General features: G+C 69.6%; 56 protein-coding genes (2 of these 56 running past the window's edge). 29 read left to right on the top strand and 27 right to left on the bottom strand.

Going from position 1 to position 54,715, the window contains the following annotated elements; all coding sequences use genetic code 11:
* The 4 genes from AC07PU_RS01535 to AC07PU_RS01520 form a co-directional block, all read left to right on the top strand.
* Positions 1–1,169, top strand: partial view of a cytochrome P450 gene (locus tag AC07PU_RS01535; RefSeq protein WP_495314654.1) — the 3' portion only. The gene continues 43 nt to the left of window position 1, outside the view; 1,169 of the gene's 1,212 nt are visible here — the last part of the coding sequence; its start codon lies beyond the left edge, outside the window; the stop codon is at positions 1,167–1,169.
* A gap of 125 nt (positions 1,170–1,294) precedes the next feature.
* On the top strand, positions 1,295–2,425 hold the full coding sequence (locus tag AC07PU_RS01530) for an ABC transporter substrate-binding protein (protein WP_203206877.1): 1,131 nt from the start codon (positions 1,295–1,297) through the stop codon (positions 2,423–2,425).
* A gap of 74 nt (positions 2,426–2,499) precedes the next feature.
* Positions 2,500–3,711 carry an MFS transporter gene (locus AC07PU_RS01525; protein WP_495314651.1) on the top strand — a complete coding sequence of 404 codons (1,212 nt, stop codon included), beginning with the start codon at positions 2,500–2,502 and terminating at the stop codon, positions 3,709–3,711.
* Between the two features lie 91 nt (positions 3,712–3,802).
* Positions 3,803–4,237: a hypothetical protein gene (locus AC07PU_RS01520; RefSeq protein ID WP_495314649.1), complete on the top strand. Its 435-nt coding sequence runs from the start codon at positions 3,803–3,805 to the stop codon at positions 4,235–4,237.
* Positions 4,238–4,258: 21 nt separating this feature from the next.
* On the opposite strand, the gene AC07PU_RS01515 is transcribed toward AC07PU_RS01520, so the two are convergent.
* Entirely contained in the window at positions 4,259–4,708 is a 450-nt protein-coding gene (locus tag AC07PU_RS01515) for a hypothetical protein (RefSeq protein WP_143129232.1), read from the bottom strand.
* A 204-nt stretch (positions 4,709–4,912) separates the two neighbouring features.
* Between AC07PU_RS01515 and AC07PU_RS01510 the strand changes: the two genes are divergently transcribed.
* Positions 4,913–6,046 (top strand): ABC transporter substrate-binding protein, encoded by a 1,134-nt coding sequence (locus AC07PU_RS01510; RefSeq protein ID WP_495314646.1) that lies wholly within the window; start codon positions 4,913–4,915, stop codon positions 6,044–6,046.
* 77 nt (positions 6,047–6,123) lie between these two features.
* Positions 6,124–6,393, top strand: a complete 270-nt coding sequence (locus tag AC07PU_RS01505; protein WP_495314644.1) for a hypothetical protein — start codon at positions 6,124–6,126, stop codon at positions 6,391–6,393.
* Between the two features lie 48 nt (positions 6,394–6,441).
* On the opposite strand, the gene AC07PU_RS01500 is transcribed toward AC07PU_RS01505, so the two are convergent.
* The 4 genes from AC07PU_RS01500 to AC07PU_RS01485 are packed head-to-tail and all read right to left on the bottom strand — an operon-like array spanning position 6,442 to position 10,759.
* Entirely contained in the window at positions 6,442–8,433 is a 1,992-nt protein-coding gene (locus tag AC07PU_RS01500; protein ID WP_495314642.1) for an ATP-binding protein, read from the bottom strand.
* Positions 8,382–9,371 carry a hypothetical protein gene (locus AC07PU_RS01495; protein WP_495314640.1) on the bottom strand — a complete coding sequence of 330 codons (990 nt, stop codon included), beginning with the start codon at positions 9,369–9,371 and terminating at the stop codon, positions 8,382–8,384. Before AC07PU_RS01495 ends, AC07PU_RS01500 begins: the two co-directional genes overlap by 52 nt.
* Before the next feature lie 60 nt (positions 9,372–9,431).
* A complete protein-coding gene (locus tag AC07PU_RS01490) occupies positions 9,432–9,830 on the bottom strand; it encodes an iron chaperone (RefSeq protein WP_495314638.1) in 399 nt (132 codons plus the stop codon).
* Positions 9,827–10,759 carry a helix-turn-helix domain-containing protein gene (locus AC07PU_RS01485; protein ID WP_495314636.1) on the bottom strand — a complete coding sequence of 311 codons (933 nt, stop codon included), beginning with the start codon at positions 10,757–10,759 and terminating at the stop codon, positions 9,827–9,829. The genes AC07PU_RS01490 and AC07PU_RS01485 overlap by 4 nt, the downstream gene beginning before the upstream one ends.
* 115 nt (positions 10,760–10,874) lie before the next feature.
* Here AC07PU_RS01485 and AC07PU_RS01480 point away from each other — a divergent pair, with 115 nt between their 5' ends.
* Positions 10,875–11,510 carry a cysteine hydrolase family protein gene (locus tag AC07PU_RS01480; RefSeq protein WP_093346978.1) on the top strand — a complete coding sequence of 212 codons (636 nt, stop codon included), beginning with the start codon at positions 10,875–10,877 and terminating at the stop codon, positions 11,508–11,510.
* 23 nt (positions 11,511–11,533) lie between these two features.
* Here the strand turns inward: AC07PU_RS01480 and AC07PU_RS01475 are convergent, their stop codons facing one another.
* The gene (locus AC07PU_RS01475; RefSeq protein ID WP_495314633.1) at positions 11,534–11,785 is read right to left on the bottom strand and encodes a DUF2798 domain-containing protein; all 252 of its coding nucleotides are present in this window, start codon (positions 11,783–11,785) and stop codon (positions 11,534–11,536) included.
* Complete coding sequence (locus AC07PU_RS01470) at positions 11,782–12,651, bottom strand: NmrA/HSCARG family protein (protein WP_495314631.1); 870 nt, start codon at positions 12,649–12,651, stop codon at positions 11,782–11,784. The genes AC07PU_RS01475 and AC07PU_RS01470 overlap by 4 nt, the downstream gene beginning before the upstream one ends.
* A gap of 118 nt (positions 12,652–12,769) precedes the next feature.
* Here AC07PU_RS01470 and AC07PU_RS01465 point away from each other — a divergent pair, with 118 nt between their 5' ends.
* Positions 12,770–13,675 carry a LysR family transcriptional regulator gene (locus AC07PU_RS01465; protein WP_495314629.1) on the top strand — a complete coding sequence of 302 codons (906 nt, stop codon included), beginning with the start codon at positions 12,770–12,772 and terminating at the stop codon, positions 13,673–13,675.
* Here AC07PU_RS01465 and AC07PU_RS01460 read toward each other — a convergent pair.
* Together AC07PU_RS01460 and AC07PU_RS01455 are read right to left on the bottom strand one after the other, a co-directional pair.
* On the bottom strand, positions 13,665–14,090 hold the full coding sequence (locus tag AC07PU_RS01460) for a CopD family protein (RefSeq protein WP_495314628.1): 426 nt from the start codon (positions 14,088–14,090) through the stop codon (positions 13,665–13,667). The genes AC07PU_RS01465 and AC07PU_RS01460 overlap by 11 nt on opposite strands.
* Positions 14,087–14,488, bottom strand: a complete 402-nt coding sequence (locus AC07PU_RS01455; protein WP_495314626.1) for a DUF3817 domain-containing protein — start codon at positions 14,486–14,488, stop codon at positions 14,087–14,089. The genes AC07PU_RS01460 and AC07PU_RS01455 overlap by 4 nt, the downstream gene beginning before the upstream one ends.
* A gap of 16 nt (positions 14,489–14,504) precedes the next feature.
* Between AC07PU_RS01455 and AC07PU_RS01450 the strand changes: the two genes are divergently transcribed.
* From AC07PU_RS01450 to AC07PU_RS01430, 5 genes are all read left to right on the top strand, one after another.
* Entirely contained in the window at positions 14,505–15,479 is a 975-nt protein-coding gene (locus tag AC07PU_RS01450; RefSeq protein WP_495314623.1) for a GlxA family transcriptional regulator, read from the top strand.
* Positions 15,480–15,802: 323 nt separating this feature from the next.
* Positions 15,803–18,193, top strand: coding sequence for a type VI secretion system Vgr family protein (locus tag AC07PU_RS01445; RefSeq protein WP_495314621.1), 2,391 nt, complete (start codon positions 15,803–15,805; stop codon positions 18,191–18,193).
* Between the two features lie 11 nt (positions 18,194–18,204).
* Positions 18,205–19,800 carry a hypothetical protein gene (locus AC07PU_RS01440; protein ID WP_495314619.1) on the top strand — a complete coding sequence of 532 codons (1,596 nt, stop codon included), beginning with the start codon at positions 18,205–18,207 and terminating at the stop codon, positions 19,798–19,800.
* A 34-nt stretch (positions 19,801–19,834) separates the two neighbouring features.
* Positions 19,835–24,127: an RHS repeat-associated core domain-containing protein gene (locus AC07PU_RS01435; RefSeq protein WP_495314617.1), complete on the top strand. Its 4,293-nt coding sequence runs from the start codon at positions 19,835–19,837 to the stop codon at positions 24,125–24,127.
* A 1-nt stretch (position 24,128) separates the two neighbouring features.
* Positions 24,129–24,530 carry an Imm8 family immunity protein gene (locus AC07PU_RS01430; RefSeq protein ID WP_395346715.1) on the top strand — a complete coding sequence of 134 codons (402 nt, stop codon included), beginning with the start codon at positions 24,129–24,131 and terminating at the stop codon, positions 24,528–24,530.
* On the opposite strand, the gene AC07PU_RS01425 is transcribed toward AC07PU_RS01430, so the two are convergent.
* Together AC07PU_RS01425 and AC07PU_RS01420 are read right to left on the bottom strand one after the other, a co-directional pair.
* Positions 24,531–25,517, bottom strand: coding sequence for a Bug family tripartite tricarboxylate transporter substrate binding protein (locus AC07PU_RS01425; RefSeq protein ID WP_495314615.1), 987 nt, complete (start codon positions 25,515–25,517; stop codon positions 24,531–24,533).
* A gap of 2 nt (positions 25,518–25,519) precedes the next feature.
* The gene (locus tag AC07PU_RS01420) at positions 25,520–26,353 is read right to left on the bottom strand and encodes a hypothetical protein (protein WP_495314613.1); all 834 of its coding nucleotides are present in this window, start codon (positions 26,351–26,353) and stop codon (positions 25,520–25,522) included.
* Between the two features lie 115 nt (positions 26,354–26,468).
* Between AC07PU_RS01420 and AC07PU_RS01415 the strand changes: the two genes are divergently transcribed.
* Positions 26,469–27,377, top strand: coding sequence for a LysR family transcriptional regulator (locus AC07PU_RS01415; protein WP_495314611.1), 909 nt, complete (start codon positions 26,469–26,471; stop codon positions 27,375–27,377).
* A gap of 34 nt (positions 27,378–27,411) precedes the next feature.
* On the opposite strand, the gene AC07PU_RS01410 is transcribed toward AC07PU_RS01415, so the two are convergent.
* The 4 genes from AC07PU_RS01410 to AC07PU_RS01395 form a co-directional block, all read right to left on the bottom strand.
* Positions 27,412–29,103: a tannase/feruloyl esterase family alpha/beta hydrolase gene (locus tag AC07PU_RS01410; protein ID WP_495314609.1), complete on the bottom strand. Its 1,692-nt coding sequence runs from the start codon at positions 29,101–29,103 to the stop codon at positions 27,412–27,414.
* A gap of 210 nt (positions 29,104–29,313) precedes the next feature.
* A complete protein-coding gene (locus tag AC07PU_RS01405; protein WP_495314607.1) occupies positions 29,314–29,730 on the bottom strand; it encodes a YybH family protein in 417 nt (138 codons plus the stop codon).
* 11 nt (positions 29,731–29,741) lie between these two features.
* Positions 29,742–30,161 carry a RidA family protein gene (locus tag AC07PU_RS01400; protein ID WP_495314605.1) on the bottom strand — a complete coding sequence of 140 codons (420 nt, stop codon included), beginning with the start codon at positions 30,159–30,161 and terminating at the stop codon, positions 29,742–29,744.
* 67 nt (positions 30,162–30,228) lie between these two features.
* Complete coding sequence (locus tag AC07PU_RS01395; protein WP_495314603.1) at positions 30,229–31,449, bottom strand: 4-hydroxyphenylpyruvate dioxygenase family protein; 1,221 nt, start codon at positions 31,447–31,449, stop codon at positions 30,229–30,231.
* Between the two features lie 51 nt (positions 31,450–31,500).
* Between AC07PU_RS01395 and AC07PU_RS01390 the strand changes: the two genes are divergently transcribed.
* The 5 genes from AC07PU_RS01390 (at position 31,501) to AC07PU_RS01370 (ending at position 35,100) form a co-directional block, all read left to right on the top strand.
* Positions 31,501–31,977, top strand: coding sequence for an Lrp/AsnC family transcriptional regulator (locus AC07PU_RS01390; protein WP_296786126.1), 477 nt, complete (start codon positions 31,501–31,503; stop codon positions 31,975–31,977).
* A gap of 99 nt (positions 31,978–32,076) precedes the next feature.
* Entirely contained in the window at positions 32,077–33,063 is a 987-nt protein-coding gene (locus AC07PU_RS01385) for a Bug family tripartite tricarboxylate transporter substrate binding protein (RefSeq protein WP_495314601.1), read from the top strand.
* Positions 33,064–33,081: 18 nt separating this feature from the next.
* A complete protein-coding gene (locus tag AC07PU_RS01380; protein WP_495314599.1) occupies positions 33,082–33,486 on the top strand; it encodes a RidA family protein in 405 nt (134 codons plus the stop codon).
* Between the two features lie 81 nt (positions 33,487–33,567).
* Positions 33,568–34,242, top strand: coding sequence for a Crp/Fnr family transcriptional regulator (locus tag AC07PU_RS01375; RefSeq protein ID WP_495314597.1), 675 nt, complete (start codon positions 33,568–33,570; stop codon positions 34,240–34,242).
* A 165-nt stretch (positions 34,243–34,407) separates the two neighbouring features.
* Positions 34,408–35,100 carry a Crp/Fnr family transcriptional regulator gene (locus AC07PU_RS01370; protein WP_495314596.1) on the top strand — a complete coding sequence of 231 codons (693 nt, stop codon included), beginning with the start codon at positions 34,408–34,410 and terminating at the stop codon, positions 35,098–35,100.
* Here the strand turns inward: AC07PU_RS01370 and AC07PU_RS01365 are convergent.
* Genes AC07PU_RS01365 through AC07PU_RS01345 form a run of 5 tightly spaced genes read right to left on the bottom strand, consistent with a single transcriptional unit; the run spans position 35,097 to position 41,147 of the window.
* Positions 35,097–36,482 (bottom strand): amidase family protein, encoded by a 1,386-nt coding sequence (locus AC07PU_RS01365; RefSeq protein ID WP_495314594.1) that lies wholly within the window; start codon positions 36,480–36,482, stop codon positions 35,097–35,099. The two genes, AC07PU_RS01370 and AC07PU_RS01365, sit on opposite strands and share 4 nt — an antisense overlap.
* On the bottom strand, positions 36,460–37,218 hold the full coding sequence (locus AC07PU_RS01360; protein WP_495314592.1) for an ABC transporter ATP-binding protein: 759 nt from the start codon (positions 37,216–37,218) through the stop codon (positions 36,460–36,462). The genes AC07PU_RS01365 and AC07PU_RS01360 overlap by 23 nt, the downstream gene beginning before the upstream one ends.
* Entirely contained in the window at positions 37,215–39,017 is a 1,803-nt protein-coding gene (locus AC07PU_RS01355; RefSeq protein ID WP_495314590.1) for a branched-chain amino acid ABC transporter ATP-binding protein/permease, read from the bottom strand. The genes AC07PU_RS01360 and AC07PU_RS01355 overlap by 4 nt, the downstream gene beginning before the upstream one ends.
* Positions 39,007–40,035: a branched-chain amino acid ABC transporter permease gene (locus tag AC07PU_RS01350; RefSeq protein WP_495314589.1), complete on the bottom strand. Its 1,029-nt coding sequence runs from the start codon at positions 40,033–40,035 to the stop codon at positions 39,007–39,009. Before AC07PU_RS01350 ends, AC07PU_RS01355 begins: the two co-directional genes overlap by 11 nt.
* Positions 40,036–40,049: 14 nt before the next feature.
* Positions 40,050–41,147, bottom strand: coding sequence for an ABC transporter substrate-binding protein (locus tag AC07PU_RS01345; protein ID WP_495314587.1), 1,098 nt, complete (start codon positions 41,145–41,147; stop codon positions 40,050–40,052).
* Here AC07PU_RS01345 and AC07PU_RS01340 point away from each other — a divergent pair.
* The 3 genes from AC07PU_RS01340 (at position 41,131) to AC07PU_RS01330 (ending at position 43,222) form a co-directional block, all read left to right on the top strand.
* Entirely contained in the window at positions 41,131–41,445 is a 315-nt protein-coding gene (locus tag AC07PU_RS01340) for a hypothetical protein (protein WP_495314585.1), read from the top strand. The two genes, AC07PU_RS01345 and AC07PU_RS01340, sit on opposite strands and share 17 nt — an antisense overlap.
* Positions 41,446–41,488: 43 nt before the next feature.
* Positions 41,489–41,980 (top strand): flavin reductase family protein, encoded by a 492-nt coding sequence (locus AC07PU_RS01335; protein ID WP_495314583.1) that lies wholly within the window; start codon positions 41,489–41,491, stop codon positions 41,978–41,980.
* Between the two features lie 102 nt (positions 41,981–42,082).
* The gene (locus AC07PU_RS01330; protein WP_495314581.1) at positions 42,083–43,222 is read left to right on the top strand and encodes an acyl-CoA dehydrogenase family protein; all 1,140 of its coding nucleotides are present in this window, start codon (positions 42,083–42,085) and stop codon (positions 43,220–43,222) included.
* Between the two features lie 2 nt (positions 43,223–43,224).
* Here the strand turns inward: AC07PU_RS01330 and AC07PU_RS01325 are convergent, their stop codons facing one another.
* The 5 genes from AC07PU_RS01325 to AC07PU_RS01305 all read right to left on the bottom strand — a co-directional run bounded on the left by AC07PU_RS01325 (position 43,225) and on the right by AC07PU_RS01305 (position 47,252).
* Entirely contained in the window at positions 43,225–44,019 is a 795-nt protein-coding gene (locus AC07PU_RS01325; RefSeq protein WP_495314579.1) for an ABC transporter ATP-binding protein, read from the bottom strand.
* Positions 44,013–44,933, bottom strand: a complete 921-nt coding sequence (locus AC07PU_RS01320; protein ID WP_495314577.1) for an ABC transporter permease — start codon at positions 44,931–44,933, stop codon at positions 44,013–44,015. The genes AC07PU_RS01325 and AC07PU_RS01320 overlap by 7 nt, the downstream gene beginning before the upstream one ends.
* Positions 44,934–44,951: 18 nt before the next feature.
* Positions 44,952–45,923 (bottom strand): ABC transporter substrate-binding protein, encoded by a 972-nt coding sequence (locus AC07PU_RS01315; RefSeq protein WP_495314575.1) that lies wholly within the window; start codon positions 45,921–45,923, stop codon positions 44,952–44,954.
* Positions 45,924–46,135: 212 nt separating this feature from the next.
* Positions 46,136–46,822 (bottom strand): Crp/Fnr family transcriptional regulator, encoded by a 687-nt coding sequence (locus tag AC07PU_RS01310; protein WP_495314573.1) that lies wholly within the window; start codon positions 46,820–46,822, stop codon positions 46,136–46,138.
* 19 nt (positions 46,823–46,841) lie between these two features.
* Positions 46,842–47,252 (bottom strand): RidA family protein, encoded by a 411-nt coding sequence (locus tag AC07PU_RS01305; RefSeq protein ID WP_495314571.1) that lies wholly within the window; start codon positions 47,250–47,252, stop codon positions 46,842–46,844.
* 309 nt (positions 47,253–47,561) lie between these two features.
* Here AC07PU_RS01305 and AC07PU_RS01300 point away from each other — a divergent pair, with 309 nt between their 5' ends.
* The 6 genes from AC07PU_RS01300 to AC07PU_RS01275 all read left to right on the top strand — a co-directional run bounded on the left by AC07PU_RS01300 (position 47,562) and on the right by AC07PU_RS01275 (position 51,789).
* A complete protein-coding gene (locus AC07PU_RS01300; protein WP_296786180.1) occupies positions 47,562–48,350 on the top strand; it encodes an ABC transporter substrate-binding protein in 789 nt (262 codons plus the stop codon).
* Positions 48,351–48,363: 13 nt separating this feature from the next.
* Positions 48,364–49,035, top strand: coding sequence for an ABC transporter permease (locus tag AC07PU_RS01295; protein WP_495314568.1), 672 nt, complete (start codon positions 48,364–48,366; stop codon positions 49,033–49,035).
* Between the two features lie 3 nt (positions 49,036–49,038).
* Positions 49,039–49,719 (top strand): ABC transporter permease, encoded by a 681-nt coding sequence (locus tag AC07PU_RS01290; protein ID WP_495314566.1) that lies wholly within the window; start codon positions 49,039–49,041, stop codon positions 49,717–49,719.
* 14 nt (positions 49,720–49,733) lie between these two features.
* Positions 49,734–50,321: a type 2 periplasmic-binding domain-containing protein gene (locus tag AC07PU_RS01285; RefSeq protein ID WP_398494977.1), complete on the top strand. Its 588-nt coding sequence runs from the start codon at positions 49,734–49,736 to the stop codon at positions 50,319–50,321.
* A gap of 7 nt (positions 50,322–50,328) precedes the next feature.
* On the top strand, positions 50,329–51,084 hold the full coding sequence (locus AC07PU_RS01280; RefSeq protein ID WP_495314563.1) for an amino acid ABC transporter ATP-binding protein: 756 nt from the start codon (positions 50,329–50,331) through the stop codon (positions 51,082–51,084).
* Between the two features lie 168 nt (positions 51,085–51,252).
* Positions 51,253–51,789 (top strand): helix-turn-helix domain-containing protein, encoded by a 537-nt coding sequence (locus tag AC07PU_RS01275; protein WP_296787041.1) that lies wholly within the window; start codon positions 51,253–51,255, stop codon positions 51,787–51,789.
* On the opposite strand, the gene AC07PU_RS01270 is transcribed toward AC07PU_RS01275, so the two are convergent.
* Entirely contained in the window at positions 51,773–52,996 is a 1,224-nt protein-coding gene (locus AC07PU_RS01270) for a PrsW family intramembrane metalloprotease (protein ID WP_296793639.1), read from the bottom strand. The genes AC07PU_RS01275 and AC07PU_RS01270 overlap by 17 nt on opposite strands.
* Positions 52,993–53,553 (bottom strand): hypothetical protein, encoded by a 561-nt coding sequence (locus tag AC07PU_RS01265; RefSeq protein WP_057594117.1) that lies wholly within the window; start codon positions 53,551–53,553, stop codon positions 52,993–52,995. Before AC07PU_RS01265 ends, AC07PU_RS01270 begins: the two co-directional genes overlap by 4 nt.
* 251 nt (positions 53,554–53,804) lie before the next feature.
* On the opposite strand from AC07PU_RS01265, the gene AC07PU_RS01260 reads away from it, so the two are divergent.
* On the top strand, positions 53,805–54,715 hold the 5' end (the start) of the coding sequence (locus tag AC07PU_RS01260; protein WP_495314560.1) for a metallophosphoesterase. 1,327 nt of this gene lie beyond the right edge of the window; 911 of the gene's 2,238 nt are visible here — the first part of the coding sequence; it begins with the start codon at positions 53,805–53,807; the stop codon falls past the right edge of the window.

Genomic DNA, 54,715 nt, shown 5'->3' with positions numbered 1-54,715 from the left:
TCGACGAGGATCCGTTCTCCGACGCGAACATCGCCGATCCCTATCCGCTGTTCGACCGCATGCGCGAGATGGCGCCCGCGGTCTACGTCGCGCCGCACGGCTACTACGCCGTCACGCGCCATGCCGAGGCCGGCATCGTCGCGAGCGACTTCGAGCGCTTCACGGTCGAGGGCGGCGTGGGCATGAGCGACATCCGCAAGCCGGGCGCGTGGCGCACGCGCAGCCCGATCTCCGAGATCGACCCGCCCGAGCACACGCGCGTTCGCGCCGCGCTGCAGCGCATCCTGTCGCCGCTGGTGGTCAAGAGCTGGAAGGAGAAGTTCGCGCAGCGCGCCGAGGAGATCGCCGAGGCCGCGGTGGCGCGCGGCCGCATCGACGGCGTGGCCGACATCACCGAGGCCTACGTGCTCGAGGTGTTCCCGGCCGTGCTCGGCATCGCGGTGCCGCCCGAGCGCATCAAGCTCACGGGCGAGCTCAACTTCAACCAGCTCGGGCCGAACAACGAGCGCGTGGCGCAGGCGCTCGAGCGTGCCGCGCCGATCATGGACTGGTACCAGCAGGTGCTGCAGCGCGAGCACACGCTGCCCGGCGGCTTCGCCGAGAAGATCTACGAGGCCGAGGACGAGGGCCATTTCGACAAGGGCACGGCGCCGCTGCACGTGCGCTCCTTCTTCCGCGCCGGCGTCGACACCACCATCGCCGGCATCGGCTCGACGCTCAAGCTGCTGGCCGAGCACCCCGACCAGTTCGCGCTCGTGAAGGCCAACCCGGCGCTCATCAAGGGCGCATTCGAGGAGGCGCTGCGCCTGGAGTCGCCGGCGCAGGTGATGTTCCGCACCACCACGGGCGAGGTCGAGCTCGGCGGCGTGCGGCTGCGCGCCGACACCAAGGTCGGCTACCACATGGGCGCCGCCAACCGCGACCCGCGCCAGTGGCCCGATCCGGCGCGCTTCGACGTCACGCGCCAGACCGCGGGCGTGCACCGCGCCTTCGGCGTGGGCGCGCACGTGTGCATCGGCCAGATGATCTCGCGGCTCGAGGCCGAGAGCATCCTCGGCGCGCTGGTGCGCCGCGTGCAGCGCATCGAGCCCGCGGGCGCATCGCGCTGGCGTCCGGTGAACACGCTGCGCACGCTCGACGTGCTGCCGCTGCAGCTGGTGGCCGAATAGCTTCGGCGCCGCTTCGGGTCGGTCCGTCCCCTGCGATGGGGACTGACGCAACCCGGATGCATGAAGACACTGCCATGGCCCCCTGAGAAAAACCGCGCACCTTCGCGCGCCCTTGGAGACACACCATGACCATGCATCGCAGAGCCGCCGTCGCCGGCGCGCTGCTTCTCGCCTTCAGCGGCCTCGCCTTCGGGCAGGGCAAGGAGATTCCCGTCGGCGTGTTCAACGCCATGACCGGCACCTACGCCTTCGGTGGCGTGCCGATCCAGAACGCCATGAAGCTCGCGCTGGAGGAAGCCAACGCGCAGGGGCTGCCCGGCGGCAACAAGTTCAGGATCGTCGAGGGCGACACCGCGGGCGACAAGGGCCAGGTCATCAACCTCGTCAACCAGTTCGGCAAGCGCGACAACGTGATGCTGATCCTCGGCCCCACGGTCAGCGCCGAAGCCCTGGCCGGCGCGCCGGTGGCCAACGACCTCAAGCTGCCGATCCTCGCCATCGGCAGCTCGCCCGGCATCCTCGCCACCGGACCCTGGGCCTTCAAGATCCAGGCCACGCCGACCGACATCATGGGCTTCCTCGGCAAGCTGGCTTCCGAGAAGCTCGGCGTGAAGCGCGTGGTGCTGCTGCACGACCAGAGCAGCGACGGCTACATCGGCCAGAAGAACGCGCTGGCCGACTACTTCACCAAGGCCGGCGTCACCATCGCGGCCGACGAGAAGTTCATCTCCTCCGACTCCAACTTCCTCGCGCTCGCGACCAAGATCGCGACCACGCCCACCGACGCCATCTTCATCGCCGCACCGGCCGAGGTCTCGGCCAACCTGATCCTGCAGATCCGCCAGGCCGGGCTCGAGTCGAAGGTCAAGTTCATCGGCCCGTCGACGCTGGGCTCGGCCGGCTTCATCAAGGCCGGCGGCAAGGCGGTGGAGGGCACCTACTTCGTGTCGGACTATTCGCCGAACAATCCCTCGCCGATGAACCAGGCCTTCGTGAAGGCCTACCAGGCCAAGTACAAGGCCGCGCCCGACAACTGGGCCGGCATGGGCTATGCGCTGGGCCAGGTCGCGGTGCAGGCGGTGAAGAACGCCGGACCGAACCCCGACCGCACGAAGATCCGCGACGAGCTCGCGAAGCTCAACAAGGTGCCGATGGTGCTGGGCAACGGCACCTGGAGCGTGGACGCGGGGCGCAATCCGAGCTACGGCGGCGTGCTGCTGCAGGTGAAGGGCGGGGAGTTCGTGGCGGTGCAGTGATCGCGTGAGCGGGGGTGGCAAGCGCGGACGCCGGGCTTGCCGCACAATGCGCCGTCCTTTCGACGCCCCCGGCCATGCCCCTTCCCAAGACCGGCCTGCTCGCGCAGGTCTCCGCCGCCCACCTCGTCAGCCACCTGCACATCATGGCGCTGCCCGCGCTGCTGCCGGTGTTGCCCGGCGCGTGGGGCCTGAACTTCGTCGAGCTCGGCCTCGCGCTCAGCGTGTTCAACGTGGTCTCGGCGCTGGTGCAGGCGCCGCTGGGCTTCGCGGTCGACCGCTTCGGCGCGCGGCGCCTGCTGATGGCCGGCCTGCTGCTGGGCGGCGCGGCCTTCGGCTCGCTCGCGTTCTCGGGCCACTACGCCTGGCTGCTCGCCGCGATGGCGCTGGCGGGCATCGCCAACGGCGTCTATCACCCCGCCGACTACGCGATGCTCTCGGCCGGCATCGACAGCGCGCGCATGGGCAAGGCCTTCTCGGTCCATACCTTCGCGGGCTTCGTCGGCGGCGCCATCGCGCCGGCCCTGCTGATGGGCATCGCCAGCACGCTGGGCGTGCGCTGGGCCTTCGCCGCCACCGGTCTCGCGGGGCTGCTGGCCTGGGTCTTCCTGTTCGCGGGCGAGAAGCCGGCGCTCGCCGCGCGGCCCGCGAGCAAGCCGAAGACCGCGGCCGGCAATGGAGCGGGCGTGCGCATCCTCACGCCCGCGATCCTCACGCTGACGCTGCTCTATGTGCTGCTGAGCCTCAGCACGAACTCGATCGGCAGCTTCTCGGTGTCGGCACTGGTCGGCGGCTACGGCGTGAACCTCACCTGGGCCAATGCGGCGGTCACGGCTTTCCTGTTCGCCAGTGCCTTCGGCGTGCTGGCCGGCGGCGCGCTGGCCGACCGCACGCGCCGCCACGGCCTGGTGGCGGCCGTCGCGTTCGCGGGGGCGGCCGTGCTCGCGGCGCTCGCGGCGTGGGGCCGGCTGCCCGATCTCGCGCTCGTGCTGTGCCTGGGCGCCACCGGCTTCCTGACCGGCGTGATCACGCCTTCGCGCGACATGCTCGTACGCGCCGCCGCACCGCCCGGCGCCGAGGGCCGCGCCTTCGGCATCGTCTCCACCGGCTTCAACATCGGCGGCGCGGTCGGCCCGATGCTGTTCGGCTGGCTGCTCGACCGCGGCCATTTCAGCGGCGTCTTCTGGGCCGCGGTGGTCTTCATGGGGCTGACCGTGATGCTGACCCTGCTGCAAGAGCACCGCGCCGCGCGTGCGCCGCGGCCGCTCTCTCGCCCCGCCGCGGGCTGAGGAAGACGGGGCGGCGACCGACACGCCCTTGCCCCACGCCTGGGCACACTCGGTCATCGACACCACACGGGCGCACCACGCGCTCCACCGCATGCTGAGCTACGCAATCCAGAAGGTCGGCGACGACTTCCAGCAGACCCACCCGCAGGGCGAGACCACGCTCGTCGGCTTCATGGCCGCGATCGATGCCCATCCGTGGCAGCAACAGCACCGCGAATGGAACGAGCAGCAGGACGGCCCGCTGCCCGCGCTGGTGCTGCGCCACGAGGCCGACCAGCGCGAACTGTGGGTCACGCTGCTGGGCGACGGCACAGACCGGCGCGGCGAGTACCAGCTGCAGTCGGTGGCGATGCGCCCGCGCAAGGGTTTCTTCGGCAAGGGCAAGCTCGAACAGGACGTGGCGGTGTTCGAGACCCGCGACCGCGGCGAGCTCGATCGGCTCTGCGAGCTGTTCTGCGACGGGCAGTACGAGGCCTTCGATCGCGAAGCGGGGCGGATGGCGGCGCGCGAGGACGGCAGCGATTGATTCGCCGCGCCCCCGGGCGTTCTATCGGCCGGCGGGGTTCGCGAGATTGACGGCCTTGCTGCCGGACAGCAGCTTCTTCGCTTCCGCCTCGTCGGCTCCTCTGACCGCCGCGCAAGTCATGCTGGGGCTGACGACGAAGTAGTTCGACGATGCCTTCGCGGCGTCGAACTTCAGCGAGTCCTCCTTCCACGTCGGCGTGAAGCCGCCGAAGCATTTCACCCCCAGGTAGTGCTCGCCGGGCGACACCTGGAATTCGGCGTGCTCGCCGGAGCCGATGCCGAAGATGTCCTTGCCATCCATCGCCACCGTATAGCCATTGGCCGCGCCGACGATGCTGCTGATGCGGACCACCACAACCTTGGCGGCGACCGAGGCATCCGGAACCTCGGGCAACGGACCGAGCCTGCCCGAGGTCGTGCCGCAACCGGCGAGCAATGCGGCCGTGGCCGCCAACACGAGCGTCTTCATCATCCTGTCTCCCTCCTGGTGATCGAATGGATCGAGCAACACGGTTGCATCGATGCGCTTGCGAGCGCGCGAGATCATATCGCCGGGATGGCGTACCACGGCCCGCGCGCAGATTCACCGTTTTCCGTTATCCTCCGCCCCGCCCGGACACCAAGATCCGGCCCTTGCAAGAAGGGGCGTTCACCGCCCGGAGACGGAGAGAGACAGATGAAATCGATGGCGTTCTGGCGTCCGCTGCTCGCGGCCGCCACGATGGCGGTTGCGGCTCTGCCCGCCGCGGCGGTGCAGGTGGTGGTCGGGCAGGTGGCCCCGATGTCGGGGCTCGAGGCGCGGCAGGGGCGGGCCTTCGGGGTCGGGCTCAAGCTGAGCTTCGACGCGATCAACAAGGCCGGCGGCGTGAACGGCCACACGCTGAGCCTGGTGCGCAAGGACGACCTGGGACAGCCCGAGCAGACCGTGGCGCTGACCAAAGCCCTGGTCGCGGAGAACCGGCCGATGGTGCTCGCAGGCTACTTCGGCACGCGCAACATCGCGGCGCTCGTGGCCTCGGGCACGCTCGAGAAGGAACGGCTCGCTCTGGTGGGCTACCGCTCGTCCGAGCTGCGTGCACCGCCGCCGCTGCTGTTCAACATGCACGCCGACCTGCGCGAGGAGCTGACCAAGATCACGCGCCACCTCGCCACCATCGGCATCAACCGGCTCGGCGTCTTCTACGAGGACGTGCCCGCCTCGGGCGAACTGCTCAAGCTGATGGACGAGCTCGCCGCGGCCTCGTCGTCGCGCATCGTGGTGCGGGCTTCCTACCCGGCAGGCACCACCAAGGTGGGCGATGCCGCCGAGGCCTTCCTCAAGGAGCCGCCGCAGGCCATCGTGATGCTGACCAGCACCGGCGCCGCCGCGGCCTTCATCGAGCGCTACCGCATGGCGCCCAAGGGCACGGCGCAACTGGTCGCGCATTCGGGCGTCGACGTGGAGCAGCTGTCGCAGCGGCTGTCGGAGCAGCACATGCAGGGCATCGTGATCGCGCAGGTCACGCCGAGCCCGTTCCGCATCTCGAGCAAGCTGACGCGCGAGTTCATCGAATCCACGGCCGGACAGACGCTGGAAGTGCCGGTCAGCTATTCGATGTTCGAGGGCTACATCACGGGCCGCGTGATCGCCGAGGCCGTGCGCCGGCAAGGGCGCACGCCCACGCGCGAAGGCATGGCCGCGGCGCTGGCCTCGCTGGTGAACTTCGACTTCGGCGGCTATGTGGTCGACCTCGGCCCCAACGCCGGCGGCAACGGCACGCGCTTCGTCGAGCTCACGATCCTCAGCAACGCCGGCAAGATCCGGCAGTAGCGCCCTCCTCCCGTCCGATTCCTTCCGCGGGAAGCTTCTGCTAGCTTGAAGCCTCTCCCATCCGGAAGGAGCCGCTCATGGACGAAGACCTGGACACCCTGTCGCGCGAAGACCTGATCGCCGAGGTCCGGAAGCTGCGCGAGGGCGTGCGCCGCCATCGCGATGCCACCGGTCACGACCTGTGCTGGCACCATCCCGACCTGTGGTCGCTGCTGCCCGAGAAGACGCCGCCCGCGATCGCGGTGCCGGCCTGGCCGCAGTTCATGCGCGGCTGCGTGAAGTACCGGCAGTCGCTGGAGGAGCAGGCGTCCGATACGCCGCGCACGACGCGCGAGTTCGGGGATTGATGCGATACACCCGCCGTTCGGGCCGAGCTCAGTCCGAACGGTGGGGGTTCATTTCTTCGGAGCGAACAGCGCGCCGAGCGCCCGTGCCGCCTTGACCAGCGGCGACGGCCGCAGCTGCTGGTACTCCGCGCGCAGCTCGGTGCGCAAGCCCTCGTCGATCTTCCCGACGGGCAAGGCCAGCAACAGTTCCAGCGTTTCGACCTGCCGCTCCACCTGCCCCACGTGGCCATAGCTGCGCGCGAGCCCGATGCGCGCCTTCACGACCTGGGCCGCGATGCCCTTGTCGGCCTCTTCGCCGCAGGCCTTCACCAGCGCCTCGCAGCAGGCCACCGCCTCCTCGTAGCGGCCGGCCTTGCGCAGGCGCACGCCACGGTTGACGCTGGACTTCGCGGCATAGGTGCGCAGCGCGACCTCGGAGGCATGCAGGCAGGTGTCGATCACATGACCATAGAGCGCCAGCGCGGCATCCAGGTCGGTGTCAGCAATCGTGATCGCCTTGCAGTAGCGCGCATTGGCCACGCGCTCGCGCAGGTAGGCGACATCGGAGCGGGCCCAGCGCACGATGATCGCGTCGTAGGTCTGCAGCTCCTCGTCGCGGCGGCCGAGCTTGTCGAGCTGCACCGCGCGGTTCGACATCGCGAGCGCGACATCCTTCTCGGCCGAGGTCGAGAGCTCGTTGCCGTAGCGCGCGATGACCTCGTCGTTGACCGCCAGCGCAGCCTCGCGCTGCGACAGGCAGCCGAGGCTGTAGCCCTTGCGCACCATCGCGTCGAGGCAATGGCGCCGCAGCTCGGGGTGCAGCGATTCGACATGGGCCTGCAGCACCTCGTCGTAGCAGGCGATGGCCTCGCGGTGCTTGCCTTCCACCGCCAGCACGCGCCCGCGCTCGATGGTGGCGTCGATCGCATCGCGCTGCGCCAGCGTCAGGTCCTCGTACTGGTCGCCGTAGTTCACCGCCGCGCCCAGGCGCTGCAGCCGGTTGAGGCAGGTCAGGCGGCTGGCCGCGGCCTTGGCCAGCGTGTCGCGCATCGAGGCGCCGGTGGCATTCGGAAAGCGCGCGAGCAGTGCGTCGTAGACCGGCAGGGCATCGGCCTCGCGCTCCAGCAGCATCATCAGCGCATAGGCCTGGTTGAGGTAGGCGCTGGCGACCACGCCCTCGACCTCGGCGCAGATGTCGGCCGCGAAGGCCTGCACCAGCGCCGCATAGGCATCGACCGCGCGCTGGAACTGCAGGCGCCCGCGCCAATGGGCCGCGAGCGCGTACTGTGCCTTCACCGCGATCGTGCGCAGGTCCTCGGCGGGGTCCTTCGCGAAGCGCGCGACGAGCGCATCGACCGCGGCGGCGAAACGATGCTCGGCCTCGGTCACGGCGACCTCGATCGCGCGGCCCTCCTCGTCCTTGCCGTCCGGGCGCGGATGCGCGGCGGGCGCCTGCGCCTGCAGGATGTCGCAGCGCAGGTCCATGGCGCGCGCGATGGCGCGGCGCAGGGCCGTGTCCTCCGCGCCGCGGGCCTCGGTCCAGCCTTCGAGCGCGCGCAGGGCGCCTTCGACATCGCCACGGGCCTCCAGGATCCGCGCGCGCTCGATGCGGCCGTGCACGCATTGCAGCCGCGTGTAGGCATCGGCGGACTCGGCATGCAGTGCATCGAGTTCCGAGAGCGCCGACAGCGCCTCGTCGCCCCGGTCGAGCGCGCGCAGCGCCCAGGCCTCGAGCAGGCGCGTGCGTGCCAGCTGCGGCTGCAGCAACGCGCTGCGGTCGTCACCGAAATGATCGAGCAGGCGGCGGTAGCCGACCAGCTCGCGCGCCGGGTCGTCGAGCGGCACCAACTGGTCGAGCATCGCGAGCAGCAGCTCCTTGCGGACCTGCGCATCGGCCTGCCCGGCATAGCGCGCCCACTGCCATTCAGCCAGTTCGTCGGCGCGGTCCTCGTCGTCGGGCTCGGCATCGCGGTCGCGCAGCAGCTGCGCCTTGACGCGCAGGATGCGGTTCACGCAGCGCAGCACGGTGGCGTCTTCGCTGTCCGCATGCGGGTCGAGCACGGCGTCGCAGGCCGCGAGCAGGTGTTCCTCGAGATCCTCGTGTGCTGCGCACCGCGCAGCAGATCGCGCTGCAAGGCGAGCGCGAGGTCGGTGCGCGCCAGCGCGAGCGTCAGGTGCAGCTCGGGCTCGATGGCATCGGCGTGCGCGGCGATCAGGGTGTGCAGCAGCGCACGGGCTTCGTCATCGCGACCCAGTGTCTCGAGCAGGCGTGCGTGGGCATGCCGCGCCTCGGCGGCCCGTGCCTGCAACGCGGGCTCGGTGGTGGCTTGCAGGTCCTCGTGCAGGGCCGCGTATTTCTTCAGCGCCTCGTGGTGGTAGTCGAGTTCCGCCAGCATCCGGGCCTGCGTGGTGCGCACACGGGCCACGAGCACGCGCGTCGCTGGCCAGTCGTCGCCACCGAAGCGCCGCGCCAGGTCCTCGCAATGCCGCACCATGTCGACCCGCGCGAAGGTCGCGCCACCGGCGGCGCGCAGCTTCGCCTCCTCGAGCCCCGCGGCGACGATCCATTCGCGCAGCGCCAGCGACTGCGCCTGCTCGAAGCGGCGCTGCACCTCCTGCAGCAGCGCCAGCGCGGGCTCGGGCCGGCCGGTTGCCGCCAGCGCGCGCGCCTTCTCGCACTGCGCGCGCGCGATCCACGGCCAGGCCGCGACCGGTGCGAACACCGGGGCGACCACATCGCGCGCACCGGGCTCGAAATGCGCGCACAGCGCGTCGGCCACCGCCACGATGTCGGCCGTGCGTCCGAACGAACTCAGCGCCTCGATCTGCCGGAACCAGGCCGAAGCCAGATGCTCCTGCAGGTCGGGCGAGGCGCTGTCGGCGGGCGTGCTCAGCGGCAGCAGCCGCGCCACGAGCGCTTCGGCCTCCGCGAGGGCCGATGCGGCGGTGGCAGGGTTGGCGAAGCGAGGCGAAGGGTCCGGGCGATCGATGTCGTGCAATCTGGTGTCCTGGCTGGGGCTCTGCGCTTCATTCTCGCCGCCGGCCTGCCGGCTTGCGGTTCACCAGAACGAATCGTCCTCGCGCGCCTTCACCACGCGCAGCCGGTGCTCGGCGATGCGGCGGATCAGGTCCTCGGGCAGCGGTTCGTCGTAGCGGACCTTGAGCAGTTCCTTGGTGGTCTGATGTCCCGCCAGTTCATTGCGGAACGCCTCGAGCGCCTCGGCCGAGGGCGCGAAGCCCAGGTGGGCCTTGTGCGCCGAGAAGGCGAACAGGAAGCGCGGCTCGATGAAGAAAGGCGTGCCCCACTTGATGGCCTCCCGGGCCTCGGGTGCCACGCGCTGCAGCAGCGCGCGCAGGCGCCGCAGGTGCGCATGGGCCTCGGGCGGGGCGGCGGCGATGTAGTCGTCGATCGTGGTGGGCGCCTTGGTGGCCATCTCGTTCATCCCCTTCGTGCTCATGCGCCCTTGCCCTGCACGTCCTTCGGCGAGCGGCCGAACCGCGCCTTGAAGGCGCGGCTGAAATGGCTGAGGTCGGTGAAGCCGAACTCGAGCGCGGCCTGCGACACCTGCCGCACGCGCCCTTCGGCGAGCGCCCGGTAGCTGGCCTCGAGCCGCTGCTGCCAGAGCCAGCGCCCGGGCGTGGTGCCTTCGGCGGCGAACAGCCGCATCAGCGTGCGCAGCGACAGGTGGCAATCGCGCGCGATGGTTTCGCCGTCGAGCGTGGGGTCGCCGAGCCGGGCACGGAGGTAGCGCTTCACGGCCGCCAGGCGCCCGTCGCGCGCGCCGGCCTCGATCTGCGAAGGCGCGAGCTCCGCCTCGAGCGCCGTCGACCAGATGTCCATCGCGGCCTGCGCGAGCGCCGGCGGCGCATCGTCGTGCAGCGCCATCAACTGCTGCAGCACCGACCCCGCGAGCGCGGCCAGCTTGGCGTCGCGGCCGACCGGCCGGGCCACGAATTCATCGGCCGCGCCGATGCGGCTGGTCAGCAGGGCGCGCGGGATCGCGACCATGACCGCATGCGACCATTCGCCGAACTCGAGGCTGAAGGGACGCGACTGGTCGTGCAGCACCATGTCGCCGGGGCGCATGCTCACGCGCCGCTCGTCCTGGCTGAAGCGCGTGTTGCCGCCGAGCGCGAACCAGAGGAAGAAGTCGTCGCGCGGATCGCGCCGGATGTCGGTGGCGCCGCGCGTGACGCGGATGGTCGCCGCGCCGGGCAGCTTCGACTCGATCTCGTTGAGCGCGAGCGCGCCCAGCCCGCGCTGCGACACCCTGGCGCGGAACGCCGCGCCGCCCGGCGCATTCGCGCACTGCGTGACCGAGTAGCTGCGGCACGTGACCTGGTGCCACTTCTCGAAGCTGTCGCCGGGTTCGACCAGGGTTTTCATGGAATGGATGGCAGGTGGAGAACAAAGCTTGGCAAGCCGGGGCCAGCGCGGACGGCCGGCGCGACCCAAGATCGCCGCACCCGCCACCATCCGACTCACCCACCGAGGGACCAATATGCCTTATCAGATCGATCGCATCAATCCGGCGACCACCGCCGTCATCGTCGTCGACATGCAGAACGACTTCGTCGCCGAGGGCGCCCAGCTGCGCTCGGCCCAGGCCGCGGCCATGGTGCCGACCTTGGCACGCACGCTGGCCACCTGCCGCGAACGCGGCATCCGCGTGATCTACACCGCGCACGTGCACCGGCGCGACGGCTGCGACATGGGCCTGTACGACGACCTCTACGGCCCGATCGCCGACCGCAGCGCGCTGGTCGACGAAACGCCCGGCAGCGAGATCTTCGCGGCGCTCGCGCCGGCCGCGGGCGAGCACGTGGTCAAGAAGCACCGCTACAGCGGCTTCTTCGCGACCGACCTCGACCTGATCCTGCGCGAGTGGGGCATCGACACCGTGGCGATCACCGGCACCACGACCGAGAACTGCTGCCATGCGACGGCGCGCGACGCGATGTTCCGCAACTACAAGGTGGCCTTCCTGTCGGATGCGACCGGCACCTTCGACTACCCCGACGTGGGCCAGGGCGCGATGCCGGCCGAGGCGGTGCACCAGGCCACGCTGACCATCCTGGCCTTCTCGACCGCGCACGTGATGACGAGCGAGGAGTTCGTCGCGCGGATCGATCGCTGAGCCTTCGCAGCCTTGCGCGCCGGTCAGCGCGGCGGGCTCTGCACGGTCGCCGCGACGATGCGGCGCACCACCGGCAGCAGGACGAGCAAGGAGGGAAACGCGGCCAGCCACGAGACGCCCCAGGCGCCCATCCACATGCGAGGCCAGTCCTCGCTGAGTCCCACGCTCTTGAGCGTCGCGATGCCGGCCACGATGCACGACATGAAGACCGACAGCAGCAGCGGCATGAGGATGCCCGCGCAGCGCGCCGGCAGTTTCCGGAGGCCGCGGCTCATGCGGCGGCCAGCTCGCGGATGTACTGCGCCAGCGTGCGCGGCGCGCGGCCGAGGATGGCCTCGAGCGTGAGGGCGTTGCCGCCGAGCCCGTGCGCCGCATAGTGCGCGTGGACCTTCGACAGCAGTTGCAACTGGCGCGCGTCATAGGGCGGGCGCGTCCGCTCGGCCCAGCCCTCGAAGTCCATCTCCCGCGCCGCCACCGGCCGGCCGAGCGCCTCGCCGGCCATCGCCGCGATCTCCTGCGGATTGAAGCGGCCGGGCGCGCACAGCTCGAACGAGCCGTAGGCCAGCCGGTCTTCGGTCAGCGCAATGGCCGCGACCTCGGCAACGTCGCGATAGTCCACGCGCGCGATCCGCGTGTGCACCGGGTAGGGCTCCGCGAAGACGCCGTCCCGCGCCATGCCGGGCCAGGCGCCGCGCAGGTTCTGGAAGAAGTTGGCGGGATGCAGCAGCGTGTATTCGAGCTTCGACTCGAACAGCGCGGCCTCCACCGGGACCTTGCTCGCGTGGTTCGCGAGCGTGACGTGCGTCGGCTGGATCACCGACGAGAACACGAACTTGCGCACCCCGGCCTGCTGCGCGGCGGCGACGAGATTGCAACCCATCTGCGTTTCGTCCGCCTGAAAGGCCGGGCCGATGTGGAACACGCCGTCCGCACCCGCGGCCGCGCGCCGCAGGCTCGGCGGATCGCGCAGGTCGGCAACGACGGCTTCGGCGGCGCCGTTGCCGATCGCCTGGCGCCGGCCGGATTCGCTGCGCACCAGCGCGCGCACCTTGGCACCCCGTCGTACCAGCGCGGGCACCACGAGCGCGGCCACGCGGCCGGTGGCGCCGACCACCAGCACCGTGGGTCTATGTTGTTCCATGGATGATTCCTCGATCGATGAGCGGCACCAGGCCGCGGAGTCCCGAAGATAGGGACGACCACCGCACGCGTGAATCCACGGCGGCCGCCAAAGACCTTCATCCAGAACGGAAGAATCCATGGACCAGATTCAGGACATCCGCGCCTTCGTCGCCATCGTCGAGCTCGGCAGCCAGAGCGCCGCGGCCCGCCAGCTGGGGCGCTCGGTGCAGTCCATCAGCCGTTCGCTGGGCGTGCTCGAGCGCAGCATCGGCGTGCAGTTGATCCGGCGGACCACGCGGCAGTCGTCCCCCACCGAGGTGGGACGGGCCTACCACCGGCGCGTGCAGGCCGCGCTGGCGGAGTTCGACGCGGCCGCGGCGGAGGCGAGCAGCCAGTCGAGCGCGCCGCGCGGCCTGCTGCGCGTGGCCGCGCCCGTGCAGTTCGCGCCGGCCTTCGTCGTGCCGCTGATCGGCGCGTTCATGCAGCGCTACGCAGGCATCGAGGTGGACCTCACCGCCTCCGACCGTTTCGTCGACCTGATCGAAGGCGACATCGACCTCGCGATCCGCATCGGCGAACTGCCCGATTCCGAACTGGCGGCGCGGCGGCTCGGCGACCTGCGGCTCGTGGTGTTCGGCGCGACCGACTACTTCGCGCGGCACGGGCGCCCGCAACGCCCCGAGGACCTGGTCGATCACCAATGCCTGGTGCGCACCACCCACGGCAACGACGCCAACTGGCCGTTCACCATCGATGGCCGGCCGCGGCGGGTGAAGGTCTCGGCACGCTTCCGGGCGGACAACACCGCTTCGCTCTATGCCGCGGTGGCGAACGGCCTGGGACTGTGCTTCACGCCGCTGTGGCAGATCCGCCATCTGCTCGAGAGCGGCCGCATCGAGCTGGTGCTGACCGATTTCGAGTCGCCGCGGGTGCCGGTGCATGCGGTGTGGCCCACGGCCCGGGGCAGCTTCGCGCGCGCGAAGCTGTTCGCGGACTTCGCGGCGCAGAACCTGCCTTCGCTCGAGCCTGGGTTCAAGGCTTGAGCACGACGAGCAGCGCGATGCCGCCGAGCGCCGCGACGCACAGCCCCGGGGCGATCCGGATCCATGCGCGCTCGCGGGTGTTGGTGCCCTCGAGCTGCCTTCTGAGGCAGGCCGACAGCACGCCGTGCAGCCCCGACAGCGCGAACACCAGCACCAGCTTCGCGTAGAGCCAGCCCGCGCCGAACCAGCCGCCCAGGCTCGCGAGCGCGATGCCCAGGCCCCATGCCGCCACCATCGCCGGCACGGTGACGCGACGGTCCCAGCGCAGGAAGGCCTGCCCCATGCGCTTCTCGTGCGGCAGCAGCACGCTGCCCGAGCGGCCGAGCGCGGCGGCCGCCACGCCGAGCAGCAGCAGGCCGCCGGTCCAGGCGAGCACCGCGGCCAGGTGCACCGCTTTGAGCCACAGGTAGGTCATGGCGAGGCCGGCTCGCGATCGAGCAGCTTCCAGCTGTAGAAGCCACCGCCCGGCAGGCAGGCGAAGAGCACGAGCTTGAAGCCCATGCGCTGGGAGACATCCTCGAGCGTCGCCGCGTTCGCGACTTTCCAGCAGAAGCCCAGGAAGACGAGGCCATGCAGCGGCCCCATGAGGCTCACGGCCCAGGGCAGGCCGGCGAGGTGTTTCATCGGCACCGCGACCAGCAGCAGGATCAGCAACGTGGTGGCTTCGAGCAGGCAGAAAAGCCGGAGACGGGAAAGGCGCAGGGCTCGGGACGGCAAGAGCAACTCCATGACGGGGACCCCGTAGTCTCCCCATGCATTGCCCGAAGCGAAAGTGGCCGGATTGACAAGCTTCGACTGTTTCTCGCCAACCATGGAAGAATCCGCCGCCATGACACCCCGCGCCCCGAAGACCACGCCGCACCGGCTCGCGGTGCTCGCCCTGCCCGGCCTCATCGCCTTCGATCTCGCGAGCGCCTGCGAGGTCTTCGGGCATGCGGAGCTCGCGCCCGGCCAGCCCTGCTACCGCATCGCGGTCTGCGGCGAACGGAAGTCCTTCGACAACGGCAGCTTCACGCTCACGGTCCGGCACGGGCTCTCGGTGCTCGATGAGGCGCAGACCATCGTCGTGCCCGGCATCGCCGATCCCGCGGCACCGATCAGCCGCGCCGTGCTGCAGGCACTGCGCGCGGCCTCGGCGCGCGGCGCGCGCATCGCCTCCATCTGCTCGGGCGCCTTCGTGCTGGCGCAGGCCGGCCTGCTCGACGGGCTGAGCGCCACCACCCACTGGGTCGCGGCGCCGTTGCTCGCCGAGCTTCATCCACGGGTGGAGGTCGATGCCAAGGTGCTCTACATCGACCACGGCCGGATCCTGACCTCCGCGGGCGCGGCGGCGGGCCTGGACCTGTGTCTGCACATGGTGCGCAAGGACTTCGGCGCGGCCGTCGCGGCGCGGGTGGCACGGCTGTCGGTGGTGCCGCTGCACCGCGAGGGCGGCCAGGCCCAGTTCATCCAGCCGCTGGACCTGCCCGCCGAGCGCGACCTGCAGCCGCTGCTCGCCTGGGTGGAGCGCAACCTGCACCGGCCGCTGTCGCTCGACGACCTCGCGCGCCAGGCCTGCAGCAGCCAGCGCACGCTGAACCGGCGCTTCCAGGACCAGTTCGGCGTCTCGCCCGCGCAATGGCTGATCCGCGCGCGCGTGCGCCGCGCGCAGGAGCTGCTGGAGCGCACGCGCCTCGGTATCGAGCAGATCGTCGCCAAGGTGGGGCTGGGGTCGGCGGCGAACTTCAGGGCCCAGTTCCAGCGCGTGGCGGGCGTGAGTCCCAGCGCGTACCGGCAGAGCTTCGGCGCGGGGCCGAGGGCCTGAGTTTCCCTGCGCCGACGGTGCATCGGCGCGCGACTACGAATCCTAGTAGTCGCGTCTTCGGCCGGCCCAAACGGCAGTAGAGTGCCGCCCGGAGCGGAAACGTTTGCACTCCCGGTTCGATGCCGTGCGGCCAACGAAGGCCTTCCTTCGAACCTTCGACTGATATCCGTCGCCGAACGTAGTGGAATGGATGTGTCGCCATTGCAATTTGGTTGCAGCTTCTTACGGTTGAGCGGCGCGAGCTTCTCTACAGTGCTCGGTTTTGCATGCGGGAGACGGTCCGCTCCTGTCGTCGCCCTTCACGTTTCGCTTCAGGGAGTTCCATGCCCACGCCCGCCTCCAGCCGGGGCCGCAAGATCACCGCGACCTCCGATGCCATGCCCATGCTCGATGGGGTGGCCGCCCTCGAACCCGTCCTGATCGAGGGCGAGGAAGCGCTCAGCCGCCCCTATCGCTACACCCTCACGCTGACCACGCCGGCGTCGAGCGCCATCGATGTGCGCTCGGCCGCGAACGTCAAGCTCAAGCCCCTGATCGGCGAGGAGTTCGGCGTGCACATCCTGCTCGACGGCCGGCCCGGCGGCGCGCAGCAGCAGCGCCATCTCTCGGGGCTGGTGACCCGGGCGCGCTTCCTGCGCCTGGAGCAGCGGCGCGCGCTCTACGAGGTGGTCATCGAATCATGGCTGAGCCTGGCCCAGCGCTCGCGGGACTTCCGGATCTTCCAGAACAGGAACGTGCTCGACATCGTCGACGAAGTGCTCGGGGCCTACGGCTTCGCGCTCTCGATCCGCGCCACGGGCAGCTATCCGCCGCGCGAGTTCGTGGTGCAGTACGGCGAGACCGACTACGACTTCGCGAGCCGCCTGCTGCACGAGTGGGGCCTCTACTACTACTTCGAGCACGCGGCCAACAGCCACACGCTGGTGATCGTCGACGACATGCAGGCGCACGCTCCCTTCCCCGCCGGGGGCTACGAGCGCATTCCCTTCAGCGCCGCCGAGGCCTCGTCCAACGAGGAGCACTGCCATCACTTCCAGCTGGCCGAGGCGCTGCAAAGCGGCCAGTGGGTGACGGGCGACTTCGACTTCACGCGCCCCAAGGCCGACCTGCTGCGCACCAAGGCGATGCCGCGCCGCACCCGGCATGCGACGCGCGAGGTGTTCGCCTGGCCGGGCAACTACGCGGCCGAGGCCGACGGCGAGCAGATCGCGCGCGCACGGATGGAGGAGACCGGCGCGCCCGGCCAGGTCGCCAGCGGCGCGGGCAACCTGCGCGGCCTGGCGGCCGGCTACCGCTTCACGCTGACCGACCATCCGCAGGACAGCGCGAATGCCGACTACCTCGTGACCGCCGCGCGCCTGTCGCTGCAGGAAGCGGGCGACGCGACGGGGCTGGAGGAGTTCCGCTGCCGGGTCGAGTTCGAGGTGCTGCCGGCGAACAACATCTTCCGCCCCACGCCCGACGCGACCAAACCACGCACCACGGGCCCGCAGACGGCGGTGGTCACCGGCCCCGCGGGCCGCGAGATCTGGACCGACCAGTACGGGCGCGTGAAGCTCAGCTTCCACTGGAACCGCTACTGCAGCAAGGACGAGAGCAGCTCGTGCTGGGTGCGCGTGTCCTCGCCCTGGGCCGGCAGCAACTTCGGCGGCATGCAGATCCCGCGCGTGGGGCAGGAGGTGGTGGTCGACTTCGAGTACGGCGACCCCGATCGCCCGCTGATCACGGGCCGGGTCTACAACGCGGACAACATGCCGCCGTGGGACCTGCCCGCCAACGCGACCCAGAGCGGCCTGCTGTCGCGCAGCTCCGAAGGCGGCAATGCCGCGAACGCGAACGCGCTGCGCTTCGAGGACAAGCTCGGCGAGGAACAGCTCTGGCTGCATGCGGAGCGCGACCAGTTGCTCGAGGTCGAGAACGACGAGGTCCACACCGTGGGCCGCGACCGCAACAAGACCGTCGAGCGCGACGAGACCCACCACATCAAGAACGACCGCACCAAGACCGTCGACCGCAACGAGACGATCACGATCCACGGCCAGCGCGAAGAGACCGTGGACGGCGACGAGGCGGTCACAGTCAAGTCGAACCGCAGCCACGCCATCACCGGCACCGAGACCCTGACGGTCACGGGCGACCAGACGCACATCGCCAAGGCGCACCGCACCGCCAGCGTCACGGGCAACCAGACCACCTCGGTCACGGGCACGGATTCGCTGACGGTCACCCAGGCCCGCACCGTCACGGCGCAGGACAACGACCTGTGGAACGTCACGCTGGGCCAGACCACCACCATCGGGCAGGCCTACAAGGTCTCGGCCCGCTCGCATGCCGCGACCTACAACGACGCGATGACGCTCAACGTGCCGGCCGGTCCGGCCTCGGCCACGGCGCAGGGCGACGTCTCGCTGACCAGCTCGGCCGCCAACCTGTTCGGAACGGCCGCCCTCAACATGGGCCTGCTGGCGCAGGGCGGCGACTTCTCGGCCGTGGCCTCGGGCAGCGTGGGCGTGAGTGCCGAGGGCGGCACGCTCGACACCTTCGCCTCGGGCGCCATGACGCATGCGAGCCCGACCAGCGTGGTGCTCGATGTCGACGGCACGGCGGTGGAGGTCACGCCGGGGCGCATCGTGCTGCGCGCGGGCAGCGCCACGCTGATGCTCGATGCCTCGGGCGTCACGGTGAACGGCACCAAGATCTTCCTGAACTGCTGAGGGCCGCATCGATGTCCTCCGCGGCACCGGTGCGCAACCCGGTCGAAAAACGCATGGCTCGGCTCCACGACCTGTGGTGGGAGCGCACCGACGATGCATCGCTGCGCGCGGTCGTGCTGCGGCTGCCGCCCGACTCGCAGCGCATGCTCGATGCCTTCTTCACCTTGCAGATGGTGGACAGCGACTACGCCACGCCCGACCTCTTCCTGCGGCTGGACGCGGCCTACGAGACCGGCTACCGCTACAGCCGCGAGCTGCGGCAGGCCCTGATCGAGACCTTCCTGCACAACCGGCCGCAGCTCGCGAAGCAGGGCGTGGCCGGTCCCTGGGAAGAGGAACACGCACCCGGCCGCGACAGCGCCGCCGGCTTCGTCGACACCGGCCTGTCGCTGGCGCGCCACCTGCGCCGCCAGCGGCTGTCGGTCGTGCTGCAACCGGGTGGCGTGAGCGACGCGGCCTGCTTCGAGCGCTGGCTCGACGCGGCGCTGCAGGCGCCCGTGCCGTCGCAGGATGCCGGGCTGCTGCGGCTGGTGCTGGTCGACGACAGCGACTCGCGCGCCTGGCAGCCGCTGGTGGAGCGGCATGCGGGCGTCGTGCGCGTGGTCGATGCGCCGCTCGACATCCTGGAGGCCGCACGCGAGATCGCGGCCCAGGCGGGCGGCGGGAGTGGCGGGGCCGCGCTGTTCAGGCAGCTCTATGCCGACATGCTGGTGCTGCTGCGTCGCGGCGACGCGGCCGCCGTGGAAGCGACCGCCGAGCGCGCCGCGCGGCTGGCCACGCGCAACGGCTGGTCTGACCAGCGCGCCGTGCTCGACGTGATGGTGGGCGGCGCCTGGCTGCAGGCGCGCGACGTCGCGCGCGCGGTCGCGCGCTACCGCCAGGCCCGTGCCGCGGCGGTGGAGGCCACGCAGGCCGGCAACCCGATGGGGCCGATGCTGCTGATGCAGGGCTGGATGGCCGAGGGCGGGGCATGGGCCGCGGCCGGCGACATGAAGCAGTCGGCCCATGCCTTCGAGCAGGCGACCGAGGCGGCCCGCCGCATCCCCAACAGCCTGTTCGCGGTCGAGGGTCAGCGCGCCGCGGCCCAGGCCTGGCTCGGTGCCGGCGAACGCGACCGGGCCTGGGCCGCGGCGCTGGCCGGCGTGCGCGAGGCGCGCGCCATGGCCGACGCCGACCGGCCGAACAGCACCGTGCCGCAGCTGCTGCAGGACATGCTCGCGATGCAGGATCCCCGGCGCTGCGAGCGCATCGCGCAATGCGCCACGGCCTACGAGCGCGAAGCGCGCGCGGCCCTGGTCGAGGCGGATCTCGCGGGCCATCGGCTCGGCACCCATCCACCGCCGAGCGCCATCGCCGCGATCGAGACGCAATTGGTGCAGCGCTACGAGCAGCTGTTCCAGGGCCAGTTGCGCGAGCGCGAGCAGCTGGTGCAAGGCGGCGAGGAGGTGTTCCGCACCGTCGTCGCCATGGGGCGCCAGTGGCTAGACCCGGCCTGGAGCGGGCTGCCGCACGTGAAGCATCCGCTGGACCTCGCGCCCGGCGAATGGCGCGAGCCGCCCGCGTTCGCGCGCCTGCCCGATCCGCAACCTTTCGTCGAAGCCGCCTGAAGGGCGCCGACTCCCCACGCCACAAGGAAAGCACGTGTTCTTCGCGGCCAAGCATTTCGACCCGCAGCTGGGCATCGATGCCCACACCTACCTGGCACCGCCCGGCGTGTGGCCCACGGTGCACTTCGGCATCGTGATGGACCCGTTCGACTACCTGCCGACCATCGAGGTGTCGCCCGACAACCCGATCGTCAAGGGACTGGGCGCGCTCGGCACCGCAACCGAGGCCGCCAAGAACGCCGTCGGCGAAGGCACGGCGTCACCGCAGATACCGGCGCCGCCCGGCGCGCCGCCGGCCGAGGGCGCGATGCCCGAGAGCATCCCGCTGCCGCTCGGCGCCACCGTCGAGGTGGCCGGCGTGCGGCGCGCCAATGCCGGCACCGGCGGCGTGGACTTCCACATCCTGGTCGGCGCGCCGATGCCGATCATCAAGGGGCCGGGCGGCCCGCAGTTCGACGACGAGCTGTTCATGGGCAGCCGCACCGTGCTGGCCGATGGCGATCCGTTCTCGCGCATCACCATGCCGGTGCTCAGCTGCAACATCGTCGGCCTGGTGCCGCCGTTTCGCCCGCGCAAGCTGGCCAAGCCCGTGCGCCTGAGCCTGATGTTGCCGACCACCTTCAACGTGGCGATCCCGCCGCAGGTGTTCGTCGGCGGACCGCCCACCATCTCCTGGGGCGCGATGATCCAGCGCGGCCTGTTCAAGGCGCTGGGCCGCGCCTACACGCGCATCGCGCGGCGCGCGCTCAAGGACATGCCGCCCGGCTTCCTCAAGTGCCAGGTGCTGCGCGCCGAACCGGTCGACATCCGTGACGGCAGCGTCTCGGTGGCGCACGAGGACTTCCATGTTCCCGGGCGCCTGCCGCTCACGTGGAGCCGCATCTACGCATCGCGCGACCACGACTTCGCCGGCCACTGCGGCCTGGGCTGGCAGACGCCGGCCGATGTGCGCCTGGTGGCCGAGGACGACGGCATCGTGAGCCTGCGCGGGCCGGAGGAGTTCGCGCTGTTCACCGAACTGCCGCGCACCGAGGCGCAGCAGGTGCTCGACGTGGTGGACGGCGCCCGGCTCACGCGCCAGGGCGACGCGCTGGTGGTGCGCCTCAAGAGCGGCCTGCGCTACCGTTTCGAGCAGGCACTCTCGCCCGAGGGAGCGCTGCGCGCACCGTCCCCCTTCGTGACGCGCCTGGAGGATGCCTGCGGCAACCGCTGGGACTTCGTGCGGCAGCGCGGCGAACTGGCGCGCATCGTCGAGAACGGCCTGAACGGACTGCCCGGGCGCAGCATCGAGGTGCAATGCCGGCAGGGACGCATCGAAGCCATGGCGCTGCGCGATCCCGCCACGCAGCAGGAGCATCCGCTGGTGCGCTACCGCCATGCCGACGGCGACCTGCTCGCGGCCATCGATGCGCTGGGCGCCGCGTACGAGTTCGCCTACCTGCGGCATCGCATGGCGCGCCACACCGACCGCACGGGCCTGTCGTTCCACTACGCCTACGACGACCGCTGGCGCGTGGTGCACGCCTGGGGCGACGGCGGGCTGCACGACTACCGCTTCGCCTACGACGAGGCGCTGGGCCGGACCGAGGTCCGCAACTCGCTGGGACACCTGACGGTGGTGCGCTTCGACGAGTCCGGCCTGCCGCTGGCGGAGATCGATCCGCACGACGGCGTGACCACCTTCGCCTACGACGATGCCGGCCGCACCGTGGCCGTGACCGCACCGGGCGGGTTGCGCACCGGCTTCGTCTACGACGCGCGCGGCAACCTGCTGGCCGTGCAGCGCCCCGACGGCAGCAGCGTCGGCTGCGACTACGACACGGAAGACCGCTTGTGCGCGATCGTCGATCCGCTGGGCCATCGCTGGCAGCTCGAGAACGACGCGCGCGGCCTGCCGACGCGCCAGACCGATCCGCTGGGTGCGGTCGCCCGCTTCGAGCACGACGCGCATGGGCAGCTGGTGCGCCACGTCAACGCGCGCGGCGCGGCCACGCAGTTGCATTACGACCGGCACGGACAGCTGGAAGCGCTGGTCGATCCGCTCGGGCGCGTCGACCGCTTCACGCACGACGCGCTGGGGCGCCTGCTCGGCCGCACCAACGCCCTGGGCGAGACGACGCGCTACCACTGCGACCGGAAGGGCCGCCTGGTGCGCATCGACCATCCCGACGGCGCGCAGATCCTCTGCGGCTACGACGCCGAGGACCGGCTGGTGCGGCACGTGGACGCAGCGCGCGCCGAGACGCGGCTGGCCTACGTAGGCCTCGGCGAGATCGGCCGGCGCATCCAGCCCGACGGCCAGGTCCTGCAGTACCACTACGACACCGAGGAGCAGCTCGTCGGCGTGACGAACCAGCGCGGCGAGCGGCTCGCGCTGCGGCGCGACGCCCTGGGCCGCATCGTCGAGGAGATCGATTTCTGGGGCCAGTCGCGCCACTACGCCTACGACGAGGCCGGCCACCTGAAGCAGATGACGGACCCGCTGGGCCAGCGCATCGCCTTTGCCTGCGACAGGCTCGGCCGCATCACGCGCAAGACGGCGGCCGACCCGCTGCGGCCCACACACCAGCAGGACGAGCTGCTGGTCTACGACCGGCGCGGACAGCTGGTGGAGATGCGCAACGGCGCGGCCCACGTGAAGCGCCGCTTCGACGCGGCCGGCCGCGTGCTCGAGGAATGGCAGAACGGGTTTCGCGTCGCCTCGCAGTACGACGCGGTGGGCAACCGCACGCTGCGCGAGAGCTCGGCCGGCCATCGCGTGCGGATGGAATTCGACGCCTGCGACCAGCTCGCGAGCCTGGGCATCGACGACGAGGTGCCGATCGACATCGAGCGCGATGCCCTCGGCCGGATCGTGCGGGAACAGCTGAGCGCGAGCGTCGTGCGCCACGCCCGCTACGACGCGAACCACCAGCTCACGGCCCAGGCCGTGCTACGGGACGCCTCGCCGCTGTTCAGCACAAGCTACGACTACGACCGCAAGGGCCAGCTCGTGCATCGGCACGACAGCCTCCATGGCAGCGACCAGTACGGCTACGACCTCATGGGGCGCGTCCTGCAGCACATCGATCCCGAAGGCAAGGTCACGCGGCTGCTGCACGATCCGGCGGGCGACCGCCTTCGCACCACCATCGAGCAGACACGGATGCAGAAGGTGGCCGGCGGCGACGACGACGCGCCGGTGCACTGGACGCGCGAAGGCAGCTGCGACGGCGTGCACTACGTGTTCGACCGCGCGGGCGATCTCGTGCGCAGAGGACCCGCGGCGCACGGCGCGCCCGGCACGAGCGACGAACTCGAATTGACCTGGGACGCCCACCACCGCTTGATCGAGAGCCGGCGCGGCACGGTGCGCACGCGCTACGGCTACGACGCCGTGGGCCGGCGTGTCTTCAAGCGCGGTGCCGCCCATACCACCTGGTTCTTCTGGGACGGCGATGCGCTGCTGGGCGAGGTGCGCCAGGCCCACGACGAACAGGTCGCGCCCGCGTCGCTCAACCCCGCGGCGCTCGCGCAGCGCCGCGCGATACGCGGCCGCCAGCAGCCGGTGGTGGCCTGGGAACGCGCGCGCGAGTACGTTTACTACCCGCAGACCTGCATTCCGCTGGCGCTGGTCGACCCGCCGCCGGATGCGTCGTCGCCGGGCGCGAAACGTGTCGCCCACTTCCATGTCGAGCCGAACGGGATGCCCTCGCGGCTGACCGACGGCGCCGGCGAGATCCTCTGGTCCGCGACCTCCACCGCCTGGGGCCGCGCGCTCGCCTCGCGCACCGCCGCGATCGACAACCCGCTGCGCCTGCAGGGGCAGTACTTCGACGAGGAATCGGGCCTGCACTACAACCGGAACCGCTACTTCGATCCGCACATCGGCGCCTTCGTGAGCCAGGACCCGATCGGCCTCGACGGTGGCGAGAACCCCTACGGCTTCGCGCCGAATGCGCTGGGCTGGATCGATCCCCTGGGGCTGCGCTGCAAGACGAAGCGGCAGCGCACGCGGCTGCGCCGCATCCTGGGCCTGTCGAACAAGCCCGGCAACACGCAGATCACCGCGCGCCTGACGCAGGCCGAGGCGCGGGAACTGGCCGAGGAGTTCGTCGGTCCCGGCTTCACGCAGGAACTCACGGACAAGGGCGGATGGATGCTGAGGTCCGAGGATGGACTGCGCACGGTGCGCGGGCCCAGCAAGAAGCCGACCGACGCGGGGCGCAACGTCCACCCGGTGTCCGGACAACCCTTCTCCATGACCGGCACGCAGATGAACTTCCAGCAGCGTGCCGTGCCCAAGGGCCCTTACGATTCCAACGTTCACGTGGATGTGGAGCCCTGAAATGACAATCCGTCTCGAAATCGTCGACCTGCGTTCCCTCGATGTCGACAGGCTGAGCGCATGGCGTCCGGAGGCCCCCGAGGATGTCTACCTCACCCTCGAGCTCGAGATCGGCGAGGCGGGCGTGTCCGGCGCGCACGTGTTCCAGCTGCTCGCGGCAACGCCCGAGGGCGTGAGAGCCCACCACGACGGCCGGGCGCTGCAGGCCTACACCTCGATGCGCCGGCGCGCAAAGGGCTTCGACATCGACGCGCTGCTGATCGTCGATCCCTACGACTGGGACACGCTGCGCGAGGCGCTGCGCCAGCGCGTGGCCGCCTGCGAACGGTCCACCTGGGCCGAGTCGCTCGACTGCCTGCGCACCCGGTTCTTCTGGGAGTACGAGGGCGTCGAGCGACGGTAGCTAGTCGATCGCGATCTTCGCGCGCGCGACCACGTCCTTCCAGCGCTCCAGCCCCTGCCGGATCGCGTGCGTGACCGCCTCGGGCTCGCTCGATTTCACCGCATAGCCCAGGCGCGCCAGCCGCGCGGCCAGGTCGGCATCGAGGGCCTTGCGCGTGGCGGCGCGAATCGTCGCGAGCACGGAGGCCGGCACGCCGGCCGGTGCCAGCAGGCAGTACCAGACCTCGTAGTCGACCGAGGGGCCGCCGATCTCCTTGAGCGTGGGCACCTCGGGCAGCTGCGTGCTGCGCTGCGCGCCGAACACCGCGATGCCGCGCAGCCGCCCGGCCGCGATCTGGCTCGCGACCGATGGCGAGGTGGCATAGACCATGTCGATCTGCCCGCCCATCGCATCGTTGACCGCCGGCGCCGTGCCCTTGTAGGGCACGTGCAGCGATTGCAGCGGCGAGATGGTCGAGAGGTACTCGCCCACCAGGTGCGGCGAGGTGCCCGCGCCCGGCGTGCCGTAGCTCAGCGAGCGCTTTTTCGACAGCGCGACCAGCTCCTCGAAATTCTTCGCGGGAAAGTCGGGCCGCACGGCCATCACCACCTGCGTGCTGCCGACCATGCTCACGGGCGCGAAGTCCTTGAGCGGGTCGAAGCGCGTGTTGCGGTTCACGCTCGGGTTGGTCGCGAGGTAGTCGTTGGCGAACAGCAGCGTGTAGCCATCGGCCGGCGCGCGCGCGACGAAGTCGGTGCCCATGTTGCCGCCGCTGCCCGGGCGGTTGTCCACGACGACCGCGCGTCCGAGCAATTGGCCGAGCCGTTCCGCGAACGGCCGCGCGATGGTGTCGAAGCCGCCGCCTGGCGGGAACGGGACCACCATCGAGATCGGGCGCGAGGGAAATTCCTCCACGGCCCAGGCGCGCGGCAGCGGCGAAGCCGCCAGGGCAGCACCGAGTCCCAGCACGATGCGACGGCGCCGGCCGTCGGACTGAGGGTCGTGCATGGTCACAGCCTCGGCAGCTCGATCTGCAGCAGCTCGCTCGCGGCATCGGCCGTCATCGCGCTGGCCGCCTCCCCACTGTAGAGCGAGGACCGCGCTTCCCAATCGCGCCGGCCGTCCCCCGCGTGGCCTTGCCCCGCGAGCACGAAGACGATGGTGTTCGGCGGCACCTCGATGCTCCGGCCCGCCTCGAGCGCGATCAGCGACAGCACGGTCCGCGCCTCGGAGAAGCTGCCCAGGTGCTTGCGCGCCACGCCGGGCCGCTGCGCATCGTCCAGCCATTGCGCGGCAGAGGGGCGAATGAAGATCGGCTTGTCGTAGCGGCTCTCGGGGTAGCGCAGCTCGCGGCCGTTCATGTGTTCCCAGACGGCTTCGTAGGCATCCTGGTTGCGCGTGCCGCCCTCGGGCTTGTCGACCTTGTAGACGCCGGCCTCGAAGCGCCCGGTCTTCTTGAGTTCGACGATGCCGCGCTGGAACGCCGCCTCCGACAGGTAGCCGCTGCGGCTCGCTCCGCCGAACTGCAGCACCAGCGTGAGCGACTCGCCCGCGATGCTCTGCGGGCCGTAGAACACGCCCTCGGGAAAGTAGCCGATCATGCCCGGCTTCATGACGCCGTCGCGCGCGAAGTCGGCGTCGCCCTCGAGCTGCACGCGCACCTGGTCGAAGTTGTGGCGATGGCGCGGCGAGTCGAAGTCGTTGAAGGTGTTCGAGAGCTGGAGGAAGAAGTTGCCCGCGCTGCCATCGCGGCCGGACAGCAGCGGGTGGTAGCGGAACTTGCCGCCGCGGGCATGGGTGCGCTCGATCATCGTGAGATCGCGCAGGTTCAGAATCTGCTGCATGGAAGGATGCGTCTCCTTGTTGGAATGGCCCGCATGCTGACGCAGTCCCCGCCACAAGCCCAGCGACATTAATTCACGGCAGCGTTGCCATTGCGGCAACGCTGCCCCGCGTACCATGAAACCTCGACGCCCCCTGCTCGACCACCTGAACCTCGCCACCCTGAAGCTCGTCGCGGCGATCGAGCACGAAGGCAGCCTGTCGCGCGCGGCCGCCACCCTGCACATCGTGCCCTCGGCCGCGAGCCGCCGCATCACGCAGCTCGAGAACGCGATGGGCGTCGAGCTGCTGCATCGCACCGCGCGCGGTGCCGGCCTGACCGCGGCGGGCCTGTCGATCGCACGCTATGCACGCGCGATGATGGAGGACGTCGACACCCTCGATGCCGAGCTGCAGAACCTGCAGGCCGGCGTGTCGGGCCGCATCCAGCTCGTCGCCTCGATCTCGGCCATCGTGCAGCACCTGCCGCAGGACCTCGCGCTGTTCCTGCAACAGCACCCGGGCATCAAGATCGAACTGGCCGAACACACGAGCGCGGAGATCGTCGAGCTGCTGCTGCAACGCAAGGCCGACGTCGGCGTGTTCGTGGCGGAGGGCGACATCCCCGGCCTCAAGCTGCAGCCCTACCGCACCGAGCGGCTGGTCGTGATCCTGCCCGTGCACCACCGGCTCGCGAAGCGCAAGCGCCTGCGCTTCGAGCAACTGCTGAAGGAAGAGTGGGTGGAACTGCCACCGGGCACCGCGCTCGCGAGCCGCGTGGCCAGGGAGGCGCTCGCGCACGGCGTGCGGCTGCGCACGCGCATCCAGGTCAAGGGCATGGATTCGGCCAGCCGCATGGTGCAGTGCGGCCTCGGCATCGGGCTGCTGCCCCAGGCCAGCCTCGAGCAGCAGGCGAAGTTTCCGAACCTGGCCTTCGTGCCGCTCGACGAGCCCTGGGCGCACCGGGTCAGCTACCTGGCGGTGCCCGCGCTGGCCGAGCCCTCACCGGCGAGCCGGATGCTGTTGCAGGCGTTGATGGGGCTCTGAACGGCCCGGCGCCGCGTCGCCATGGCGCAGGCCATCACGGCGTGCAAGTGAAGCTCGCGGCCGAATTGACGTCGCCGCTGCCGTTGTAGCGCGGATACCTCGGGGATTCGCAGACCGGCATCGTCCGGGCCGTGGCGCCGGCCCGGAAGCTGTAGGTCAGTTGCTCGGGCGCCTTGCCGCCCTCCACCCAGTCGATGATGGCGGCGAGCCAGTCGACCTCGTTCAGGTTGCCGCCCGCGCCGTGGCTCGAGGCGGGCACGATGAACAGGCGCGCGTTGCTGCGCGGGTCGGCCAGGCCGAGCGCCTTGGCCGTGCTGGACATGGTCGCGAAGTTGCGCATGTGATCGTTGGCCGACAGCAGCGGGTCCCCCGCGTCGTGCCAGGACAGCAGCTTGCGGCCCGACGCCACGTAGGCCGCGATGGCGTTCCGGTCGTGGTCGGCGCCCGCGCGCTGGAGACCGCTGCTGAAAACGTAGTAGTCGCGGTTGAGGTCGAAGCTCGCGAGGTTGGGCGCCGGCGCCGTGCCCGGCGGAGGCGCGCCGAACCACAGCGGGTCGTTCGTGGCCAGGAACGCGAAGCCGCCGCCCAGGCCGCCATAGCTCGTGACGCCCAGCGCCGGCACGCCGGGAATGGCGGACACGGGGGCGAAGTTGGTCCAGTTGTACTTGCTGTAGGCCGTGGCGCCACCGGCCAGCGTCAGGTTGCCGAGCAGGCCCGCGAGCGTGGGCACCTGCGCGGCCGACAGGCACAGCGTGGGGTCGGCATTCGCGCCCGGCTGGCCGCATTGCAGCGACGCCGCGGGCAGGGCGCATGCGCCGGGGTTGGCGAGGTAGCCGTCGGCCGCGCCGTCGCCGGCATCGCAGGCCGTCACGGCGGCCGCGTAGGCCGCGGCGTACTGGGCCGGGCTGATCTCGGCCGGCGTGGCCGCCTTCGCGGCCGTGTTCATCAGGCCGGTGACCGCGCCGCCCATGTCCATGGTCTCGCAGCCGGCGACGATGCCGTCGAACTCGTCGGGCCAGCGCTGCGCGGCGATGTAGGCGTTGCGGCCCCCGTTGGAGCAGCCGTTGAAATAGCTGTGGCTCGGCGTTTTGCCGAAGAAGGCCTTCGCGACCGCCTTGCCGAAGCGCAGCGTGGTGCCGCCCGCGGCGTAGGCATAGTCGGCCGCCGACTGGCGCGCGTCGTCGGTCCCGCCGATCCACACGCCCGGCGCGGCCTGCGCGGGAACATTGGCCCGGTTGCCCCCGTTGGAGGCCGCGTACACCGCGCCCTTGAGAGCGAGCACGGGGCTGACCGCGGTCACCGCGCCGCCCGGATCGGTCGTCACCACCGAGGCGATGCGGCCGTCGAAGCCACCGCCGCCCTGCTGCCAGTAGCGTCCGGTCCAGTTGTCGGGCACGTCGATCTCGATGTCCAGGAAGGGCGCACGCGTGCCCAGCACCTGGCAGAAGCCCGCGGGGTAGAGCGGCGCCTTGGCCTCGAAGCGCACTGTGCCCGTGACCGTCACGCCTTCGATGACCTGGCCCTTGAGCGCGTTGCAGCTGCTCTTGAGCTGTTCGACGCTGGGGCCCGCCGGTGGCGGCGCGGGCGGCGCGGGTGCGGGCGCCGGAATCGGAAGGAAGCCGCCGCCTCCGCCGCCACCCCCTCCACAGCCTTGCAAAGCCAGGCCAGCGGCCAGCAGAAGGCCCGTCGACAGCAGGGCACGGGGCAGACACTTTTCGTCGCGCATGGTTTTCTCCAGTGTTTGAGGGGTGCGCCGGACAACCGACGGCGTTCGTTCGACGAGGTCGTCATCGAACGAACGATCGGTTTTTTCTACCGACCGACCGGACGGTCGGTTCAGGAGCAGCGCGAGACTAACGCAGCCGCGCGAGCGCAGGCAAGCGGCACGGCGTCGGGACTAACCCCTAAGTTCGCCCGCCGCGGCTTTGCGGCTTTCTCACGCCGTCGGCGCGTCCTGCACGGCGGGACCGTTGTCGTTGTCCATGTCGACCACCGCCTTCCAGTGCCCGTCGATGCGCTTCCAGACCACGACGTACTTTCCCTCGAAGCTGACGGGAAGCCCTTCCTTCTTCATCGCGATCCGATAGCGGCCGATGTCGTAGGCCATGTCGCCCGCATCGCAGAGATGGAGGGTCGGCACATAGCTCGCGACGAAGTCCTCGCGCTGCAGGTAGCCGGCCCAGACCTCCCTCAAGGCCTGCTTGCCCGAGAAGGCCGGCTTGCCGGGCGGCATGTAGGTCGCGTCGTCCGCGTAGATGTCGAGGATGGCCTCGAGGTCGCGCTCGCGGATCGATTGCATCCAGTGCTGGTAGCGCGCCAGGATGGCGGCGACGGCGGTGTTCTCCTGCGGCATGAGCGCGTCCTCTAGCGTGGCCGGGCGGCCGCGACCGCCTTGATCTCGATCAGCAGGTTGGGCCGCGCCAGCGACGCCACGCCCAGGATGGTCCAGGCCGGGAAGTCGCGCACGATGTAGCGCTCCTTGATCTCGCGGAAGGCCGTGAGTTGCTCATCGATGCGCACGTGATAGGACACCAGTTCGACCAGGTCCTCGAAGCCCAGCCCCTCGTGCGCGAGGATCGCGCCAAGGCGCTTGAACGCGAGCTCGATCTGCTCCTCGGCGCGCTCCGGCACGGTGCCGTCGGCATGGATGCCGACCTGGCCGGCAATGAAGACCAGCCCGCCGGCCTTCACGGCCGGCGCGTACTGGAACAGGTCGAAGACCTTGTTGCTGCCGAAGGTGGGATCGTTGTCGGGAAGACGCAAGCGCTGGATGTGGCTGGACATGGTGGGAAGGTGATGGAAGGTGGATTGAAGAAGATGGCGCGGCAGGCCACGCCGGGAATTCCTGCGTTCAGCGCGCTTCGACCTCGATGGTGCCGCGCTGGACCTGGTCGGTTTCCTGGCTCTCGAACAGCGCCTTGAAGTTTCCTTCGCCGAAGCCGTCTTCCCCGCGCCGCTCGATGATCTCGAAGAACACCGGGCCGATCTGGCGACGCGTGAAGCGCTGCAGCAGGATGCGGTCGCCGCCCTTGCCGTCGACCAGGATGCCGCGCGCCTTCATGGCCTCGAGGTCCAGCCCATGGCCGGGCACCCGCGCATCGACGCCGCGGTAGTAGACCTCGTGCGGTGCCTCCATGAACTCGACGCTGCCCTGCTGCAGGAAGTCGATGGTCTGCTCGATGTCCGAGGACAGCAGCGCGATGTGCTGGATGCCCTCGCCGTTGTAGTCGCGGATGAACTCGTCGTTCTGGTTCAGGGTGCCGGGCTGGTCGTGCGCGGCGGCGGCGATGGGAATGGAGACCTTGCCGCAAGGGCTGACCATCGAGCGCGCCCGCATGCCGGTCTTCTTGCCCTTGACGTCCAGGTACTGCTTCTGCGTGAACGCGAAGGTGTTCTTGTAGAAGTCCGCCCACAGATCGAGATGCTCGGGCCGCACGATGTTGGAGGTGTGGTCGATCGCGACGATCGAGGCATCGTGCGCCGGAATGCCCGGCGTCGGGGCACAGGGACTGGAGAACTCGCCATACACATCGCGATCGACGAAGTACACCAGGCTGTCGCCGATGCCCACGATGGCCGGGCTTTCGACGACATAGGTTCCGAAGGCCTCCGGGCTGGCCTTGCGTGCACCGCCTTCCAGCGCGCGCGCCACGGCGTTGTGCGCGTTGTCAACGTTGATCCCGATCGCGCGCACCGAGGCGCCGTGCACGTCGAGGAAAGGGTTCGGCGCGGGATTGACGATCACGGTCGCCTCGCCCTGCCGCATCAGGACCGCGCCGGTGCGTTCGGATCGGCCCAGGGGCTTGAAGCCGAGCCGCTCGAAGAGGGGAACGAGGTCCTCGGTCCGCGGCGACACGAACTCGACGAATGCGAAGCCTGCGGTGGTTACTTGCGTCATGGCCATGGCTTGAAAAATGGAAGAGGTTGGCAAAGCCACGATTCTGTTTTTCGATGCCCCTGGTCCCGCCTTGATTTCCAAGGCGCGCGCGGGCGCAGGGATTTTTCTTTTCGACTTTGGCGCCCGGCCGGCTTTCATATGAAAGCGATGCGGGCCGGTTGCGGGCCTCACCATCGCTCTCCTTCTTTAAGATGGAAAGCAACGGCAGCCGAAGAGGAGTTTTTTGTGAGCCAACCCAAGCGAAACTTTCTCGACGCGATCGACCACAAGCTGGTCAAGCTGCTGCTCAAGGATGGCCGGGCCTCGTTCAAGACCCTGGCGGCGGAGGTCGGTCTCACCGCGCCCGCATGCGCGGAGCGCGTTCGCCGCCTGCGCGAGGAAGGCGTGATCAAGGGCTACCGCGCCGACGTCGACTGGAACCGCCTCGGCTTTCCCATCGACGCGCTGATCCGCATCGGCGCGGCCGCGGAACACGGCAAGGGCCTGATCAAGGCCTTCCGCGACACGCCCAACGTGATCGAAGTGCTGCGCGTCACCGGCTCCGACAGCTACGTGGTCCACATCCTGGCCCGGTCCAGCGAGGAACTCGAAACGGTGATCGACAAGATCGGAAGCTTCGGCACCGTCAACACCTCGCTCGTGCTCTCCGCGCCGCTGCCGGCCGCCGAGCGACTGGCCGATGTGCTGGGCTGGGTCGATTAGGGCCTGTTAACAAGTAGACAGCCAGCCGCGGCCGAACTGCCGACACTGCCCGCCAGGCGCTCTCCGCGACGGAGAGCCATCAAGACAAGGGCGATACCGATGCAGTTCCGTGTTCGATGCCTGTGGCCGCTGGCGGCCCTCGCGCTGGGGATTTCCTGTGCCTCGACCACCCTGGCGGCGGGTGCCGAGGTGCTGGCGCCGGGTGCGATCACGATGGTCGTTCCCTACACCCCGGGCGGCACCACCGACCTCCTGGCACGCCGGGTGGCGCAGGGCATGTCCGAGCGCTTGAAGCGTCCGGTCGTGGTGGAGAACCGACCCGGCGCGGGCACGGCGATCGCGGCCAGCACCGTGGCCCGCGCACCGGCGGACGGCCGAACGCTGCTGGTCGCGAGCAACGCCACGCTGGCCATCAACCAGCACCTGGGCATCAAGCTGGGCTACGCCCCCGAGGACTCGTTCGACTGCGTGTCGCTGCTGGCCACGGTCCCGAATGTCGTCGTCACGCGTCCCGATGCGCGCTGGCGCAGCCTGGCGGACGTGGTCGCGTCGTCGAAGGCGGGCCAGCCCGCCAGCTACGGTTCGATGGGAACCGGGACCTCGACCCACATCGCGATGGAAGTGCTCGCGCAGACCACGGGCGCGCCCTTCACCCATGTGCCCTACAAGGGCAGCGCGCCCGCGCTGGTCGACCTGATGGGCGGACATGTGGACGTGGTGGTCGACACGCTGGTGGCCACCCTGCCGCATCTGCGCGAAGGAAAGTTGCGCGCGCTCGCCGTGCTCAGCGCGCGCCGCGCCGACAACGCGCCCGAGATTCCGACCGCGAGGGAATCATCGGGACGCGACATCGACATCTATTCATGGTTCGGCCTCGTGGTCCCCAAGGGCACACCGCCCGCCGTGATCGCGGCGCTGCATGACGCGGCGGCGGCGGCGGTCAACGCACCCGCGCTCCGGAAGGACCTGGGCCCGCTGGGCGTCGACCTCGTCGGATCGAGCCCGCGTGCCTTCGGCGATTTCGTGAAAGCCCAGCAGCGCATGTACAGCGAGATCATTTCCACCCACAAGCTGCAGTTGAACTGAGCCCCTGGAGTCCCTTCGATGTCCGATCCGATCCATTACCTGAATCCCCCCTTGCTGGCACGCCCGAACGGGTTCTCGCATCTCACGGAAGCGACCGTGGACCGCATGGTCTTCATCTCCGGGCAGGTCGCCTACGCCCCTGACGGCGCGATCGTCGGCGCAGGCGATCTCGCCGCACAGACGCGGCAGGTCTTCCTCAACCTGAGCCATGCGCTCGCGGCCGCGAACGCGGGCTTCGACAGCGTGGTCAAGCTCAACTTCTTCGTGCGCGACATCAGCGAAGCGGCCGTCGCGACGATCCGGCAGGTGCGCAAGGAGTTCCTGGTCGAGACGGCGCTGCCCGCCAGCACCATGGTCGGCGTCGCGGGCCTCGCCAAGGAAGCGCTGCTGCTCGAGGTCGAGGCCTATGCCTTGAAGGGTTGAAGCGCGCCGGTTCGGCGAGCGCCCGGCCCCGCTATGCTGGCGGGCAGAGGCATCGGCCCTCTGCCTATCCCAAGGGGTGCGATGGAAACCTCGAGCGACATCGGCTGGACCCGCGCGCTCGCCGGCCTGGACGACAACGAAGTGCGGCGCATCGAGCGTTGTCTCGGCGTGCGCGAGGTGCCCGCGCGCACGCCGATCTTTCACCAGGGCGATCCCGCCGGCGAGTTGTTCATCGTCCGCAGCGGCCGCGTGCGCCTGATCCGGCGCATGGAGAGCGGCGAGGAATTCACCAGCGGCGTCTGGTCCGAGGGCTACCTGATCGGCCTCATCAGCGCGTTCCTCGGCGAACCCCGCTTCCTGGCCGCCGAGAGCCTGGAGCAGACATCGTTGCGGGTGCTTCGCAGCACCGAACTGCATGCCTGCATGCAGGCCGTTCCCCGCTTCGCGCTCAACATCGCCCATCTGCTGGCCCTGCTCGCGAGCGACAGCATCCGGCGCGCGGCGCCGCTGGCGCTCGAATCGGTGGAGGCCAAGCTCGGACGCGTACTGGTGAAGCTGGCCGAGGCCGATCCTTCGGGCACGACCCATGTGGTGCGGGGCATCACGCAGGACGAGCTGGGCAGCATGGTGGGCGCGAGCCGACCCTGGGTGAATCGTGCGCTCGCCGCCTTCGAGCGGCGCGGCCTGCTGAGGCGCGACAAGCAGCAGATCCTGCTCCTCGACATCGCGGCCTGCCGCCGGCTGTGGACGGACTGAGCACGCGTGTTCGCAGGCACTCAGGGAAACCGGCGTTTCTCTGGAACGGATATTGCACTACACACGCTCTGTCAGAGTCATTCGCGACAAGGTTCGCGCAACGCCGGTCCCGCATGGTGCGGCAACCCGCCCAGGGTGCGACGGACCGGCATCAAAAGGTGCCCCATGGAAGCCCGCAACGAAACCGCCACCGAAACCTGGCACATGGACGCGCAGGCCGCCAGCGTCTTCATGGCCGCCGAACATCTGGGCCGCCGGCGGCTGCTTGCCAAGGGCGCGGCCATCTATCGCCAGGGCGACGAGGGCTCGAGCTTCTACTTCGTCGTCAGGGGCCGGGTGCAGGTGGAGATCTTCCAGCAGCATGGCGCGGAATTCATCCTCGAGCTGATGGGACCGGGCTCGCTGATGGGCGAAGGCTCGGCGGTCGCGGGCCTGCGGCGCATGTCCAGCGCCACCACCCTCGAGCCCTGCGAACTGATCGAGTTCGACTACCCCGAGGTGAAGCGGGTCCTGGGCCGGCACCCCGAGTTCGCCGCCGCGCTGATGGAGGTGATCGCGGTCAAGCAATGGGTGCTGGGGATGCGCATCCAGTGCCTGGCCACGCCCAAGCCGGACCTGCGCGTGGTGGAACTGCTCGGTCGCCTCGCGAACCTGTACGGCGTCGAGGAGGCCGACGGCGTTCGCATCCGCACCCCGCTGACGCACGAGCTGGTGGCGGCCCTCACCGGCACGAGCCGGGTGACCGTCACCCGCACGATCATGAAGCTCAAGGCCGAAGGCGTGATCCGCAACGAAGGACGCCACTTCTGGGTGCTCGATCCGCAGCTCGCGCTGCGCGAGCAGCGCCGCGCCGCCTAGGTCTCTCCCGCGAGCCGGATCGGGCAACGCTGCTCGAGCCAGGCCGCGATCGCCAGCACGTGGTCGTCGAAGCCCTTGGCCGCGACGAACTGCACCCCCATCGGCAGCGCGGCCCCGCGCGGCCACACCGGATACGACAGCGCCGGCATCTGGCTCAGGTTGAACGCCGGCGTGAACGGGTTCCAGGACATCCAGTCGCTGGACGGCGATCCCTCCGGCACATTGCGCCCGGCCTCGAAGGGAAGGATCGGCAGGGTGGGCAGCATCACCACGTCGACCGTGTCGAACGCGGCATGGATCTCGGCGGCGAGCAGATCGCGCTGCTGCTGCATGGCGACCAGCTCGTCCAGACCGACCGCCTCCACCGACCGGACGAAACGCACGAGTTCGGGATCGAGCTGGTCTTGCAGCGCTTCGGGAACGGCGCGCACGGCCGCGCGGCAGCCGAGCGTGTAGAAGAACGCACCCACCTGCGAGGCACGCCGGACGTCGAAGTCCACGGTCCGGATTTCGAAGCCGTCCTCGCTCAGCAGCGCGAGCGTTTCCCGCATGCCCTGCCGCACGACCGGATCGCACGCGCGCTCCCATCGGTCCGGCGCGAGCAGTCCGATCCGCAGCTTGCGCGCGGGCGGGACCTGGTCGAACGACAGCGCTCTCAAGCCGATCGACGACCAGTCGCCGGCATGAGGTCCGCCGACGATCCGCATCACCTCGGCCAGTTCGCCGACGCTGGCGGCGATCGGCCCCGTGTGCGTGACGTTGAAGAACGCGCTCGGCAGCGGCACCTGCGGAATGCGGCCGAAGCTCGGCTTGAGCGCGACCGTTCCCGTGAAGGCCGCAGGTATGCGCACCGAACCGCCCGCATCGCTGCCCAGCGAGACACGCACGACGCCCGCCGCAACGGCCGCGGCGCAACCGCCGCTGCTGCCGCCGGGCGTGAGCCTGGCATCCCATGGATTGCGGGTCAGGCCGTAGCCGGGGCTGTCGGTCACGCCTTTCCAGTTGAATTCCGGCGCGCGCGTCTTGCCGAGAAGCACCACGCCGGCATCGAGCAGCCGGTCGACGAACACCGCGCTGTGCGGCACGGGCTCGGCGGAAGTCACGCGCGAACCGCGGCGCGTGGGCCAGCCCTGGACCGCCGCGAACTCCTTGACCGTGAAGGGCATGCCGTCGAGCGCTCCGATCGGTGCCCCGCTTTTCCAGCGGCGCGCCGACGCCTCAGCGGCGGACAAGGCACGCCGAGGGTCGAGCCATGCGAAGGCATTGAGCTCGCCCTGGACCTGCTGCGCGTGCCGCAGCGCCGACTCGGCCACCTCGACCGGGGACCAGGCGCCGCTGCGGTAGCCCGCGCGCAACGCCTCAAACGATCGACGATGCAGCATCCGCCGTCTCCCTTCCTGCCTTGCCCGCGCCGAGGTAGATCTCGGCGAGTTGCGGATCGTTGGCCAGCTCGCTGCCCGATCCCTGCTTCACGACCTTCCCGATCTCGATCAGATAGGCCCGGTCGGCCGCTCGCAGCGCGAGCCGCGCGTTCTGCTCCACCAGGACCACCGTGAGTCCCTCCTGGCGCTTGTGCTCGACGATCACGTCCATGATCTGCTGCACCACCAGCGGCGCCAGCCCGATCGAGGGCTCGTCGAGCAGCAGCACCTTGGGGCGCGCGATCAACGCGCGGCCGATCGCCACCATCTGCTGCTGCCCGCCCGAGAGCGTTCCGGCCAGCTGCGCCTTGCGCTCCTCGAGGATCGGAAAGAGCCGGTAGATGCGCCTGAGCTCGTCCTGGAAGCGCAGGGCGCGCCGGTTCGCATAGGTCCCGAGCTCCAGGTTGTCCTGCACGGTCATGGAGTTGAAGAGCGAGCGCTTCTCGGGCACGAGATACATGCCGCGGCGCACGCGCTCTTCCACCGGTGCGCGCCCCAGCGGCACGCCGGCCAGCGAGATCTCTCCGGCCTCGGCCGTCAAGGCACCCATGACCGCCTTGAGCAGGGTGCTCTTGCCGGCGCCGTTGGCACCGATCAGGGAGACGAGATCGCCTTCCTTCACTTCGAAGGACACGCCGCTGACGGCACGGACCCGGCCATAGGAGACCGAGAGTTTCTGCACTTCGAGCATGCTCATGCGTCGGTCCCCAGATAGGCATCGATCACCTCGGGATTGCTCCGGACCTGCGCGGGCGTTCCCTGCGCGAGCAGCTTGCCGAAGTTCAGCACGAACAGGTAATCGGCACAGCCCATCACCAGTTCCATGTCGTGCTCGACGATCAGCACCGTCATCCCGTCCTCGTCGCGCAAGGACTGCAGCAGCCTGGCAAGACGCTCCTTCTCGGGTGCGCGCAGTCCCGCCGCCGGCTCGTCGAGCAGCAGCAGCGCGGGCCGGGCCATGAGCGCACGCGCGACCTCGACCATGCGCTGGCTGCCCAGCGGCAACTCGGACACCTTGACGCCGGCCAGCTCGAGCAGGCCCACGCGGCGCAGCGCGGCCAGCGCCTCGTCCATCAGCCGGGCTTCCTCGGCACGGTCGCGGCCGAAGGCCGACGAGAGCAGCCCCGCGCGGCCGTTGACGTAGCCGCCGATCAGCACGTTGCGCAGCACGTCGAGGTCCTGCACCAGCTGCACGTGCTGGAAGGTGCGCGCGATGCCCTGGCGCACGACCTCCTGGCTGGTCGACGGCAAGGGCTTGCCGTTGAAGCTCACGCTGCCGCCAGTGGCGGCATACACCTGCGTCAGGACGTTGAAGAGCGTGGACTTGCCCGCCCCGTTGGGACCGATCAGTCCGGTGATGGCCGCGCCGGGAATGGCGACGCTCACGTCGGCGAGTGCCGTCAGTCCCCCGAACTTCTTGGTCACGTTGTGCGCGACCAGCGACACGGGGGCCCGCATGCGCGAGGCAGGCACAGCCACGGCCGCGGGCCCGGCATCGTCGCGGGCTCCCGCCCCTCCCTCCCCGAGCCTGGCCCAGGACAGCAGTCCATGCGGCCACTTGAGCAGCATCACGATCAGCATGACACCGAACACCATGGTCTCGACCTGGCCGGGCAGGTTCAGGACATTCGCGATCAGCTTCTGGGCGGACAGTTCGATGACGGTGAAGAAGATGGCGCCGAGGATCGCGCCCATGGGACCCGCCACGCCGCCCAGCACGGCCATGATGAGCAGGTTGATGGAGGCGCCCAGCGAGAAGGTCGACGGGCTCAGGAACTGCATGTAGCACGCATACAGCGCGCCCGCGAGGCCGCCCAGCGCCGCGGAGAGCACGAAGATGCGGGTCCGGGTGGCCGGCACGTCGACGCCGAACGCGCTGACCATGACGCCGTTGCTCTTGAGCGCGCGGGCCACGCGGCCGACGCGCCCGCGGTAGATGCGGCGGTAGCCGACGAGCAGCAAGGCCACGACGACCCAGATGAGCGTGGCGGTCGAACGCGTGTCGAAGACCCAGCCGAACACCGACAGCGGCTTGACGCCGGTGAGCCCCGAGGCGCCGCCGGTCAGCTCGATGGCAGCCACGAAGCACACGGAGATCGCCATGCCGTAGGCCAGGGTTGCCAGCGGCAGGTAGTGCCCCTTGAGCTGCAAGGTCAGCCTGGCCAGCACATAGCCGACCACCGCGCACAGCGCCGTGGCGCAGGGAATCGCCAGCAGCACCGGCACGCCCCAGCGCGCGGTCAGCAACGCGCTGCCGTAGGCGCCCAGTCCGAGGAAGGCGGCGTGCCCGAGCGAGATCTGGCCCGTGGCCATGAGGAAGCCCAGCCCCATCACGACGATCGCGTTCACCCCCACCACGGCCACCAGGCCCACGTAGTAGGTCGATGCCGTCAGCAGCAGCGATGCGACCAGGACGGCGATGGCCCCCAGCATCAGGCGCTCGCGGTCGAGCGTTCGTGGCGGCGCGAGCCGCGCCGCCGCGTTGTCAGTGTTCATCGAGATCGGCTCCATGGCTGGCGTTGCGCCAGAGAAGAATGGGAAGCACCAGCGCGAACACCCAGGCATCCCGGAACGCGCTGCTGAAGTAGGCGGAGAACGACTCGAAGACCCCGACGACGAACACGCCCAGCAGCGAGAGCGGGTAGGCCACCAGCCCGCCCATCACCGCGCCGACGAAGCCCTTGAGGCCGACCACGAATCCCATCTCGTAATGGGCCGTGACCAGCGGCGCGAGCAGCATGCCGCCCAGCGCGGACATGCCCGCGGCGATGAAGTAGCTCAGCCGGCCGACGGTGCCCACGGGCACGCCGCAATAGAGCGCGCCTTCGCGATGGATCGATGCCGCGCGCAAGGCCTTTCCGTACAGCGACCAGCGGAAGAACGCGAACAGCGCGAGGGTCATCAGCAGCGCCGCGGCCAGGATGAAGATCGATTGCATGGCGAGATCGACGCCGCCCAGGCTCAGGCGCTGCGCGCTGATCGGCTCGACCGTGCGCGAATCGGTGCCCCACAGCAGCAGGCCCAGCGGATGCAGGATCAGCGTGACCCCGACGCTGCAGGTCAGCAGCACGATCGGCGGATTGCCGGGATCGGGCTCCACGGTCAGCTGGTAGATGATCGGCCCCATCGCCGCGACCAGCACGAGCGCGGCGATCATCTGCAGCGGCATCGACTGCGAATGGCTCGCCGCCAGGGTCAGCGCGGCCAGCGCGAGGCCGGCGACAACGTACCTGAGCAAGGGCGCGAAGGGGCTGCGCTTGCAGACGACGGCCCGCCGGATGTCGAGGGCCATCGCCACCGCGCCGACGCCGAGCACCAGGTGGACCAACGGCGTCAGCGAGCCCGAGGCGAAGCTCGCGAACGACAAGGCACCGAAGGTCAGGTAGTCGCCCTGGGCCACGTTGACCACGCGCGTGGTGGTGTAGACCAGCACGAGCGACAGGGCCACCAGGGCATACACGGCCCCGTTCGTGAGGCCGTCCACGCCGAGGAAGACGGTGATCGAACTGTCCATTCGCTTCGCTCCGGTCACTCTTGGATGCGCTGGAACCGGCCGTCCTTCACCTGCACGAGGAACAGCGTGCGCTTGTCCAGCCCCACGTGGTCGGTCGGCGTGAAGTTGAAGATGCCGACGCTGCCCGCGTACTCCCGGGTCTGCTCCAGCTCGTCGCGCAGGTCCTTGCGGGTCTGTTCGAGGCTGCCCTTCTTTCCCGACGCGACGTAGCGGCGAACGGTATCGACCGCCAGGCCGATGGCGTCGTAGCCCTGCGTCGCGAAGATCTCGGCCTTGCCCGCGCCGTACTTGCCGTCGTAGGCCTTGACGAACTCTCCGATCGAGCGGCTCAGCGGATTCCCCGGCTCCAGCTCCTTGTAGACGGTGATCGGCGTGGCCCCCACGATGGCACCTTCGACCGCAGTCTTGCCGATGGTGACGAACGCGGTCGTCGGGGCGCCCGCGCCGTGATAGATCGGGCCTCGAAAGCCGACGCGCTTCAGGGCTTCATGCACGAGCGCCGCGGAAGGCGGGATCGCATGGATGTAAACGGCGTCGGGCTTCGACTGTGCGATCTTGAGCGCCTGCGGCGTGAAGTTGGTGTCGCCGCGCGCGAAGCGCTCGGACGCAAGGATCCGTATGCCCTTCTTTTCCGCCAGGGCCTTGAGCTCGATCCATCCGCCTTCGCCGTAGGAGTCCTCCAGCCCGAGGAAGGCCACGCTCTTCACGCCCTGGCGGCGCATGTAGTCGAGGGTGTGGTCGATCATGAGGCGATCGGTGACCGGGGTCTTGAAGGTGTAGCGCTTCTCGGCCGGCGGCTCCACCACGCTGGCCGAGGCGGCCATGGAGATGGTGGGCGTCTGGCCCTCCTCGGAGACCTTGACGACGGCGAGCGAGGACGGCGTGGTGGTGCAGCAGACCACCATCGCGGCGCCGTCTTCCTGGATCAGCTTGCGCACCAGGTTGACGGACTTGGTGGGGTCCGACGCGTCGTCGTACTGGATGAACTCGAGCTTGAAGGGCAGCTTGCGCGCGGCCATCTGCTCGCGATAGAGATCGATCGCCTGGTTGGCCGGTGCCGCGATCGTCGATGCGGCGCCCGTCGCCGCCGTGACGATGCCGATCCTGAGCACGGGAAGCTCCTGGGCATGGACACCCATCGCCGCCGCCAGGGCAAGAACGCCGGCAATCAGCCTCGTGATTTTCATGATGACTCCGCAAGAAAAAGAAGTGGGGGACGCGCGGCAGGATGGTTCGATGCCCGCGCTGGAAATTCTGTGGGCGCACCCTCGTTCGTCGCTGTATCGCGCGATACATCGCAGCGTCGAATGCGATGCGAAGTCGCAGCCGATCCGCAACCGTTCTTGGCGAATGAATATTTCGGCGCTTCGTGTATCGGCGGATACACGCGCGGCCGGAGCGTCTGCCTAGAGTTCTCCCATGTCCCCAGTCCCAGGAGAGAACGATGCTCGACATGGCCGATAGCCGCAGATTCCGCTCGCTGATGAGCCGCTTCGTGACGGGCGTGACCGTCATCGGCGTCGCGCATTCGCGGCAGCCCGGCGAGGTGGTCGCGATGACGGCCAGTTCCGTCACCTCGGTCAGCCTCAGCCCCCTGCTGTTGCTGTTCTGCGTGCGCAACGAGAGCCGGCTGCTGCCGCACCTGCAGGCCGCCGGCGGCTTCTCCGTCAATGTGCTGGGCGCGCACCAGGACGACATTTCGCGCTACTACGGCGGGCAGACCGACCAGGGCGCGCGCGGCGCGTGGCTGCGCGACGCCGGATCCGCACCGGCACTCGCCGGCGCCAACGCTAGCTTCCTGTGCCGCAGCCGGCACCTGCAGGCCTTCGGCGATCACCACGTGGTGATCGGCGAGGTCGTCGACATGGTCTCGGCCGATCCGCCGGCCCCCGCGCTGATCTACGCCTGCGGCAAATACATGGGCGTGGAGCTCGCCCATTCCTGAATCCCGCATTTCCCAAGAATCAACGGAGCCAACCCTATGCTGCCAATCGCCACGCCACCCGTCATCCCCTCGACCGACGAACTCGTCGAAAGGGCACACGCCATGATCCCGCATCTTCGAGCCGTCGGACCGGGCCATGACGCGGCCCGGCGCATCTCGGACGACGTGGCCCGGCGCCTGCGCGATGCCGGCTTCTTCCGCATCTGTCAGCCGCTGGAGAACGGCGGCTATGGCATGCGTCCCTCCACGCTGTGGCGCGTGTCGCGCGAGATCGCGCGCGGCGACAGCGCCACCGCCTGGATCCTCTCGCTCGCGGGGCTTCATCCCTGGATGGCCGGCATGTTCCCGCCCGAGGCCCAGGACGAGGTCTTCGCCGGCGGCCAGGACGCCGTCGTGATCGCGCTCACGGGCAACGTCGGGCGTGGCGTGCAGGCGCGGCTGGAGGACGGCCACTACGTGCTCGACGGCAAGTGGACCTATGCCTCGGGCATCGACGTGGCCGATTGGGCCGCGACGCTGGTGGAGGTTCCCACCGCCGAAGGCGGCACGGAACTGCGGCTCTTGCTCGTGCCGCGGGCGAGCTTTCGCATCGACCACGACAGCTGGAACGTCTTCGGCATGAAGGGCACGGGCAGCAAGGACGTCTACCTGAGCGGCGAACGCGTGCCGCCGCACCGCTCGATCCGGTGGTCCGACGTGCAGTGCAACCAGGTGCCCGGCCTGGCGCGCAACAAGGGGCCGATCTACCGGATTCCCCACACCAGCCTGTTCGTGATGTCGGTCGCCGCGGCGGCCACCGCGGTGGCGACCGGCCTGCTCGACATCTATCTCGAGACCGTCCGCCAGCGCACACCGGTGGGCCTGAACGCACCCCAGGTCGAGGACCGCTTCTCCCTGGCCGAACTGGGCAAGGCCGGCGCGAAGATCGAGGGGGCCTTCCACCTGCTGCTGCGCAACGTCGACGAGATGTGGGACCAGGCCGTTGCCGGCCAGCCCTTCACCGTGGCCCAGCGCACGCGCTACCGCATGGATGGCGCGCTCATCTGCGACATGGCGATGGAAGGCGCCGACGCCCTGGTCCGCAACCTGGGCGGCGGCCTGATGCCGCTGGGTCCGCTGGAGCGCTACTTCCGCGACCTGCACGCCATGGCGTCGCATTTCCTGATGCAGTCGGCACCCTCGGCCGAGCTTCATGGCCGCGCGCTGCTCGGGATGCCGATGCCGGCCAATGCCCGCATCTAGGGTCAGCCCAGCAGCAGCGCGTCGTCGGCGATGGCTTCGCCGCGGGTGTGCTCGAACAGGCGCAGCAGGTCCGGCACGTCCATGCCCGCGCGCTCCGTGCCGCTGACGTCCAGCACCACGCGTCCTTCGTGAAGCATGACGGTGCGCGTGCCGTAGCTCAGCGCATGGCGCATGCTGTGCGTGACCATCAGGGTGGTCAGCGGGCCGTCTTCCACGATCTTGCGCGTGAGGTCGAGCACGAAGGCGGCGGTCTTCGGGTCCAGCGCGGCGGTGTGCTCGTCGAGCAGCAGCAGGCGCGAGGGCCTGAGCGAGGCCATGAGCAGGCTGACCGCCTGCCGCTGGCCGCCCGAGAGCAGGCCCATGCGGTCCTGCAGGCGGTTCTCGAGTCCCAGGCCCAGGATGCGGAGCCGGTCGCGGAAGCGTTCGCGCAGTTCCCGATCCAGCGCCCACCGGATGCCGCGCTGCTCGCCGCGGCGCCAGGCCAGCGCCAGGTTCTCCTCGATGGTCAGGGCCTCGCAGGTGCCGGCCATCGGATCCTGGAAGACGCGCGACACCAGCGCGCTGCGTTGCCATGCACCCATGCGCGTGACGTCGATGTCGTCCAGGGCGATGCTGCCGCTGTCGACGAGCAGGTCTCCGCTCAGCGCATTGAGCATCGTGGACTTGCCGGCGCCGTTCGAGCCGATGACGGTCACGAATTCGCCGCGGGGAATCGTCAGGTCGAGCCCGCGCAATGCGCGGTTCTCCATCGGGGTGCCCGCGTTGAAGGTCAGCTGCAGATTCGTGGCCTTCAGCATGAAGCGACCTCCTTGCGCGCCGCCGACGCCTTGCGCTGCCGCTGCAGCCATCGCCGCGATGCCGGCATCATGAGCGCGACCGTCACCAGCAGCGCCGTCACCAGGTTGAGGTCCTGCGCCTGCAGGCCGATGAAGTCGCTGTTGAGTCCCAGCGCGATGAGCAGGCGATAGAGCACGGCGCCGACGATGCAGCCCCAGGTCGCGATCGCCATGCTCCGGCCCGGCAGGATGGTCTCGCCGATGATCACCGCGGCCAGGCCGATCACGATGGTGCCGATCCCCATCGACACGTCCGCGCCGCCCTGGGATTGGGCGAAGAGGCCGCCCGCGAGCGCGACGATGCCATTGGACAGCGCCAGCGCGACCAGCGAGAGGCGATCGGTGGAGATGCCCATCGCGCGTGCCATGCGGGGATTGCCGCCCGTTGCGCGCATCGCCAGCCCCGCCTCGGACGCGAAGTAGCCATCGAGGCCGAACTTGACCAGCAGCGTGATGGCCAGCAGCACCGCCGGCGTGACCCACGGTGCGGGCAGCCCACCGAGATGCACCAGGCCGAAGACCGTCGGCGAATCGAGCAGCGGCTGATTGGGCTTGCCCATCACGCGCAGGTTGATCGAATAGAGCGCGATCATCACGAGGATGCCCGCGAGCAACTGCATGATCTTGAGCTTCACATGCAGCCAGCCCGTCGTGAGGCCGGCCAGCGCTCCCGCGGCGAAGGCGGCCGCCGTCGCGGCCAGCGGATGCCATCCGGCCACGAGCAGGGTGGCGGCCACGGCGCCGCCGAGCGGAAAGCTTCCGTCCACCGTCAGGTCCGGAAAGTTGATGACCCGGAACGAGATGAACACACCCAGCGCCACGAGCGCGAAGATCAGGCCCATCTCCAGGGAGCCGAGCAAGGCAATCAGCGTCACGAGCAGCTCTCCCCGCGTTCAGTCCACGACCTTGGTGGCCGCCTTGAGAAAGGCCTCGGGCACCGTCCAGCCCTGGCGCTGCGCGGCCCCCTTGCCGATGTGCGTCTCCAGCGTCGTGCTGAGCTGCGAGGGGATCGAGCCGGGCGCCTCGCCCTTGAGGATGCGCACCACCAGCTTGCCGGTCTGGCGGCCGAGGTCGTAGTAGTTGGTGCCGATGCCGATGGCGGCACCGCGCGTCGCGACGGACGGATCGGCGGACACGAGCGGAATCCGGCCCTGGTCCGCGACCTTGGCGAGGCTCTCGAAGGCCGAGGTCACGTTGTTGTCGGTCGGTTCGTAGAACACGTCCACCTTGCCGACCAGGCTCTGCGCGGCGCTCGCGACGTCGACCGTGCGCGGCGCGGCCGCCTCCACCACCGTCAGGCCCGCGGGTTGCGCCAGCTTCTTGAGTTCGGCGATGGCGGCCACGGAGTTGGCCTCGCCGGGGCTGTAGACCACGCCGATGCGCCTGGCGGCCGGCATGGCCTGGCGCAGCGCGGCCAGGTGCTTGTCGATAGACGGCAGGTCCGACACCCCCGTCACGTTGCCGCCCGTGGCCTGCCAGGACTTCACCAGCTTCGCGGCCACCGGGTCGGTCACCGCGCTGAAAACGATCGGAATCTCGCGCGTCGCCGCGAGCATGGTCTGGGCCGAGGGCGTGGAGACCGCGACGATCACATCGGGCCGGTCGCCGGCGAACTTCCGGGCGATCTGCGCGGCGGTGGCGACATTGCCCTGGGCACTTTGATACTCGAGCCGGAGGTTCTTGCCGACGACGTAGCCGGCGTCCTGGAGCTCGTCCGCCACGCCCTTGCGCGCCGCGTCGAGCGCGGGGTGATCGACGATGGCGGTCACGGCGACGCGCACGTCGGCCGCGAGCGCCGTCGTGGCGATGGCGCCGGAGAGGGCGAGGCCGAGCAGGGTGCTACGGACGAGGATGGTCTTGTTCATGGGGTGTCTCCTGGGTTGGCGGCGGGGCATCCGGCGCACGCGCCAGGTCGGCGGTCGCGCTCCGTTTCCGCCTGAAAATTGTCGGTATCGCGCGCGATGGAAAGGCTTGCGTTTCCAAAGCGGAGCGGGTGTGCGGAAACTTTCTTCGTGCCCGGCCGGTGCGCCGGCTTTGGTTTCGAAGGCGACCCATGCCGGACCCGGCCGCGCCCTTGCTAGCGCCTCGCCGCGACCTGCATCAGCCGCTTCATGTCGGGCACGAGCACCCGGTTGTCCTCGACGGCAATGTCGCCCTGCTCGCGCAGGCGCTTGAGCGCGCGCGTCACCGTGACGCGCGTGGTGCCGGTCAATGCCGCGATCTGCTGGTGCGTGAGGGAGACGCCGATGGCGGTCGCGCCCTGCTCGGCCAGGCCGTACTGCTCCGCCAGCCGATGCAGGAGCTCGGCGATGCGCGCCTGCGGCTTGAGCGACGCCAGGTAGTTGGCGCGCACGGCGATGATGCGCTGCTTGCGCGATGCGATGCGCAGCAGGGCCACGGCGATCTCGGGATGCGTCGCGAAAGCCGCGGCGGTTTCGTCCGCGCGAAAGGCGATCACCTCGACCTCGTCGAGCGCGAAGGCCGAGGTGAAGCTGGGCTTGCCGTCGAACGCCGCCGCCTCGCCGCAGACGGCCCGATGTCCCATCGTCTCGAGCGTGAACTCGCTGCCGTCCTCGCGCATGGACGAGACCAGCACATGCCCGCGCAGGACGAGATAGAAGCTCGGATCGACCTCGCCCTGGCTGTAGAGGAAGTCGCCCTGGCGGTAGACCCGCCGCCGCCCGAGGTGCATCGCCCTCAGCAAGGGCTCGACGACCTCGTCGTCGGGATGCCAGGTCTCGATGCGGCGCGGCTTCCGAGTCACGGGACGAACGCCCGAAGGCTCATCTTGCCGCGGCGACGGCCTTGATCTCGATCAGCAGGTTGGGCCGCGCCAGCGACGCCACGCCCAGGATGGTCCAGGCCGGGAAGTCGCGCACGATGTAGCGCTCCTTGATCTCGCGGAACGCCGTGAGCTGCTCGTCGATGCGCACGTGATAGGACACCAGCTCGACCAGGTCCTCAAAGCCCAGCCCTTCATGCGCGAGGATGGCACCGAGGCGCTTGAACGCGAGCTCGATCTGTTCCTCGGCGCACTCCGGCACGCTCCCGTCGGCATGGATGCCGACCTGGCCGGCAATGAAGACCAGCCCGCCGGCCTTCACGGCCGGTGCGTACTGGAACAGGTCGAAGACCTTGTTGCTGCCGAAGGTCGGATCGTTGTCGGGCAGGCGCAGGCGTTGCACTTCACTCATGGGGACATCCTTGATGCAATGGACGAGGCGATGGCCTCGAGGGGTGTCCGAGGATTCTGTCCTCGACCGATCCACGGGCGCTGTATACGGCGATACAAGCCAACGAGGATCGCCTTTCGCGCCGGTTCCCGGGCTGTCGGTACGTGTCATCCCTGACAGGATTTGCATGCCATGCAACAGCAGCCATCGGCGACCGATGGGACCGCCTGGCTCGTCTTCATTGGCGGTTTTGCGCGTGGCGCAAGACTTGTACGCCCCCTGAAACGCGCGAATCATCGGGGCCTTCCAGCACTCACGACGAGGTACCCCATGACCGTCTCGATGTCGAAGCCACGGCTCGATCGCCGCTTCGCCCTCACCCTCCTGCTCGGCGCGGGACTCGCGCTGTCCGCCCAGGCGCAGTCCGTGAGCTACCGCATCGCGACCGAAGGCACCTACCCACCCTGGAGCTTCAAGGATGCGCAAGGCGGCCTGCAGGGCTGGGACGTGGACATCGCCCATGCCCTGTGCGAGAAGATGAAGGCCCGGTGCGAGATCGTGGCGCAGGACTGGGACGGGATCATCCCCGGCCTCATGGCGAGGAAGTTCGACCTGATCGTGGCGAGCATGGCGATCACCGAGCAGCGCCGCCAGCGGGTGGACTTCTCGGACAAGTACAAGGAAACCATCTCGCGCTTCGTCGCCAGGAAAGGCGCGCCCGATGACACCGGCCCCGATGCGCTCAAGGGCAAGCGCATCGGCGTGCAACGCGGCTCGATCCAGGCCGCCTACCTGAGCCAGAACTACAAGGCCTCGGACCTCAAGTTCTACGACACGCCGCAGGCGGCCGAGCTGGACCTCGTGGCGGGCCGCGTCGACTACATCTTCGGCAACATGGTGACCTACTTCATCGGCTTCATGAAGACGCCGGAGGCCGCGAGCTTCGCCTTCGTCGGTCCCGAGCTGAAGGGCGGCCTGCTCGGCGACGGCAACGGCATCGCCGTGCGCAAGGGCGACACCGCCCTGCTCGAGAAGGTCAATGCCGCGCTGGCCGCCATCCGCGCCGACGGGACCTACGACCGCATCACGGCCAAGTACTTTCCCTTCAAGCTGATGTAGAAGGCGGCACGCGGTGAGCATTCTTCACGGCTTCGGATCGCAGCTGCTGCTGGGCGCGCTGGCCACGGTTCAACTCGCCCTCGCCTCGCTGGTCGTCGGATCGCTGTTCGGCGTCATCGGCTGCTGGCTGCAGTTGCGCCAGAACCGCCTGCTGCGCGGCGCGGGCTATCTCTATGCCGCGCTGATCCGCGGCATTCCCGATCTGCTGGTGGTGTTCGCGGTCTACTTCGGCGGATCGCTGACGCTCGCGAAGCTCACGGGCCGGTACGTGGAGATCGATGCCTTCGCGGCCGGCGTGTTCGCGCTCTCGCTGTCCTTCGGCGCCTATGCGGCGGAGATCGCCCGCGGCGCGCTGCTCTCGGTGAATGCCGGCCAGCGCGAAGCCGCATGGACGCTGGGCCTGTCGAAGATGCAGGCGCTGTGGACCGTGATCCTGCCCCAGGCGGCGCGCACGGCGCTCGCGCCCTTCGGCAACCAGTCCATCGTGCTGCTCAAGCAGACCTCGATCGTGTCGATCGTCGGCTGCGACGAACTCATGCGCAAGGCGGCCGAGGCATCGGGCGCGACGCGCCAGCCCTTCACGATGTACCTCGCGGTCGCGCTGATCTACCTGGTGCTGACGGGCGCCGCCACCCTGCTGCTCGAGCGCGCGGAACGGCGCGCCTCGCGCTACCTCGGAGCCTGAAGCGTGTTCGACATTGCCATCGTCTGGTCGGTCCTGCCCGCCTTGGGCAAGGGCGCCTTGCTGACCCTGGAGCTGACCGCGCTGGTCATCCTCTTCGGCACCCTGCTCGCGTTGCCCCTGGCCCTGGCCAAGAACGCGCGCCACGTGGCGGCCCGGTCGTTCGCGCACGCCTACATCGTGTTCTTCCGCGGCACGCCCTCGCTGGTCCAGGTCTTCCTGCTCTACTACGGCGCCGGACAGTTCCAGTCGCTGCAGGCCACCTTCCTGTGGCCCGTGCTGCGCGATCCCTTCTGGTGCGTGGTGATCGCGCTGGCGCTGAACTCCGCCTCCTACACGGGCAAGACGCTGGCCGCCGCCTTGGCCGCCGTGCCCAGGGGCGCGAGGGAAGCCGCGTTCTCGCTCGGCCTGGCGCGCTACCAGGCCTTCCTGAGCGTGGAGTTCCCGCTGGCCGCGCGCACCGCGCTGCCGGCCTTCGGCAACGAGGTCATCCTCACCTGCAAGGCCACCTCGCTGGCCAGCACCGTCACCTTGCTGGACCTCACGGGGACCGCGCGCCTGCTCAGCGCGGAAACCTATGCGCCGTACGAGGTGTTCCTCGGCGCGGGCCTGGTCTATCTCGCCATCAACTACAGCCTGATGCTCCTGATGCGTCGGCTGGAACGCGCATTCAAGCCATCGAACTGACACGAAAGCCCCTCATGAAATTCATCACCCTCGGCCCTTCGGGCAGCAACCACGAATACGTCACGCGCAACTACCTCGCGTTCCATGGCATCGACCGGAAGGCCGGCGTCGAGTTGGCGGTCGACTTCGAGCAAGGCGCCCGGGCCGTGCTCGATGGCGAAGCCGATTTCCTCGTGCAGTGCGCGGTCCACCCCGCCACGATGGCCACGGTCGCGAAGTATCTCGAGGGCCTCTACGTGGTCGATACCTTCATCTCGCCCAGCCAGGACCTGGCCATCATCCGGCGCAAGGCGGCGGCGCGATCGGGCACGCTGGCGGTCATGGCGCCGACGCTCGACTACACCGATGCCTCGCGCTGGGACCGGATCGAGTACGTCGCCACCGTGGCGGAAGTCAGCAGGGGTCTGGTCGAGGGCAAGTACGACGCGGGCCTGGGCTTCGTCTCGGTCGCCAACGCACACGCCGATCAACTGGTCGTCGAGGAATTCATCGGCACGGTCGACGACGCGTGGATCGTCTACGGCCGCACCAAGATCAGCGGCGGCCAGCTGCTCGCCTGGCCCGACAGCCCCGCCGCGGCGATCTTCCACGAGATGGCCTGAGGCGGCGATGAGCTCGGCATCCTCCTCCGCGGCACCGGCCATCGTGGCGGTTCGCGGGCTCTCCAAGCGCTTCGGCGAACACCCCGTGCTCGAGGGCATCGATCTCGATGTCCGCCCTTCCGAACGGGTCGTGATCTGCGGTCCCTCGGGCTCGGGAAAGTCCACCCTGGCGCGTTGCATCAACGGGCTGGAGCCCTACCAGCAGGGCGAGGTCAAGGTCAACGGCATCGCCATCTCGCCCGATGCCAGCCACGCCGATCGCGTGCGCGCCAACGTGGGCATGGTGTTCCAGCAGTTCAACCTGTTCCCGCACCTGAGCGTGCTCGAGAACTGCACGCTCGCGCAGACCTGGGTGCGACGGCGCTCGAAGCGCGAGGCCAGGGAGATCGCCATGGCCCATCTCGACAAGGTGCGCATGGCGGGCAAGGCCTCGTCCTTTCCTTCGCAGCTGTCGGGCGGGCAGCAGCAGCGCGTGGCCATCGCACGGGCGCTGTGCCTGAACCCCTCCGTCATGCTCTTCGACGAAGCGACTTCGGCACTGGATCCGGAGATGGTCAAGGAGGTGCTCGAGACGATGATCCTGCTCGCGCGCGACGGCATGACGATGATCTGCATCACGCACGAGATGGGATTCGCCAAGGCCGTGGCGGACAAGGTGGTCTTCATGGAGGCGGGTACCATCGCCGCGACCGCGCGGCCCGATGTCTTCTTCGGCGAAGGCGCCGACGAGCGGGTCCGGAAGTTCCTGAGGCAGGTGTTCTGACCTGGAAGCCGGCTCCGCGAAGCTCAAAGAAAGGTGCGGCTGATGCCCAAGAAGCAGATTGCTTCGCCGTTTCCGACGCTGCAGAAGCAGAGCCCGCCGCGAAGCGCGCGCCAGAAGGATTCGGCCCCGCCGAAGCGCAGCACGACCTCGATCAAGGTCGGCGTCCAGATCCGCGCCCAGCGCCTGGCCGCCGACCTGTCCGCGGGCGCGCTGGCCACCCAGGCGGGCGTGTCGCGGTCGATGATGTCGCGCATCGAAAGGGGCCTGGTGTCGCCCTCGATCGAGGTGCTGGACAAGATCGCGACCGTGCTCGATGTGCCGATGTCGCGCTTCTTCGCCGACCAGGTGCGCCGGCTCGACATGTCGCACGTGCCGGCGGGCAAGGGCCTGAAGATCGAGCGCGTGGATGCCGTCAAGGGCTACCACTATGCGTTGCTCGGCCACCTGCTGTCGGGGAACCTGTTCGTCGAACCCTACCTGATCGAACTCTCCGACGAGGCCACGCCCTACCCGGCGTTCCAGCATCCCGGCGTGAAGTTCATCTACATGCTCTCGGGACGCGTCAAGTACCGCTACGGCAGCCGGACGCTCGAGGTCAAGGCCGGCGACTCGCTGCTTTTCGATGCCCGCGCGCTGCACGGGGCCGAGATCCTGCGCGAGCGGCCCGTCTCCTACCTCTCGATCGTGTTCACCCTGCGCGAGTAGCGTCGCGCGGCGCCTGGATCAAGGGCTCGAGCGCCGCCCGGATCCGCCGCACCGCCAGCTCGCTCGCCAGTGTCTGCGGTCCGCGCCCATAGGTGCCCGCGAGCCGGATCAGCCGCAGCTGCTCGCGCTGCAGCCGCGTCTTGAGCCGCCGCGCCCTGGCGCCGAAGGCCCGGCCCATCTCGCGGCGCACGCGCCAGCGTGCCAGCGGTTCGCCCAGGCGCACCCACTCGTCGTCGCGGATCAGTTCGCGCTCGGGCACGAAGTAGGCCGCGAGCGCGTGCAGGTAGGCGCCGTTCTCGCGCGCGGCCTCGCGCCAGAACAGCCAGGCCGCGATCAGCACCGGGATGCCCTTGACCAGCAGCAGCAGCGCCATCTCGCCATAGCCGCCGTCGAAGTAGTCCTCGAGCAGCGGCGAGTTCCAGACGAAGTGCATGGCCCAGGCCAGCACGAAGCACAGCACGGCGGCGCCGATGCGCGTGACCAGCCGCCGCTCGGGATGCAGCAGGAACCAGGCGACGCCGAAGGACGCGATGGCGGTGTAGGCCGCGTGGCTCCACAGCCCGCTCATGAGTCCGCGCGTGAGCAGGTTCAGCAGCACCGGGTAGACCTGGTTCTCGAGCGGAAAGCGCATCGAGGCATTGACGGTGTAGGTCAGGTTCTCGACCACCTGGAAACCGAGCCCCGCCATGGCGCCGACGATGAGCACCGACAGATAGGTCTGGAACTGGTTGCGCGCCACCAGCACCAGCAGCACCACGCCCGCGAGCTTGAGGAATTCCTCGGTGATCGGTCCCGCGACCGCGGGCCCCCAGGCCGCCACGAACTCGGGCGAGATCAGCTTGGCGCACAGGCTCTGGATCGCGATGTTGGCCGGCGCCGCGAAGTACACCGCGCCCATGCCGCCCCAGGCGAAGGCCAGCACGAAGGCCTCGGGCGGATGCTGCTCGAGCAGGTCGAGCGTGCGGAACACCAGCAGGAAGGCCAGCGTGTAGAGGCCCCACACCACGAGCCCCAGGAAGGCCGTGATGGGCACCACGCGAAAGCCCATCGAGAACATCTGCACGGTGTAGAACAGGCCGTTGACGATCAGCGCGCTCAGCAGCCAGAAGGCGGCGCGGCGCGGCTGGAAGAAGGAGTCGGTGCCGACCGGCCACGGCGACTCGTCGCTGTCGAAGGCGGTGGTGGTGATGGTGGTGTCGTGGCTCACAGCGGCGCCTCCAGGTCCATCGACTCGAGCATGCTGCGCGCGTCGGCCATGGCTTCGTCGAGGCCGTCGCTGCCGCCGTAGACGTCGATCTGCACCAGCGACTTGCGGCGCTGGTCCACCACCTGCCAGAAGCGGCCGGCGATCTTGCTGCCGTAGTAGGCGAAGGTCTTGCCCTGCAGGCCCCACATGGTGACGAAGTCGGACACGTCGCCCTCGATGCTCAGGCCCTGGCCGCGCTCCATCAGCCGCTGCTGGCGCACCAGCGGGCCGTCGGGCCCGCCGGCCCAGGGCAGCGTGGTCACGAGGAACTTGTGGTTGCCCTTGAACAGCATCAGCGAGCGCCCGGCCTTGGAACGCGCCACGTCCATCTGCCAGCCGCGCGCGGGCTCGAAGCGTGCATGGCCGACCGACACGGTCTCGCCGGCCGGCAGCGGGCGCGCGCCGGGCGTGTGGCGGTCCCAGAAGATCAGGCCGCCGACATAGGCGGCGATGGCGAGGAAGACCGCGAGGGCGCCCGGCCAGGTGCGGTAGGGGATGCGGCGGGAGGGCTCGTGCATGGAGACGATGGTGCCATGGCGCGGCGGGGCGATTCCGCCTTGCGCGCGGCCGGCGGGGTCCGGCGGCGGCCCGTGAAGCGCTGCGCGTTCGATGCGAACTTTTCACTTCGGCGTCAGTGTGCGGTCAGTCGTCCTATGTCATGCATCTGCCACCGGGAGGTCATACGACCCCCGCATGATCCGCCCCGCGCCCGCCGGCCCCTTCGCAGGGGCGGCGGGCGTTTCGTCACCTTTTTCGCGGATCTTTTTTCATGATTTTTTCCCTTCCTCGCACTGCGCGCGCGACCTCGACGATCGCCGTCGCCGCAGCGGTGCTGCTGCTGTACGCCTGCGGCGGCAGCGACAACCAGAACGCCGGCTTCTTCCCGCTGCCGCCCTCGGGCGCCAACCCCGGCCAGACCACGCCCCCGCCGGCCGAGTCCGCGCCGCCGGTGCAGGTCGCGTTCATGCCCGACATCCACTTCCACGACGTCTACGCCAACTTCAAGGACGGTTCGTTCCCCGGCGTGTTCAACCAGAAGTCGGGCCGCAACGCGACGATCCGCCTGATGCATGCGCAGATGACCTCGACGCGCCTGTTCAACGAGAACTACTTCGCCTTCATCACCGCGCTCGACGACGCGGTGGCGCGCGGCGTGAAGCTGATCGCGCTGCCCGGCGACTTCTCGGACGACGGACAACCGGTGCACATGCGCGGCCTGAAGAAGGTGCTGGACGACTATGCGAACAAGCACGGCATCCAGTTCTTCGCGGCCCCGGGCAACCACGACCCCAACAAGCCGCTCGAGCGCGCGGGCGGCAAGGCCGACTACCTGGGCATCGACCCCACGACCAACCGCGTCGGCGCGCCCCAGCCGATCTACAGCCGCGGCGGCAACGGCGACTGCGCGGCGTCCAACTACAGCGGCGAATGGGCCAAGGTCAACAGCAGCTACTGCACCGAGGAAGTCAAGGAGCAGGGCTACGCAGGCATCACCGAGGCGCTCGACCAGCACGGCCTGATGCCCAAGGCCGGCTACCGCTATTTCGAGACGCCCTACAGCAGCTACAGCTACCAGAACTACGACTTCGCGAAGGCGAAGGAACAGGCGGCCTGGAGCAAGCGCAGCTTCGAGATCTGCGCGCAGGGCGCGGGCGGCACCTACAAGAAGGACGGCTACAC

Source organism: Variovorax sp. GW821-FHT10D07 (genome assembly GCF_059415325.1).
The sequence above is the reverse complement of the archived record's forward strand: the minus strand, read 5'-3'. Positions and strand labels throughout refer to the sequence as shown.

Excerpts from the sequence above, each read along its gene's own strand:
- AC07PU_RS01530 (WP_203206877.1), top strand. The coding sequence starts at position 1,295 with ATGACCATGCATCGCAGAGCCGCCGTCGCCGGCGCGCTGCTTCTCGCC.
- AC07PU_RS01525 (WP_495314651.1), top strand. The coding sequence starts at position 2,500 with ATGCCCCTTCCCAAGACCGGCCTGCTCGCGCAGGTCTCCGCCGCCCAC.
- AC07PU_RS01520 (WP_495314649.1), top strand. The coding sequence starts at position 3,803 with ATGCTGAGCTACGCAATCCAGAAGGTCGGCGACGACTTCCAGCAGACC.
- AC07PU_RS01515 (WP_143129232.1), bottom strand. The coding sequence starts at position 4,708 with ATGATGAAGACGCTCGTGTTGGCGGCCACGGCCGCATTGCTCGCCGGT.
- AC07PU_RS01510 (WP_495314646.1), top strand. The coding sequence starts at position 4,913 with ATGAAATCGATGGCGTTCTGGCGTCCGCTGCTCGCGGCCGCCACGATG.
- AC07PU_RS01505 (WP_495314644.1), top strand. The coding sequence starts at position 6,124 with ATGGACGAAGACCTGGACACCCTGTCGCGCGAAGACCTGATCGCCGAG.
- AC07PU_RS01490 (WP_495314638.1), bottom strand. The coding sequence starts at position 9,830 with ATGAGCACGAAGGGGATGAACGAGATGGCCACCAAGGCGCCCACCACG.
- AC07PU_RS01485 (WP_495314636.1), bottom strand. The coding sequence starts at position 10,759 with ATGAAAACCCTGGTCGAACCCGGCGACAGCTTCGAGAAGTGGCACCAG.
- AC07PU_RS01480 (WP_093346978.1), top strand. The coding sequence starts at position 10,875 with ATGCCTTATCAGATCGATCGCATCAATCCGGCGACCACCGCCGTCATC.
- AC07PU_RS01475 (WP_495314633.1), bottom strand. The coding sequence starts at position 11,785 with ATGAGCCGCGGCCTCCGGAAACTGCCGGCGCGCTGCGCGGGCATCCTC.
- AC07PU_RS01470 (WP_495314631.1), bottom strand. The coding sequence starts at position 12,651 with ATGGAACAACATAGACCCACGGTGCTGGTGGTCGGCGCCACCGGCCGC.
- AC07PU_RS01465 (WP_495314629.1), top strand. The coding sequence starts at position 12,770 with ATGGACCAGATTCAGGACATCCGCGCCTTCGTCGCCATCGTCGAGCTC.
- AC07PU_RS01460 (WP_495314628.1), bottom strand. The coding sequence starts at position 14,090 with ATGACCTACCTGTGGCTCAAAGCGGTGCACCTGGCCGCGGTGCTCGCC.
- AC07PU_RS01455 (WP_495314626.1), bottom strand. The coding sequence starts at position 14,488 with ATGGTTGGCGAGAAACAGTCGAAGCTTGTCAATCCGGCCACTTTCGCT.
- AC07PU_RS01450 (WP_495314623.1), top strand. The coding sequence starts at position 14,505 with ATGACACCCCGCGCCCCGAAGACCACGCCGCACCGGCTCGCGGTGCTC.
- AC07PU_RS01445 (WP_495314621.1), top strand. The coding sequence starts at position 15,803 with ATGCCCACGCCCGCCTCCAGCCGGGGCCGCAAGATCACCGCGACCTCC.
- AC07PU_RS01440 (WP_495314619.1), top strand. The coding sequence starts at position 18,205 with ATGTCCTCCGCGGCACCGGTGCGCAACCCGGTCGAAAAACGCATGGCT.
- AC07PU_RS01430 (WP_395346715.1), top strand. The coding sequence starts at position 24,129 with ATGACAATCCGTCTCGAAATCGTCGACCTGCGTTCCCTCGATGTCGAC.
- AC07PU_RS01425 (WP_495314615.1), bottom strand. The coding sequence starts at position 25,517 with ATGCACGACCCTCAGTCCGACGGCCGGCGCCGTCGCATCGTGCTGGGA.
- AC07PU_RS01420 (WP_495314613.1), bottom strand. The coding sequence starts at position 26,353 with ATGCAGCAGATTCTGAACCTGCGCGATCTCACGATGATCGAGCGCACC.
- AC07PU_RS01415 (WP_495314611.1), top strand. The coding sequence starts at position 26,469 with ATGAAACCTCGACGCCCCCTGCTCGACCACCTGAACCTCGCCACCCTG.
- AC07PU_RS01410 (WP_495314609.1), bottom strand. The coding sequence starts at position 29,103 with ATGCGCGACGAAAAGTGTCTGCCCCGTGCCCTGCTGTCGACGGGCCTT.
- AC07PU_RS01405 (WP_495314607.1), bottom strand. The coding sequence starts at position 29,730 with ATGCCGCAGGAGAACACCGCCGTCGCCGCCATCCTGGCGCGCTACCAG.
- AC07PU_RS01400 (WP_495314605.1), bottom strand. The coding sequence starts at position 30,161 with ATGTCCAGCCACATCCAGCGCTTGCGTCTTCCCGACAACGATCCCACC.
- AC07PU_RS01395 (WP_495314603.1), bottom strand. The coding sequence starts at position 31,449 with ATGGTGAGGCCCGCAACCGGCCCGCATCGCTTTCATATGAAAGCCGGC.
- AC07PU_RS01385 (WP_495314601.1), top strand. The coding sequence starts at position 32,077 with ATGCAGTTCCGTGTTCGATGCCTGTGGCCGCTGGCGGCCCTCGCGCTG.
- AC07PU_RS01380 (WP_495314599.1), top strand. The coding sequence starts at position 33,082 with ATGTCCGATCCGATCCATTACCTGAATCCCCCCTTGCTGGCACGCCCG.
- AC07PU_RS01375 (WP_495314597.1), top strand. The coding sequence starts at position 33,568 with ATGGAAACCTCGAGCGACATCGGCTGGACCCGCGCGCTCGCCGGCCTG.
- AC07PU_RS01370 (WP_495314596.1), top strand. The coding sequence starts at position 34,408 with ATGGAAGCCCGCAACGAAACCGCCACCGAAACCTGGCACATGGACGCG.
- AC07PU_RS01365 (WP_495314594.1), bottom strand. The coding sequence starts at position 36,482 with ATGCTGCATCGTCGATCGTTTGAGGCGTTGCGCGCGGGCTACCGCAGC.
- AC07PU_RS01360 (WP_495314592.1), bottom strand. The coding sequence starts at position 37,218 with ATGAGCATGCTCGAAGTGCAGAAACTCTCGGTCTCCTATGGCCGGGTC.
- AC07PU_RS01355 (WP_495314590.1), bottom strand. The coding sequence starts at position 39,017 with ATGAACACTGACAACGCGGCGGCGCGGCTCGCGCCGCCACGAACGCTC.
- AC07PU_RS01350 (WP_495314589.1), bottom strand. The coding sequence starts at position 40,035 with ATGGACAGTTCGATCACCGTCTTCCTCGGCGTGGACGGCCTCACGAAC.
- AC07PU_RS01340 (WP_495314585.1), top strand. The coding sequence starts at position 41,131 with ATGCCGATCCTGAGCACGGGAAGCTCCTGGGCATGGACACCCATCGCC.
- AC07PU_RS01335 (WP_495314583.1), top strand. The coding sequence starts at position 41,489 with ATGGCCGATAGCCGCAGATTCCGCTCGCTGATGAGCCGCTTCGTGACG.
- AC07PU_RS01330 (WP_495314581.1), top strand. The coding sequence starts at position 42,083 with ATGATCCCGCATCTTCGAGCCGTCGGACCGGGCCATGACGCGGCCCGG.
- AC07PU_RS01325 (WP_495314579.1), bottom strand. The coding sequence starts at position 44,019 with ATGCTGAAGGCCACGAATCTGCAGCTGACCTTCAACGCGGGCACCCCG.
- AC07PU_RS01315 (WP_495314575.1), bottom strand. The coding sequence starts at position 45,923 with ATGAACAAGACCATCCTCGTCCGTAGCACCCTGCTCGGCCTCGCCCTC.
- AC07PU_RS01305 (WP_495314571.1), bottom strand. The coding sequence starts at position 47,252 with ATGAGTGAAGTGCAACGCCTGCGCCTGCCCGACAACGATCCGACCTTC.
- AC07PU_RS01300 (WP_296786180.1), top strand. The coding sequence starts at position 47,562 with ATGACCGTCTCGATGTCGAAGCCACGGCTCGATCGCCGCTTCGCCCTC.
- AC07PU_RS01285 (WP_398494977.1), top strand. The coding sequence starts at position 49,734 with ATGAAATTCATCACCCTCGGCCCTTCGGGCAGCAACCACGAATACGTC.
- AC07PU_RS01280 (WP_495314563.1), top strand. The coding sequence starts at position 50,329 with ATGAGCTCGGCATCCTCCTCCGCGGCACCGGCCATCGTGGCGGTTCGC.
- AC07PU_RS01265 (WP_057594117.1), bottom strand. The coding sequence starts at position 53,553 with ATGCACGAGCCCTCCCGCCGCATCCCCTACCGCACCTGGCCGGGCGCC.